The organism is Flavobacterium psychrophilum (assembly GCA_001708385.1).
Lineage (GTDB): Bacteria > Bacteroidota > Bacteroidia > Flavobacteriales > Flavobacteriaceae > Flavobacterium > Flavobacterium psychrophilum_A.
On sequence record CP012388.1, the window covers coordinates 2,018,507 to 2,076,177 of the forward strand.

The window sequence follows — 57,671 nt, forward strand, 5'->3', positions numbered from 1 at the left end:
AATAGACCTGGAAGTTGATGGTCTTTCGTTAGTAATGCTATTGCTAACAACATCACTTACACCAATAATTATACTTACAACATTTAAAAATACTTTTGTAAAAGCGAAGTCTTTTTACGCGCTGATATTATTCATGGCATTTGCTATGGCGGGTACTTTTCTTTCTGCTGACGGATTTGTATACTATATCTTCTGGGAACTTTCTCTAATTCCTATTTACTTTATATCACTTATATGGGGTAACGGCGATTATGAAGCAAGGAAAAAAGCGGTAGTTAAATTCTTTATCTACACGTTTGCCGGATCGCTTTTTATGCTTGCTGCATTTCTTTACCTGTATCAAAGAACAGGTTCATTCTTAAGCATACACTTATACAAAGCATTTCTTACTGAAAACGAGCAGTTTTTTATATTCATAGCTTTCTTTCTGGCTTATGCCATTAAAATTCCGATTATACCTTTCCATACATGGCAGGCGGATGTGTATCAAAAGTCGCCATCGGCAGGGACAATGCTATTATCGGGTATTATGCTAAAAATGGCAATATACAGTATCATCAGGTGGCAGTTGCCAATAGCACCAAAACCTGCCGCTGAATTAATGTATGTTTTTGTTGGACTTAGTATTGCCGGTGTTATTTACGGATCTATATTGGCGTTAAAACAACAAGACTTAAAAAAACTTCTTGCCTATTCATCTCTTGCGCACGTTGGCCTTATAGCTGCAGGTGCTTATACACTAACACTGGACGGTCTTCGTGGTGCTGTACTGCAAATGCTGGCGCACGGTTTTGTGGTTGTAGGTTTATTTTATGCAGCCGAAGTTATATCACGTCGTTATGCTACAGGAGAGATCAGCGAAATGGGAGGTATAAGGGTACAAACCCCTAAGTTTACTTCAATGTTCATGATACTTGTTCTTGCATCGGTTGCATTACCGGCAACTTTTAACTTTGTAGGAGAATTTGAACTGCTTTACAGTATGGCACAAACTAACATTTGGTTTGCTGTAATTGCAGGTACAACAATTATACTGGGTGCTTTTTATATGCTGAGAATGTTTCAGCAGGTTATGCTTGGAGAGCACAACAGCAGGCCATTTGCCGATGTTACATTTGGTGAAGGTTTTGTTTTTGTAATCATACTTGCAGTATTGCTTTTCTTTGGTCTTTATCCTAAACCGATAGTAGACCTTATTACACCCGATTTACAAAAACTTTTACTGATAATAAACAGATAACAAGCCATATAAGATGTATACATTAATAGCTATTGCAGGATTAGGGATTATATGCCTTATAGCTGAAATTTTTAATTTAAGGAAAGCCATCGTGCCTGTAACCATTCTTGGTTTGTTTGGTACTTTAGGCCTTACAGTTTCTGAATATGGCACCCATACGAGTTTTTACAACAATATGGTTACCGTAAATAATTATTCTGTTGCTTTTAGCGGACTGTTTATTTTACTTACCATTTTTCTGATTGCACTAACTCCTGATTTTCATAAAGAACACAAAGCCAAGATATCTGACTTTGTTGCTATAAAGCTTTTCCTTTTAACAGGAGCTATAGCTATGGTTTCTTTTGGCAACCTGGCAATGTTCTTTCTTGGTATAGAGATACTTTCTATATCGCTTTATGTATTGGCAGCCAGCCAGCCTAAAAACCTTAGAAGTAACGAAGCCGGTATGAAATACTTCCTTATGGGAGCATTTGCGTCGGGGATATTATTATTTGGTATTGCACTTATTTATGGTGCAACAGGCTCGTTTGACACTGCAGTTATTTATGGTAAGATTCTGGACAAAGAAAGTTTACCCGGATGGTACTTTATAGGTATTGTAATGTTAAGCATAGGATTGCTGTTTAAAATTGCAGCAGCGCCTTTCCACTTCTGGGCTCCTGATGTGTATGAGGGTTCTCCTGCGCTTACAACGGCAACCATGAGCACACTTGCAAAAGTAGCTGCAATTGCTGCCTTCTTTAAAATAATGGTAAGCCTTAACAGGACTGTTCCAGGAAGTTATGTAACTATTATTACTATTGTTTCTATATTATCTATGACAATCGGTAACCTTACGGCATTAAGGCAAACGAATGTAAAACGTATGCTTGCTTTTTCGGGTATATCACACGCCGGATTTATGCTGATGGTTTTCTATAACCCTACAGTTACTGCGGGTACACTATTATACTACACTGCTGCGTATGCACTTGCAGGTATTGCTGCATTTGCTGTAATACTTTCTGTAACCGGAAACAGCGCCGATAAAGACAAAGAAGAAGTATTCAACTTTAACGGCCTCGGAAAAAGAAGCCCTTTAATGGCGGGCATCTTGACATGCGCGTTATTATCTATGGCGGGTATACCTATATTTTCAGGATTCTTTGCTAAAGCATTCCTTTTTAACCATGTATTCTTAACAGGCCACGTCGCTATTGTTATCATCGCAATTATAAATTCTATAATAAGTGTTGGCTATTATTTTAAACTGATATTCGCTATGTACACTCAGGAAAACATTACAGAAAAACAGCCCGTACCATTTATGTACACCGCTGTAGCAGTAGTGTCTATAGCTCTTAACATAATACTGGGTCTTTATCCATCGTTTGTGCTAGATCTTATATAAAACAAAAACTACACTAATGCAAAAAACCACCGATACACACGGTGGTTTTTTATTTTTATAGCGAATTCGTTTTGTACTACACTGCGGTATATCCGCCGTCTGCAATAATATAGCTTCCTGTTGTAAACGATGATTTATCTGAACTAAGGAATGTTACAAGATCTGCGATTTCCTGAGGTGTACCTAACCTGTTCATGCTGCTTTTACGTGCAACAGCTTCCATCATTTCTTTATTAAGATGATCTGTTAACAATGGTGTTTCAATATAACCCGGACCTACAGCATTACAACGAATGTTTTTCTCACCATACTCAACGGCAATGTTTTTTGTAAGCCCCACTACTCCATGTTTAGATGCTGTATACGCAGGGCTGTTTGGAGCAGCAACCGTACCGTGGATAGATGCAATATTTACAATACTGCCTCCACCATTTTTTTCCATTTGTTCAATCTGGTAACGGCAGGCATAAAATACGCCGTTAAGGTTAAGGGCAATTACTTTGTCCCACGCGGCGATATCATACTCTCCGGTTGGTGTAGCCGGCCCGCCCATTCCGGCGTTATTGCAGGCAATATCAAGCCTTCCGTATTTTTGTACAATAGCCTCAACCAGTTTTTTATTATCTTCAGCCAAAGATGAGTCTGCTTTTACAAAGAAAGCTTCTCCACCTGCACTTTTAATAGCTTCAACAGTTTCGTTACCGTGAGCCTCGTTTATATCTGTAATAACAACTTTTGCGCCTTCACGGGCATACGTTTCTGCAATGGCGCGGCCAATTCCAGAACCCGCTCCGGAAACAACAGCCACCTTGTCTTTAAGTAATGACATAATTTGTGTTTTTAATATTGTATCCTAAAGTTACAAAATATCTAGGCATCACTTGTATGCACAACAATACTTAACCTTGAATTTAACAATTGCTTCACAATGAAGCTTTAATTAGTGTTGAAAAGCTAGTTTTGACGCTGTAACTGGTCGTAAGTATCTTCATCATATAACATTTTAGGATGTGCCGGATCATAATAAAATTCTACACTATCACCAATAGATACGGTGGTAAAAGTAGTTTCAGCTTTATACTCACCTGTATATTCCTTTCCATCTTTACCTGTGAATTTTACCTCAAAGTGTGATGAGTATCCTTTACCCAACCTGCCATTGCTGCCGTCTCCAACGATAATTCCCTTCGCCTTTGGCCATTTTAAATGATCTTCATGCTTACAACTTACCAGACCTGCTATTATAAGCAGTAAAATAAATACCTTTTTCATATTACTATTATTTACAGTTATTGCGATTACTCATATTAATCAGTTTTCATGGTGGGTGGCCCTAAAACGTCGTAAGACTGTGTCCTGATAACTTTTCCTTTAGCGTCATAATTCTTATGGGTAACTTTTATGGCTGTTACTTCTTCCGTTTCCTTCAGCCTTCCGTTGATGTCGTAATACCTTGTCATTGCATCTCCGGTTGCTCCACTATAGTCCTGTTGCATAGTAAGCTTTCCACTGATACTGAATTCCTTTGTAGTTTTGTCGCCATTCTTTGCTACTATAATCGATCGTAGTAACGTTCCCTTCTCGTCATAATTCAGCGTTGTTTCTGTCGCCTGATCGTATGACGATATGAGTTTCCCATTTTTATATTCTTTGGTAAGAGTCTTACCGTTATTAACGGCGGTGTGGTAAATAAGTACATCATTTTCAAATACCTTTTCAGATACCGGCTTCCCCTGAGAGAAAATTTCTTCGGTACGCCTGTCTTCTTTATATTTTTTAGACATTTTCATCACGCCATTATCAAACTGGGCCTCCATTAACAACTTTCCGTCTTTATATGCCGTAAGCATTCCGTCTGCAAGATTATCTTTAAAAGGTATAGTGCCGAATATGCTACCATTTTCAATTTTCAATGTCTGGTTCAGTTTTCCGTTTGGTGCAATATAGAATGATATTTTACTATTCTCTTTTTCAAACGGCGCGCTGTAGTAGCCTGTAGCTAATGCGGTACTGTCTTTTTTAAGTATACGCATATTATAGTTATTGTCGGTGTTGCGTATTACAAGCACCTCATCTTCAGAAAGCGCTTTATAATCTTGTGCGTTAAGTATGCTCACACCTGTTACGGCCAATATCAACAATATTTTTTTCATAATGATTTAGTTTATGGCATTATCTCATCGTAGCTGTTCTCGTCTATAACATCTGCCGGATCAATGGGGTCATAATACACTGTAAGGCTATCGCCTAACGCTTTACCCGCAAAAGAGTTATCCATAATTGCGGATGTCTGCAACTTTCCGGAACAATCTTTAAACTGAATGGTAAATGTTATATTTTCGCCCTTGCCTACCCGCCCGCTGGTTTCCTTTGCCAGAATACCAGCTTGTGCTTTTATATAACTTTTATATTTTTTTCTTGTTTCATTTTGCGTAAATGTTTCAGGACCGTATTTTTTTAAATACATAAACCCTAATGCGGCAAGCACGATAAGAACGATGAATACTACTTTTGCTGTTTTACTTTGCATGCTTATTTGTTTATAATTACGTTATCCAGGTAATAGGTATTGTCCATGTAAATAAGGATGCCGGTAAATTTAAATTTGCCATTGGGCAACTCCTGATAATCATCTGTAGTGAATCTCAGTGTGCTATTGTCAAAATCCTTATCTGCAGCAACATAATTTCTTTCTTTTTCGCCACTTAGCTTAGTAGTCTTTCCTCCAAATAAAAGATTCACCTCTATTAGTTCTTCGCCATCACAGTTAGCCTCTGTATGCACCTCCATTTTACTTTTGGCACCAAGGGTAACGTTTGCCATCATCCCGCAAAATGCCGGGTAGCCCTCTACCTCAACTAGCTTTCCGTTAAGGGATTGATCGGTTTTTAAATTCTTAATCTGTTCCGTAGTAAGCGCTTGTCCTCTTTTAGAAGGCTCTCCCTTTTTTGCACACGATAAAAAGGTGAGCACCATAAGGGCTACAAAAATTAAATTGTACAAATTTTTCATTATTCCGATTGATTAGCTGGTTGTAATTTAAGTGAGTCAAACCCTTATGATTTGATTATCAATACTAAATATTTAATAAATGTAAGTTTATCCTTAACACCCGTCTAATTATTTAGGTTTTTTTTAATACTCTCAGATCCGTATTGATTTGTTCCTATAATGACACTTCATCTACCCAAAAAGACAGTATTTATTAGCTTATTTTAACCTTTTATCCGAGGTATTACGGGGTTTGTAACTTATCTTTGATAGGCCTAAATAACACACTACATGGATAATTTAGATGCAGCACGAATGCAAATGGCATTCACCCTCATTTTTCACATTGTTTTTGCCTGTATAGGCATGGTCATGCCCTTTTTCATGGTGATTTCGCATTATAAATGGCTAAAGACCAAAAACCCAATTTTTCTTACGCTTACCAAGTCCTGGCAAAAAGGTGTTGCTATCTTTTTTGTTACCGGAGCTGTATCGGGTACTGCCCTTTCTTTCGAGCTGGGATTACTCTGGCCTAAGTTTATGATACACGCCGGACCCATTATTGGCATGCCTTTTTCTTTAGAAGGTGCCGCCTTTTTTATAGAGGCTGTTGCACTGGGCTTTTACCTTTACGGATGGAATAAACTTAACGAAAGGTTTCATTTGGTTACCGGTATTATTGTAGGTCTGTCGGGGATACTTTCGGGTATACTGGTGGTATCGGCAAATAGCTGGATGAATGCACCATCGGGCTTTGATTATATAAACGGCGAGTTTCTTAATATCGATCCGGTTAAGGCATTTCTTAACCCCGCATGGTTTACCCAGGCACTGCACATGACGCTTGCCGCCTTTGCAGCCACATCGTTTGCTGTTGCCGGTATACACGCCTGGCAGATCTATAAAAACAGAAACATTTCCCTGCACAAAGAAGCTTTTAAGATTGCTATATTGTTTGGTGCTATTGCGGCGCTACTACAACCGCTCAGTGGCGATCTGTCAGCCAAAGATATCGCACAGCGCCAGCCCGTTAAACTGGCTGCACTGGAAGCCCACTACGAAACCGAACGCGGTGCTCCCCTATATATTGGCGGTATTGTGAACGAAGAAAAAGGCGAGGTGACCCATAAAATAGAAATACCAAAAGCCCTGTCATTTCTTTCCTTTGGCGATTTTAATGCGGAGGTGAAAGGACTCAACGATTTTCCTAAAGAAGACCGACCACCGGTTGCGATTACGCATTATGCCTTTCAGATAATGGTAGGATTAGGAACACTGCTTATGTTTTCTGCTATGGTTTATTTCATCAGTATGAAAAAGAAACACTGGCAGGACAAAAAGCGTTACTGGCTGTATTTTGCTTTGCTAAGCCCGGTTGGATTTTTAGCCTTAGAAGCAGGCTGGATCGTTACCGAAGTAGGCCGCCAACCGTGGATCATCCATAATGTAATGCGCACTAAAGATGCCGTAACGCCAATGCCGGGAATGATATACAGCTTTTATATGTATGTAGTACTTTACATCGTGCTTTCTGTTGCTGTTACATGGCTTATGGCACGCCAGATAAAAGTTCTTAACCAAACTAAACTGTAAGCCCTATGCTGTATGTAGTTTTGTTTTTTACCGTGTTTTCATTCTTTTTGTATGTACTGCTTGGCGGTGCCGATTTTGGTGCGGGCATACTCGAACTCTTCTCTTCTGCCGATCATAAAAAATCGATCAAGAAAACGGTGTATAGTGTTTTGGGTCCGGTTTGGGAAGCCAACCACATCTGGATCATTATCCTTATTGTGATACTCTGGATTGCGTTTCCTGTTTTTTACAACGTCATTATTATATACCTTCATATTCCGCTCACCTTAGTACTACTGGGCATTACCCTTCGCGGAGTAGCCTTTGTTTTCCGTCATTATGATGCCGTAAAAGACAAATCGCAAAAGCTGTACGACCGTATGTTTGAGTTTTCCTGCCTCGTCACGCCTATCTTTTTAGGAATGGCTTTCGGTACACTTATAAGCGGAAACATTATTATACCCGAAGATCCTGCTACAGCCAATTTTGCCGATATATACATACATCCGTGGCTGCAGCCCTTCCCTATCCTGGCCGGTTGCTTTTTTAGTGCACTGTGCGTGTTTCTTTCGGCAACATTCTTAATCGGTGAAGCTACCGAATACGAGAAACGAATGTATATGCGTAAAGCGGGTATTGCCACTTTCGTGGTTGTACTTTTAGGATTGGCTGTGCTGATTACAGGTTATCTGGAAGACATGAAATTTATTACCGATTTCCTTGCCAACTACTATTCCCTGGGTGCAGTAGCGGTATCGGGACTATTGCTTTTTCCGCTATGGCGAAGTATAAAAAAAGGACACACCATTACCTGCCGTTTCTTTGCGGGGCTACAGGTATTACTTATACTTTGGGCAGCGGTGGGCACACATTTTCCTAATCTGATTATTACCAAAACAGGCCCGGTTAGCCTTTTAGATGGCATGGCGCCCGACAGTGTTATTCAGGTGTTGGGTATATCGCTTATTATTGGTGGATTGCTAATTATACCGGGGTTATTTCACCTACTGAAATCATTTAAGATGATAAAGATCCTGGAAGAGAAAGAGTAACTATCCTATGTCTTTAGTCGACTTATATCGAATCAGTTCGAAGGAAAGCAGTCCGCTTAGGGTTGTAAACAGTACATAAACAAATAGTATTTCCGGAGATGTTTCTACAAATGCTAACAAAGCCGTAAAACCTGCTACCAGTAACAGCACCAATGTTAGAGACACATAGCGGGCCGTGTTTTTGGCCTTGCCGTCTTTACCTCTTATAAAAGCGGTAAGTGCCGCAAAAACGCCAAACATATAGGCAAATCCAACGAAATCCGTCCAATCCGGATCGCTGTTGCCATACCCTCCCGAAGCTGCCGCTACCATAAGCAGAATATATAGCCCTAACAGGATAATGATACCGATGCGGTAGATGTTTATATAAATTTTCAGCAGCATGGTTTGACTTTTTATGTAACATAAATCTACAACAATATGTCATAAATTTACTATTCCGGTTGTCATTATATTTCCGACCTTTATAGTACAGAAACAACATCTATTTATGCAGGACACTCCCATTACCAAAACCCAGCTCACAGTTATGTCGGCAGCTGCGGGTATCTGTGTGGCAAACATTTATTACAACCAGCCCATTCTTAAAGATATTGCCCACGATTTTGGTGTTGCCGAAGGCCGGGCGGGAATTATATCGGTACTGGCACAGGCAGGTTACGGACTGGGGCTTTTCTTTCTTACCCCGCTTGGCGATAAAATAAACCGCAAGAAACTGATTCTCTCCCTGCATGTTATACTAATACTGACGCTTATAGGCACCACATTCGTTCAGAACTTTTTCTGGATGGGCGTTTTTAGTCTTATGATGGGTGTGCTGAGTGTTGCTGCACAGGTCATATTACCACTTGCTGCAAGCATGGACAGCAAAAATCGCGGGCGAAACGTTGGTATTATCTTTACCGGAATATTGGTAGGCATACTCGCCGCGAGGGTTTTTAGCGGACTCATAGCCGAGAGCCTAAACTGGAGGTACGTTTATGGTATCTCATCGGGTATGGTGTTTTTAGGTACTATCTCACTTTATTTTACTTTACCCAATCAGCATCAGGTTATGTTTAGTGGTAATTATGCCAAGCTATTAGGCTCTGCGTTGTTGCAATTTAAACGTTTCCCGCTGTTGCGAAGGACTGCCCTGTTGGGCGGCCTTGCCTTTGGCGTGTTCTGTTCGTTCTGGACTACGCTTACCTTCCACCTAAGCGGAGAACCTTTTAACTATGGCGCTGATATTATCGGGCTTTTCGGATTACTGGCTATTGGCGGTGCCATGCTGGCGCCACTGTTTGGTAAACTTGCTGATAAAGGCAGCCCTGCAAAATCACTTGTGCTTTCTATAGCCCTTGTATTGGTAGGAGTACTACTGGTAATGATATGGCCGTTATCTGTACCGTCATTTGTGGCTGCCGTGCTTTTACTTGATGTTGGCGTACAGGCAACGCAGGTTACTAACGTTGCTACCATTTATTCGCTCGATGCAACAGCACACAGCCGTATTAACACAGCCTATATGACCAGCTATTTTATTGGCGGCGCCATTGGTACCTTTATAGGCATACAATGCTGGGAGGCCAGAGGCTGGCCACTTGTTACCGCGCAACTTTTACTATGGAGCGTTGCTTGCCTGGTTATTGCCCTTTGGGGAATGAGGAAGGGTTAAGGTTATACATTAGCTATATTATAAAGTGATAATAATAATTTGCTGTACGTTATTCTGTTTTATAACTTTACGATTCTAAGCAATTCGCCAATTAGAAATACATTACTATGAAAAAAATACTTGCACTTACCTTTATAATTACTTCCGTATTACACGCACAAAAGAAACCTGCTGAACTTATAGAAGTCGCCCATTTTGGGGAGAACCAGCCTATAGGTGTGGCGGTAGATTATGCTACCAGCCATCTGTTCGTTTCTTTTCCGCATAACGAGCCGTTCCTGTTTGCACTGGTAGATGTGGTTAAAGGGCAGCGCAGGCCTTATCCCGATGCTGAATGGAATAAATATGTGCCGGGAGACCTGGACAATCATTTTTATAATGTTCAGGATTTGTATGCCGACGGAAGGGGCAGCCTTTGGGTATTAGATTCTAAACCTGCTGCGAGTGCATCTGTTTTTGGAAAAGATGCCACTAACGAAAAAGAAGAAGGTAAATTCAAACTGGTTAAGATAAGTCTTAAGACCAATAAGGTAGAGCGTATTTACAAATTCGAAGGGCTGCCTAAAGACAAAAGCGGACTTAACGATGTACGTATTGACACCGATAAGAACCTTGCCTACCTTTCTGACCCTGCCCTTAAAGCTATTGTTGTACTGGACCTGAAGACCGATAAGGTGCGTATTGTTTTAGAAGGTGATGTATCTACCACTGCCGATAAGGGTTATGTACTTAACATTGGTGGAACAGATATGATAGACAATGAAGGCAGGCCGTTTTCATCTAACGTTAATGGTATTGCCCTGACTAAAGACAACAAATGGTTTTACTACAAGCCTATTAATAAAGACAAGCTGTACCGCATTGCTACAAAAGACCTTGCCGACAAAAAACTAAAACCTGCTGAGTTATCTGCAAAAGTAGAGGCTGTTGCCGATACCGGTGCCACTCACGGTCTGGAAGTAGATGCTAAGGGCAATATTTACTTTGGGCATTCGCAAAGCCAGTCTATTAAATATGTTTCGCCAGATCGTAAGATACATACTCTGGTTACAGACAGCCGCATTGTGTGGCCCGATTCGTTTGGAATTGGTAACGACGGTTTCCTGTATTTTAGTGCTGCCCAGCTTAACCGTATGCCCAAGTACAATAAAGGTAAAAACAAAGTAAACTATCCGTTTAGGGTTTATAAGGTTAGAACGCCTTAATTTTTACATTTATTACCAGACTTTTACCGAAGCTTTAACGCTTCTGCCTTCTATCAATCTGTAACTTTATGGATATGATAAAGGCTGTAGTACAATATAAGTTTGATGATTTAATACGACTTCCCGACGATGAAAGCGGGTCGGTTGCCTATTTCCTGTCAGATTACCTAATGCAGCATCTTGACGATGCAACCATAACTTCTGTAGCAGAATACAAAAAGCCGCAGCACCATGAATGTGACCTTTCGGATGAAGAGGCATCGTATATTGATATTATTATAGCATTAGACAACCACTTTTTAGAAAATCCCGATGCCAATCATAGAGAGATAAATATTGCGGTTGCCCAAAAGCTGGCAAACTGTGCTTTTTCTGTCGAAGAACAGCTACAATGCCTTAACGAACGCTTTTTTGTTATTGAACCTTACGGAAAAGAAGACGACAACAATAAAAAAACCTCAGCTTAAACTGAGGTTTTAAAATATATCCTGATATTATCATTGTATTATGCTACCTATTATTACAAGGATAATAGATATACACAACGTACAAATTCCGTGCGACCTGAATTTAAAATCATCAGCATCTATAGATGTCAGGATGTTTTTTCCCGATACCATCATACAAAAGGCACCCGACAGGTAAAACAATATTGAATAGATAGGGTACATAGTTTCTGTTTAGTGGGTACAAGGACAATCGCTTATTCCTTGGAAAATGTCTACGCCAAGGGTTATCATGTGTGTACCGCTGTTATAGGCTAAAAGTTCGTTTGTGGTTAACTGGTACGAATAGGCAAAGTAAAAGTTGTGATACTTTATACCTGCCATTGGTCCGATGTTAATAGGCTTACCAAACTGGTCGTTAAGAAAACGGTAGCTTACCCCTGCCCAGTAGTAATCATCCCCTTCCGCCATTAGGCGTGCTTTAATATTAAAGTCGGTACTCGACCTCCCGTCAGATTCATAATACTGTACAAAAGCAGAGGGCTCTATCTCCAGGTTACTGTCGGTCTTAAACGTATAACCAGTATACACCTGGTAGTTTCTTAGTCTTTTTGGCTCATTGATTCCGTATATATCGACACTCTTATTTAAAAGATTACCCGCATTAAAGCTTAAATAGAAATCCTGGAAACGGTATAGCAATGCTACATCAAAATTGTGGTTTACCGTGTATCGATTGTCCGTTATAGAAAGATCGGGCGTTTGTATATCTTCAATATCAATTTTAAACTGGTTAAGGTTATACGATATACCAAACGAAAGGAACTGGTTGTAATACTTATCCAGTATAATGTGGTGGGCAAAAGACACTCTCCCTCCGTATTGCCTTGTATATCCGTTTTTATCATTGTACAAAAACACACCAATACCTGTATCAGACGATATCCTCATGTCGGCAGCCAGCGACTGGTTATCGGGTGCATCTTTAATACCTGCCCATTGGGTAAGACCGTTAAGCCTTATCTTAACATGATCGCCGATACCTGCATATGCGGGTGATATCACAAACGGATTGTCAGCAAGATACTGGGTAAAGGTTGGTATGTTAAGTTCCTGCGCGTGCAGTAAGGGTAAAGCTAAAATTAGTAGTAAGAAGCTATATATTTTTTTCATTTCGGGTGCGTGTTATATGCTGATTGAAATTTTTAATTCGGGCCGCACCGTTTAAAGTGCGGCCGTTATTAATTTTTATCTGTAAATAGTGAAGTGTCCTACAAAGTCCCTGTCTTCTGCATCGCCAAGTTTTACCAGGTACCAGTAATCTCCGGTTGGCATTTCGTTGCCATCGTATTTACCGTCCCACACCTGACCCTGCCTTAGGGTAGCAAGTTTTCTTCCGTACCTGTCAAAAATATCTGTGTTGATATTAGGGTAGTTTTGTGTATTACCCGGTGACCATGTATCATTTTGTCCGTCACCATCCGGTGTCATAACATCCGGAATAATAATATCTACAAATACAGCATCTATAAAGGCTTCTGTAATACAGCCTCTGCTATCTGTTACCGTTACTAAAATCCTTCCGGTCCTGTAATACGTAAACGTGTTTTTAGTTCCGGTATCGTTACCGTCAAAAGTATAACGGTACAATCCTGATCCGCCAACAGCAGTTGCAGTTATCTGGTTCAGACCCCATTTAATAACCGAAAGGGCTAGTGCAGGTGCACTCTCTATAGTAAACTGCTCTGTAGTATCGCTACATCCGGTAACGGTATTTATAACCTCTACTACATATTTACCATCTTCCAGATTTGCGTACACATTAGTTGTCTGCGGAGGATAGTTACCCTTAGGCCCCGATATAATGTATGTAAGCTGAGATACCGGTATGTTATTGTTGGTAAGTACGGTTACTGTATTCTCCTCGCAATTATAATCTACGCGGGCACTTGCATTAATATCCATTGGCGCTGCAAGCGTTACACTTGTATTTGCAATACATCCGTTAGCATCCTGCACATAGATAGTATAGGTTTTACCTCCGTCAAGATTGTCAAACAAGTACTGATCTGTTACAAACGGACCTGCTGCATTTAAGCTGGTAGCGTATGGTGCAGTACCTCCCGTCGGATTAGCAAGTTCTATAGCTGCATCGTTATCATTAACACATATCTCCTCCTGAATAATTACAGGTGTAGAAAGTACTATTGCATCGGGCTGGCTAACTATTATACCGCCAACTTCGGTAAAGCATCCGTAAGCATCCTGTACTCTTATGATGTAAGCGTTAGATGCTGCCAAACCTGTAAACACATTAGAGTTCTGTAAATTACCAAACACTACCGGTGATACGCTTGCATCTGCAATTGCATACTTAAATGCTCCTGTACCACCACTTGCTGTAACTGTAATAGTTCCGTTTGCTTCTCCGTTACATTTAGCTGCAACACTAGCTGCCTGTGCTGTAACCGGAAGACGATCCTGAATTGTGAACGGATATGCTACTTCACAACCGTTTTTATGCCTAACGTATACTGTGTGCTGGCCAGATGGCACTTCGAACACATTATTTGCTGTAAACGGACCTGCCGGGCTTAATGAATAGGTCACATCACTAAGCGTAAGGCGAAGCTTAACCGTAACCGTATTAACCGGTACATTATTATCGCAACTCATCACTGTTTCTACATACGGATCTAAATTAACACCGCTTTCTACCGTTACTGTTGTTTTTACATAACAGCCAGCTGCATCCATCACATACACATCATAAACTCCTCCAATAAGGTTGTTGTAACTTGTTACCGGCTGGAAGTTATTTGGCGTTGGCGAATTAAGCGCTGTTAAATATGGCGGCGTACCACCTGTTATAGTAATATCTATACCACCATTTCTGTCCAGTATACATGTTTCCGGACGTACAGCTGTACTTGCAATAAGCAGTTTTTCTGCCGGTTGGTTTATGCGAAGTGTTGTAGTTTCAACACAGCCCATTGCATCTTTAACCCAAATAGTATAGTCTTTATCTCCCAGCAATTCGTCGAAAGAAGTATCGGTACCATAAATTGGTGTTGGCCATATATCCCATGTCAGGGCATATTGTAAGGCACCTGTACCACCTGTAGCATTTACGTTTACCACACCTGTATCTGTACCATTACAAGACACATCTGTTTTGGTGTAGCTGATAGTAATTGCAGCACGAGGGGCTACATTAAATAAAAGCTCTTCTGTACAGCCTGCACTATGCGTTACAGCGATAGTATGCTGTCCCGCAGCCATTGGCGTAACAGTACTATTGAATGTATTTGATGATTGCGTATAAACACCGTCAAGCGTATAGGTAACAGTACCTGTACTTGTTGGATTTACACTTACAACTACCTGTACATCTTCACAAACCTGTGTAACGTTTAACGATGCCTGAAGCTGAACACCATCGTTTATTGTTACAGCTATAGGCGCCCCAATGTGGCATCCGTTAGCATCTGTAACGTCAACAGTGTAGGTACCGCCATCAAGGCCTGCGTATGATAATTGACCATCTACATATGCAGCTCCGTTTAAACTGGTTGCATATGGTGCAGTACCTCCGGAAATGGTAATATCAATTTGTCCGTCATCATCATTAATACAGCTTTCGTGTGTTGGTGTTGCCGAAGCTACAAGTGCAGCTGCCGGGCCATCTACCTGATTACCGCTAAGCAGTACCTCACAGCCTATAGCGTCTTTAACGCTAATTGTATACATACCTGCTGCAAGATTTTCAAATACTGCCGATGGCTGGTAAGCACTAAACTGTAGCGGTGTTGTATCTTCATTAGCAATAGCATACTCAAGTGGATTTGTACCACCCGAAGCTGTTACTGTTATTTGTCCGGTAGTTTCGTCAAAGCACAGTACATGCACTATGTTGGCAACATTAGCCGTTACCGGAGCATGAGGTGCTATTGTAAACGGCACGGTTTGTATACAGCCGTTACTATGTTCTACTGACGCTACATAGTCACCTGCCGGAAGATCGACATTATTAAATGTGCCTGATGGTTGATAAGCTCCTCCGTCTATTGAATACATTATATCTGATGCCGGTATACCCGAAGCAATTGTTATTACAACATCGTTGTTTGGTGTATTGTTTACACAGTTAGGATTAACTGTTGCAACAGGCTGCATATTTACCCCGTTAACAATAACTACCGACTGTTGCGGAATTGTACAAGCAAATGCATCGGTTACATTAATTGTATGTGTACCATCTGCAAGATCTGTATAAGCGGTCTGATCCTGAATAAACGGACCTCCGTCAAGACTCGTGAAATATGGAGGTGTTCCGCCTGTTATACTTACAGTTATGCTTCCGTCATTACTATCAAAACAAGTCTCATCCGTATGGATAACATCTGCTGCCAGAGGGCCAAACGGTTCTGTAATAGTAACATCGTTAACCTCAATCTCACATCCTATAGCATCTTTAACTTTAAAATCGTAAGTACCCGGTGCAAGACCTGTAAACAGGTTAGAATCCTGGTAAACATAAAGCGGCGCCATAGCATATTGAACAGGAGCAGTACCTCCACTAACCGAGAGTGTAGCCTCTCCGGTGTCGTTACCGTAGCACGTTATATTTAATGTAGAAGTTCCCGTATGCATTAATGGCGTATGGTTTATAATGATAAACTCATCTATCTGCACACATCCGTTAGCGTGTTTAGCGTAAGCAGTATATGTACCTGCTGGCAGTCCAACATTTGTAAATGTATTTGATGTAAAGTAATCTGTACCGTTTATTGAGTATGTTACCGTACCTGTAACACCTGCAGCAATATTTACCAATACATCATTATTTGGTGCATTGTTTACACAATTTGGAGTTACTACTGCCGATGGCTGAATGTTAACACCATTTTGTATTACTTGCGTAAGCTGTGCTATCGCACAATCGTTAGCATCTTTCACATCGATAGTATAAGTACCGTCTGGAAGGGCGGCATATACAGTTGCTGTTGTATATTCTCCTTCATTAATACTTACTTCATAAGGTATTGTACCGCCTGTAATATTTACTGTTAAGGTACCATCGTTACCATCAAAACAAATTTCGTCTGTATGGGCCAACGTCGCTGCCAATGCTGCCGCCGGTTGTGTAACCGTTACAGATGTAGTTGTAACTTCGCAGGAAATTGCGTCTTTAACTTTTACATCGTAAGTTCCTGCCTCAAGTCCTGTAAACACATTAGATGACCCGTATACATAAGCAGGGCTTATAGCATATTGAAGCGGCGTTGTACCTCCTGTAGCCGTTACAGTAATTTCTCCTGTAGCCGCTCCAAAACATAACACATTTTCTGTAACTGCTGCCGTTGCATCAATTGGTGTATGTGCATCTATTGTGAATGCAGTTGTCTGCACACATGCGTTATCATGTTTAGCGTAAGCAGTATATGTACCTGCTGCCAGGCCAACATTGGTAAATGTATTTGAGGCAAAGTAATCTGTACCGTTTATTGAGTATGTTACCGTACCTGTAACACCTGCAGCAATATTTATTACTACATCATTATTTGGTGTATTGTTTACACAATTTGGAGTCACTACCGCCGATGGCTGCATATTAACACCATTTTGTATTACTTGTGTAAACTGTGCTATTGCACAATCGTTAGCATCTTTTACATCTATAGTATACGTATCGTCTGCCAGCGATGTAAATGTATGCGTTGTTCCTGTTACTGTTTCGTAAGCGTTACCGTTAAGGCTTATTTGATAAGGGGTTACACCACCTGTGATATTTAAAGTGATTATACCATCGTTACCATCAAAACAAATCTCATCAATATAATCCAACGTAGCTGCTAATGTTGCCTCCGGTTGTGTAATTGTAACCGATAGCTGCGTTTCGCAACCTACATTATCATCCATAACACTAATGGTATACGTACCTGCTGCAAGATCACTAAACACATTCGATGAGATGTAATCTGCAAATACAGGAGGTATCGCATCAGATATACTGTATAACAATGTCCCTGTGCCACCTGTAGCTGTAACTTCTATTACACCGTCTGTACCACCATAGCAAAGTACGTTAGCCGTTGCAGATGCGGTTGCTGTGATATTATCAGGGCTGGTAATCGTAAAGTTTAATGCCTGTTCACAGGTATTTTCATGCCTTACGATAATAGTGTGGCTGCCATCGGCAAGGTCAATAAACTCTGCTGTCAACGGATCCTGGAAAGCACCTCCGTCAAGCGAGTACTCTACATCGTCCTGTACATCCGGATTTACAAGTACAAACACAACATTACCTATTGTATTAGTATTACAGGTAGTTTGAATATCCAAAGATGCGTTAAGGGTTACACCTTCTTCGATCTCTACTGTTGTAGGGATAGCGAAAGTACAATCGTTGGCGTCTTTTACTTCTATTGTATAGTTGCCAGGTGTAAGGTCGGTGTAGGTCATATCTGTGGAGAAAGCATCCGTAGAACGGATTCTTGACTCATACGGACCTGTACCGTCCTGAGCGGTGATGGTGATTTTTCCATCGTTCGCACCGATACAAATTTCATTAGTCGGAACTGCTATAGCTGTAAGAGCAGCTGTTGGTTCGGTAACGGTTACAACCGTAGTTGTAAACTCGCAACCAATACTGTCTTTTACACGGATAACATATTCACCTGCGGTAAGGCCGGTAAACTCTTTATCGTCTTGGTATGTTCCAAAAGCAGGTGGGGTTGTATTTTTTGAGATTGAATATTGTAATGTCCCTGTAATTCCACCTGTAGCTGCTACATTCTATAACACCATTTGTACCGCCATAGCAAAGTACAGCTGCTGTTGCCGATGCGTTTGCACTAACAGGTACCAGGTTGTTAATCGTAAATGGCACTTCGAAAATACAACCATTAGTATGTTTTACATACACAATGTGAGATCCTCCATCTGTAAAGTTAACATTCGTTTATTGTGCTTGTAGCTAACCTGGTGCAGTACTGTCAAGAGAGTAAGTTACATCTGCTACCAACACATGGGTTTACATCTATTGTTACGATCAGTACCCGGTACATTAGCTGTACATACCTCCTCAATTATTAGCGTCGACGCCTGAATGTCAACACCTTCTTCAATTTCTATTGCTGCAGGGATGAGATATAGTACAATCGTTTGCATCTTTTACCTCTACTGTATAGCTGCCGGGTGTAAGGTCGGTGTAGACAGTTGCTGTTGTATAAGTTCCTCCATTAATACTTACTTCATAAGGTATGGTTCCCCCTGTAATATTTACAGTCAGCGTACCATCGTTACCATCAAAACAAATCTCGTCGGTATGGGCCAATGTAGCCGCCAATGCTGCCGCCGGTTGTGTAACCGTTACAGATGTAGTTGTAACTTCGCAAGATATTGCATCTTTAACTTTTACATTGTAGGTACCTGCCTCAAGTCCGGTAAACACATTAGACGACCCGTATACATAAGCAGGGCTTATAGCATACTCAAGCGGTGTTGTACCTCCGGTAGCCGTAACAGTAATTTCTCCTGTAGCTGCTCCAAAACATAATACATTTTCTGTAACTGCTGCCGTTGCATCAATTGGTGCATGTTCATCTATCGTGTATGTAGTTGCCTGCACACATCCGTTAGCATGCTTAACATAAGCAGTATATGTACCAGATGTCAGGCCAACATTTGTAAATATATTTGAGGCAAAGTAATCTGTACCGTTTATTGAGTATGTTACCGTACCTGTAACACCTGTCGCAATATTTATCACTACATCATTATCTGGCGCATTGTTTACACAATTTGGAGTTACTACTGCCGATGGCTGCATGTTAACACCATTTTGTATTACTTGTGTAAACTGTGCTATTGCACAATCGTTAGCATCTTTTACATCTACAGTATAGGTCCCGTCAGGAAGTGAGGTAAACTCATGTGTTGCTGATACTGTTTCGTAAACATCACCATTAAGGCTTATTTGGTAAGGTTCAGTTCCACCTGTAATATCTACAGTGATTGTACCATTCTCATCATCAAAACATATTTCATCGGTATGAGCCAACTTAGCTGCTAATGCTGCCGCCGGTTGTGTAATTGTAACCGATAGCTGCGTTTCGCAACCTACATTATCATCCATAACACTAATGGTATACGTACCTGCTGCAAGATCACCAAACACATTCGATGAGATGTAATCTGCAAATACAGGAGGTGTCGCATCAGATATACTGTATAACAATGTCCCTGTGCCACCTGTAGCAGTAACCTCTATTATACCGCCTGTACCACCATAGCAAAGTACGTTAGCCGTAGCTGATGCAGATGCCGTGATATTATCAGGGCTGGTAATCGTAAAGTTTAGTGTCTGTTCACAGGTATTTTCATGCCTTACGATAATAGTGTGGCTGCCATCGGCAAGGTCAATAAACTCTGCTGTTAACGGATCCTGGAAAGCACCGCCGTCAAGAGCGTATTCCACATCATCCTGTACATCCGGATTTACAAGTACAAACACAACATTGCCTATTGTATTACTATTACAGGTAGTTTGAATATCTAAAGATGCGTTAAGGGTTACACCTTCTTCGATCTCTACTGTTGTAGGGATAGTGAAAGTACAATCGTTGGCGTCTTTTACTTCTATTGTATAGCTGCCGGGTGTAAGGTCGGTGTAGGTCATATCTGTGGAGAAAGCATCCGTAGAACGGATTCTTGACTCATAAGGACCCGTACCGTCCTGAGCGGTGATGGTGATTTTTCCATCGTTCGCACCGATACAAATTTCATTAGTCGGAACTGCTATAGCTGTAAGAGCGGCTGTTGGTTCGGTAACGGTTACAACTGATGTAGTAAACTCACAACCAATACTGTCTTTTACACGAACGATATATTCACCTGCGGCAAGTCCGGTAAACACATTAGACGGCCCGTACACATAAGCAGGGCTTATAGCATACTGAAGCGGCGTTGTACCTCCTGCAGCCGTTACAGTAATTTCTCCTGTAGCTGCTCCAAAACATAATACATTTTCTGTAACTGCTGCCGTTGCATCAATTGGTGTATGTGCATCTATAGTGAACGTAGTTGTCTGCACACATCCGTTATCATGCTTAACATAAGCAGTATATGTACCTGCTGTCAGGCCAACATTTGTAAATATATTTGAGTTAAAGTAATCTGTACCGTTTATTGAATACATTACATTACCTGTAACACCTGCAGCGATATTTATCGCTACATCATTATTTGGCGCATTATTTACACAATTTGGAGTTACTACCGCCGACGGGTTTACATCTATTGTTACAATAGTACCCGGTACATTAGCTGTACATACCTCCTCAATTTTAGCGTCACCCTGAATGTCAACACCTTCTTCGATCTCTATTGCTGTAGGGATAGTGTAAGTACAATCGGTTTGCATCTTTTACCTCTACTGTATAGCTGCCCGGTGTAAGGTCGGTGTAGGTCATATCTGTGGAGAAAGCATCCGTAGAACGGATTCTTGACTCATACGGACCTGAACCGTCCTGCGCGGTGATGGTGATTGTTCCATCGTTCGCACCAATACAGATTTCATTAGTAGAAACTGCCGTAGCTATAAGAGCAGCTGTTGGCTCTATAATAGTTTTTGTGATAACAATTTCACAACCTATGCTGTCTTTTACACTGATAGTATAATTTCCTGCCGGAAGGTTTTCAAAAACATCCTCAATTCCATAGTCGCTATCGACGAATACCGGAGCAACCTCATCAGAAATTGCAAACTTTATAGGCGCTGTTCCGTAAGAAGCTGTTACAGTTATTTTTCCTGTGGCTTCACCGTAACAAAGCACTTCTGTAGTAACATCTGCCGTAGCTGTTAAAGCATCGTAATCTGTTAAAACAAAGTCATCTGTTTTTATACAAATAAGTCCGTCACCGTCAGTATGTCTTATATGGGCTGTATGTGTACCCGCGGCAAGGGATACGTTTAAAAATTCGTTAGATGGCTGGTAAGTTGTACCATCTATAGAATATTCAACATTTGTAGTATCTACAGCAGAATTTATAGTAATTGTTACATTGTTTGCAGGTGTATTATTATCACATGTTACACTTACCTCTGCCGATGGCTGTAGGTCTACACCTTGTAATATTTCATTATCAATAGGTGGATTAAGCGAACAACCATTTTCGTCTTTTACGTAGATTGTACTCGTTCCTGCCGGAAGACCTTCTAATAAATAAGTAGATCCTGTTACCGGCACGTAAGGGCCGTTTTCATCAAGGCTAATTACATAGTCACCTGTACCACCTTTTATGCTAACAGCTATTGTTCCGTCGTTAGCACCTAAACAGGTTTCGTTAGTAACTTTGGTTACATTCGCTTCTATTTCTTTAGGTTCTTTTATCTCTACCCTATGTATCTCGAAACAGCCGTTAGCGTCCTGTGCAATAACATCATAGAATCCTTCTTTAAGGAACTGGAAAACGTTAGTATCTACAAACTCATTAAGGTTTGGAGAAATGGCGTATTGTACCTTGCCCGTACCACCTGTAGTTGTAATTGTAATCTTTCCGTTAACTTCTCCAAAACAAACAATATCTGTAGCTTGAGGTGTCACTACAAACGGTTCCGGTTCTTCTATAATCACATCTGCCGAAGTAGCATCGCAATCGCCGCTTTTTACTAAAATACGGTAAGTGCCTTTAGAAAGTCCCGGGAATACACCGCTTGGTTGATAAGCTGTTGTAGTATTTGCTGTTACATTGTAAAGAGCATACTCATAATTGCCAAGCCCAGCCGTTGCTACGGCTGAAATTTCGGCTGAATTTTCTCCTGCACAGTTAATTACTGCGCCTGCAAAGTTTAGTTTAATGTTTATAGGTTGTACAGCAGGTATTGCAACCGAATTGGTAAATACTGCAGTACAATCATTAGCATCTTTAACTAGGTATTTGTAAGTGCCACTTGCAGTTATATCTATAGTACTGGTGTCGCCATTGGTAAACGCTGTATATGTACCATTAACTGTTGTGCTATAGCGATATGGAGCAGTGCCTCCGGTTGCCGAGATAATTAGCTGGGCATCAGTATCACAAGTAAAGCCCTTGTCTAATGAGAGTCCCACTACAAGAGGTTCGGGCTGGTTAATAGTAACTTTAGTTGTCTCTACATCACAACTCCATCCATCGGTTACTATAATTGAGTAAATTCCTGCACGAAGGTCTGTAAACACAGGGCTCGTTTGTCCGCCTGTCGTTGTTGCAATTGCAGTGCCGGCAATATCGTAGGTATTAAGCGCATATTGGTATACACCACGCCCTCCTGATACATTGGTGGCCTGAACTGTTATACCACCATCGCCGTAACACGATACATCGGTATCAGAGGCTATAATATTAGCAGTAATCGGTGTCGGGCGAACCAGGTCAACCGTTTCGCTGTATTCGCAACCACTACTGTCTTTAACTGTAAGTGTATAACTTCCTTCTTCAAGTGCTGTAAATGCACTATTGAAATCAAAATCCTGAACCAATTCGTAAAAAGGTATCGTTCTTTCCAGCTTATACTGATACGTACCCCAGCCTCCTTTAGCCTGTGCCGAAATTTCACCTTTGTCATTACTACAGGTAACATTTGCAGTTATAATAGACGGAAGATTTAACGGTTCTGCCGGAGATGGTACTGTAATTATTGCTGTATCGGCAGAACAGAATGGCGTATCGGTAGCTATTATCCTTACGAATAAATTGCCCGCAGGTACACCGTTAATTTCAAACGGATTAACCGCGAAATCGCCTGTGCCGCTTGCTACGTTTGTTGTTCCGTTGTACACTTCATAATTATAAGCACCCGTATAACCCGATACGTTTATCGTGATCGAACCGTCGCTTGCGCCATAACAATTTACAGCCGTAGCGCTAACAGCTTCTACTTCTATAGTATTAAATGGTGCGATGGTATGTGTTAGGGTTTTTGTACAATCTGTATCAAGGTCGGTAACTTTAAAAGTATATGTTCCTACTTCTGTAAGTGTAAATCTCGATTTACGTACATCAGGAACAGGTAAAGCTGTACCCAATGTTCCCGAAGGCAGCATTTCGAATTTAAAGTTGCCTGAGCCACCTGACACTGCAACCTCAACAAGTGCATCATTTGTACACGTCATAGCAGTTACCGTGTTAAGGGTAAATGTACCCATTGCAGGAAGCGGATCTATATTAAAGTTATAAGAATTAACGCAGTTGTTGGCATCTTTTACGTAGACCGTCACACTTTGAGTGCTTCCGTTATCTATTACTTCAAAAGTATTAGACGTTATATAATTACTACCATCCCTGCTGTATCTGTAAGTACCTTTTCCTCCTGTTGCTGTAATAGTAACAAGAGATGTTTTTACGGTATTGTCTGTAGCACATTCAAATGCTGTAGCTGTAGCATTGGCAACCAGTGCATCCGGTTCTCCTACAGTTATTGCTACATCTTTTGTACATTTTTTGCCCGATGTTACCGTGACAATATAATCATCTGCCTCAAGGCCTGTAAATACCGGGTTATTAACATTATTGTGTGTATATGTACCGGCAACATTCGCTATACTATATGTATATGGAAGATCTGTACTAGTCACATCCAGTTTAGCTGTAACAGTACCTGTATTGCCACCGTTACAAATAACATCTGTTTTTGTAAGCGTAAAATCTACCTCGATGGCTTTTTCAAGGGTTACATCTGCCTGAGCAGTACAGTTTGTAGTAGTATCATGTATAATAACGGTATAATCTCCCGCTTTTAAACCTGTAAAAATATTAGACGGCTGTGCTGCCACTGTAACAGCACCCTGCAACTCGTATTCGTAGTTTGCTGTCGCAGAACCACCAATACCTGTCACCGTTATTTCGCCATCGTTATCATCACAAGTTGGTTGTGTAGATACCGATGCCATAAGGTCTAACGGTTCATGTATGATTACGTCTGCCGCCTGGAATATACATCCATTACCATCTTTTATTCTTATTTGATACGTACCTGAAGTAAGGTTATCATAGGTAAAGGTATCGGCCTTAGCCTGGAAAGCGGCTCCATTTATGCTATATGTAAATGGTGCCGGACTTGCGTTACTAGTTCTTGCTACATTAATCGTGTAGCTTCCATCTTCGGTATTACACTGTGTAGCTACAGATGCAGTTACTACAGGTGTAGCGTCCAGAGGTACAAAAATATCTGCTTTTACAATACAGTTATTAGCATCTTTTATGTAAGCATCATAATTTCCGCTATTTCTCTTAAACATATTGGTAGAAACCCATGTAGTAGGCTGAGGAGCTCCATCGATTACAACCTGATAGCTATAATCACCTGCACCACCCTGGCCTGTAATCGTTATTTCGCCGGAATTAGGATTACAATTTGCGTTTTTAGCTTCTGCATTAACTAATAATTCGTTTACAGATTCGGTAATTGTAAATTGTGCGGAAGCCATTTTACAGCCTGCATGCAGACCCCCAACTTCCTGGAACTGGATGTAATAAACACCCGGTGTCAATCCAGTTAATGTATCGGTTATAGTACCTGACGGGGTTAATGTTGCATCCTGTATCCCTGTAACAGCTGTATTAGACTGTGCCCTATATACCTGATATGTTACCTGCGAAGCACCACTATCAAATCCACTAAAGTTGAATATTACATTACCGTTACCCGCACCTTTACAGGCAACATCGTTTACAGCAAGTATATTAACTACCAGATCAGATGGTGTAACATCAGTAATTTTAGCCGTTTCAAAGTAGTGACAACGTGTATCCTTATCATATACAACAAACGTATAGATTACTCCAGGAACAAGACCTGTAAACGAAGCTGTTCTAGGTGCATCGTCAGGATCATCAGCCTGTTTCCAGTCTGTAGAGTAAGGGTATTCATTTGTCTCCAGTATAGCAAATTCGTAATTATCACTAGTTATTGCCGCACCAACAGTTACAACCGCTTTACCTCCACCTGCACAGGTAGATGGCCATGTAGTGTCTATATTAATGTCAAGCTGATTAGGAGGCGAAGCCATGATAATATTCTGCTTAACAGCGGTACAGCCGTTAGCATCTTTTATAACAACCTGATAAATACCGTAATTTAAAATTATAAACTCATGGGAAGCTGTAGATGTAGTTACCGGAACAGCAGAGTATCCAAAATTGTTAGTAAGTTCATAGGTGTACGGAGCTGTACCCCCTGCAACAGTATGTATCCTGATTTTTCCGGCAGAAATATTTGTTCCCGGATTATCAGGATCTTCAATACAACGAATGTTGTCTTCTGTTGTAAGGAAAGTTATAGCTGGAAGCTCTGTAATAGATGCAGTATCGGTAACGCTACAGCCATTGCTATCGGTAACTTTTACCGTATAATCTCCTGCCGGAAGCCCCGTTGTCTGTGTACCATAATCGTGAGTGGCAGTGCTAACGTTAATTACATAAGGAGCAAGGCCTTTGGTTGTATCTATATCAACTTGTATAGCACCTGTACTGGCTCCATTACATAATATATTAGTTGGTTTAAGTAACGTTATTTCCGGCTGGCTTAACTGCGGAACATTAATTGCGCTCGTTTCTACCGTACATCCGGCAGCATCTATAATCTTTATTTTGTAATCGCCAAAATCGGCAGGGGCAATATCAAGAGTTACAGTAGCACTGCCCGCTGTAATTAGCGATCCGTAAGCACCTCCGTTTAGGTTACTGTTAGATACCTGGTACTTGTAAGGAGCTTTACCTCCTGTTATAGTTGCTTCAACCACTGCCCTATTATCTGGAGCAGGTTCACAATCAAAGGCTGTTTTTAAGTCTCCGCTAACCAATAATCGGTTGTTTATATCAAACTGCACATCATCCGTACAGTTGTTGGCATCCAGTACTGTGATTGTATAGCTTCCCGGTACAAGGCCTGCAAAAGTTTCAGATGCCTGATAAGTAGTACCTCCGTTAATACTGTATCTAAAAGGTGCTTTACCCGTTCCTGCATTTACTGCAACTGTAGCCGAAGCGCCATCGGCATCATAACATAAATCTGTTGATGCTGTAACTATTGATACTACCGGAGAAACGGCAGCATTTAATGTAATAGTAGCAGAATAAGGGCATCCGTTAAGGTCTTTTACTTCAAGTTCATACGTGCCGTTAGCCAGGTCTGTAAATTCAGGGTTAGATTGTGTTATGGTAGTTGTACCATTTGAAAGTATGTAAGTATAGTTACCCCATCCATTTGTTGCATTAACAGTAATACTACCACCAGTAGTACACGTAGGTTGCACTACAGTCTCGGTTACTGATAAGGCTGATAGAGGAGCATCTATTGTAATTGTAGCATCGTCTGTACATTTTGTTACAGGGTCTTGTACTGTAACAGTATAGGTTCCGGCGGCAAGATCTGTAATGGTAATTGTAGCATTTGTTTCGCCTGTAACAGCAGGAACGGCAGTGCCGGGTCCTGTTGCTATAACTGTATAATCATACGTTGCAGCACCACCTACTGTAAAAGTAAGCGAGCCATTTGTATCACCAAGGCATTCTATATCTTTTATCTTTTGCGCAGTAACCGTAACAGGCGTTATAGGGTCTATTACATAGTTTTGTGTATACACACAGCCTTTGGCATCGGTAACTTCAAAAGTATAGGTATCTGCATCCAATCCTGTAAACAGAGGGTTAGACGTATTGTCTACCTCTTTACCTGCAGGTGCAATAATTTTATATGTTAACGCTCCGAAACCACCTGTAGCCGCAAGGGTAACATCTGATGTAAGCGAAGGGCATTCTACATCGGTTGCCGTAAAGGTAATGGCAGTTACGGGGGTTAAAGGATCAACGGTTATAGCAGGAGTTTGTATTGTACATCCACTTGCATCTTTTACCGTAACTTTATACGTACCCGCAGTAAGTCCGGTAAACGTAGTGGTGCCGGCAAAGGCAGTACCATTAATGCTATATGTATAAGGAGCTGTACCTCCCGATACCGTAGAAGCATCAAAAGATATGGTTGCAGTCGTAGTACATGTATATTGCTGTATTACTGTTGCTGCACCAACCACTAATGCAGCCGGCTCTGTAATGGTAAAGTTTACCGGAAACTTACAGGTATTATTGCTGCCTGTCTGTACAACATTTACAATATAATCTCCTGCTGTAAGGCCGGTAAACTGCCCTGTCGCATTGGTCTTAAGTATTGTTTCAGGATCTAATGGGTCAACTAACTCAAAAGATATAGCGTGTGCACCAGTTGCTGTTATTGCAAACGTAATACTCCCATCTGTACCTCCCTGGCATAAAATATTTTGAGATGTATATGTATATTTTACTCCCGGTACATTTTCTATAATTACAGGTTCAGAAATTGCTGTACAGCCGTTGGCATCTTTAACAATAAATACATATTTGCCAATTTCTGCCAATTCAACCTCAGCCGGATTTATTAATATATAATCCTCTAATTGCGGATCCTTAAGAACATCATTAAAACTATATATGGCATAAGTAAATGGCGACTTACCACCTGTAACTTCAAAGTTTACAAGACCGGGATCGCACGATACATGAGGGCGTACATATGCAGTTATTTGCGGATTGCTGTAATCATTTATTACAAAAGTGTTGGTATAGGTACAGTCATCCGTTGTTACTTCAACATAATAAGAACCGGGAAGAAGATCGTCAAACGAATAAATATTACTCGCCTGAGGTCCTATTGGTCCTATTTGTATATTGTTAGGCCCACCTTTAAGCAGGTACGTATATTCCGGTTTTACGTCTAATACCCTTAACGTAATACTTCCGGGTAATACACACGTTTTGTCGGTAACAACTGGTACAACTCTTATTGCTCTGGATTGTACACCAATATCTTTAAGCTTAAACTCACAACCGATAGATCCCGCAGGCACATCGGTTTGTTTTATTTCTACGGTATAGACGCCAAGCGCAGAAACGGGAAATACCGGATTAGTATTTGGATAATCTACAAGCACAGTTCCTGTATCCTGATCAAGAAGTCTTATCTGATAATTTTGAGCAGGAACACCCAAAACTTTTATCTCTCCAGGATTACCACAAATAACATCTTTAACCTCTATAGTTGGGTTAAGAAGGTTTTTAGAAACCTTAAAATAGTAATAGCTGCGACAGCCATTCTGGTCAACTTCTATACGATATTCACCATCGTTTTCAACAGTATAGTTTGGCCCTGTAAAAACGGTATTCCATCCGGTCATACATTGGTTTTGCGGACATGGATCCGGAAGGCTTACATTACAACCAGGCGCTGTTTTATCAAGTTTTTGCCATCTTACAGTACCCGAAGAAATATTACTTGGTATAAAGCGACTGTCGTTAAAGCCACATAAAAATATCTTCGGAATTAAAAGATTATTATTTTCGCACCTTTCCTCTTTATCTGCAACGGCTGCAACAGGATTAATTAAAGAAAGGTCATTAAAATTCTTTACTGTAATGTATTCTTCTGTTCCTACAAGACAAGGTGCAATTGGTGTTGTTTTTACATAATATTCACCGGGCACTGTAACCGTTATCTGTTGTGTATTGCCCATAGGGATATCATTTGCAGTATTTCCGCCAGGATCTTTTAAATACCATTCATATTGTCCATATCCGGCTCCGGCACTAATATTTAAAGTTCCGCCACAAATAATTTCCGACCTTCTAAATTCGCATCGGGAAATATCTACTATAAAGTTTGCAGGCCCTTCTTCCGGCCTATTACAGGCACCAATACCGGCAACGCTGGGGTCATCTGAAATAACGTTAGAGTTCTTTATACCACTATAGGTTGCATATGCAATATTTGCAATCCTGTTCGCACAGGCATCTGTAAAGTCGTTGCAGTTTTCTGCTACTTTTACTTCAATTATTATATAATGCTCGCCGTTCCCACTTTCTTTAGTAACATATTTATCGGGTATTGAAATGATAATTTCACCCGGAACTGCACCCGGAACATAAGAAGCATCGGGCACATCGCTAAAATTTACCGATCTTAAACTTGTATTTGGCGGCAATACATCTTTTATTGTAAAATTATGAGCGTCATCTTTCCCTGTATTATTAAACGTCAGCTTATACTGTAAAACCCATCCAAGATCTACATTTTTTCCTGCCCAGTTTTCACCACTTGGTCTCTGTACCGTCTTTACAATTGTAATATCTGGTTCAATAACGTCTATACTTAATGCATTAAAGAACATGTAGTAACTATCTCCACTTGATGTTATTTCAACTGTCGCAGACGTTGCCGAATTGGGTATAACCCCTGAATCCAGTTTTATAATATCCGAATCATACCCTAGTGTATTCACACTTTTTGGTGTTCTGTCTGAGAAATTTACAGACTGGTCCAGCGCATCAAGTACCGTAATACTGCTATTGAAAAAGTTATTTTGCGGATTTTTATCGTTCTTAAGCGTTGTGAAACCAGTAGAGTTACCCGCTTTTATTCTAAGCCTGTCACCAGTAATCCTATTGTCGCCCTCTAAGGCAGCGGCTATCATTTTAGCATTAACCGGCTGAGGAGCCGGTACAGTAATGAACCCGTTATAATCAATATTCACTGCACCAAGGTTTTCATGTACACCAGCAAAGCCGTCAAATGACGTAATATACTTACCCGGCATTGAAGGGTTTTCATATATCACAAATAATGTCCATCCTCCCGAAACACCACCGGAAACTTTTCCCTGACTAGACTTTATGTTTGCGACTGTATACTCGCCATTAGGATTTGTTAGTGTAGAAAGGTAACTCGTTACATCTGCGTAGCAGGCATATACTCCATTACTGCCAAAAGCAGGGGTGTTGTAACCGTTGTAAATTACATTTCCGGTAATATTCTGATAAGCACCGTTTTTAACCTTAAACTTTATCTTGGTAATATCTTCCCTATTGCTGGTATTAGCATAAGTTGCCGACCAGTATAATGCTGCATATACTACCTTACTACACAAAGGGTCTGGTATAGACAATGTAGCCTTACTTGAGCTGGTAGTACTATTATCGTTATCAATATCAATATAGTACATGTCTACATTGTCATTATATGACGAATTATCCCCTGTTGTATTATAGGAATTGTTGGGACTACCGTTTACATTCCTGTTTACAATATTATTGGCAATCATTGTCATATCGCCCTTAATTGTGTACTGTTTTCTTTTAGAAAAGTTTACCGGCACTTGTGCCTGTACAGCAAAACAAGACAATAATACCCCCAGTAGGATGGTTATCCTTAACTTTTTTAGTGTAAGATGATGCATTGGGTTTTTGGTAGTTTTTAGGTGTTTCTTGGTGTTTTCTTTTTGATATTCTTTAGTGTTAGTTGGTATTGATGCTCATAATCCAAATCGAGTCAAAATAAGTATTGTCTACGTTTGAATAGTACGAGATCAGTGCCTCCCGCCAGGTGTAGTGTTTTTTTAAGTACACATACCTGAAATTGTTTTTAGGATTTAAAAATATCCCGGCTTTTAAACCTCTTTCGCCCATTTTGTTGACGAAATTCTCTGCGTTTTCCTGTCCCGAAAACACATTGGCTATAATATAAAAGCCCGGTTCCATGCCTTCAACCGACAGCCTGTTCACTTTCTTAACAGTTTCCCTTGGCTTTGCGGTTTTGCCTGAATAAAATTCTTTAATATCCTCTTCCGTTTTTAAAGATTCTTCTTTAATATCACGCGGGTGGGATAACGAAAATAGTCCCTCCCGTGGTTTTTCGGGTGTTGCCGATGAAGTATTTTTAACTCCTTCTTTTGCCTCCGATCCGGTCTCTGCTGCTATATCGCGAGGCCTTGATAATGAGATCGAGGTTTCCCTCGGCTGGTTTTTTTGTGGGGTTTCATTTTGTAAGGTGTTTGTTATTGGTTTGTTATTACTTTCGTTTATCTGTTCTTCCAGTTCCGGGTTAGGGTTGTTATCTACGTGTACTATATACACACCCTTTTCTTTACCCGACTCCCTTTTCTTTCCGGCAGTATTTGCAGCTTCGGTAAACGTTTTACGCTTTTCTATTTTTACTGCTTTGTCGCTGTCTTTTGCCTTAATGTCTTTGGAAACTATATAGTATCCGTCTTCGGCATGTTTAAGATCTTCAAGCGTTTTAGGGTCGGCAATCCTTTTTCCCTGCTTGATATTTTTAAGTTCCAGCGGTTTGTTTTCTCCTGCCTGTTCTTTGGCTGCCTTTTCCTTTTCGGCATATTCCTTAAGGTTTTTTACCTTTTGGTCAAACTCAGTTTTTCGTATTTTAGCTACCGAATCTTCTTTTATTAAAGCATCTATAAGATGCTGGTTATCGCTGTCCATATCCAGTTTAAGCTTCTCCAGTTCTGCTTTCCTGTCAAAAGAAGCATCTGCTTTTTCGGCTGCAGCTATAGAATCTCTTTTTACCTCGATAGAGTCTTTAGGTTTTATAAGATCTTCTTTCAGTTTTTCCTCAATCGCGGCCAGTGTATCTTTAGGCTTATTTTGTTCTTCAAGCAGTTGTTTCTTTGCTACTTCCCTGTCTTTAAAGGCAAAAATCATTGTGATTTCGTGCGTTGGCCCCAGGTTTACCAATCCTTCTTTGGTTGTCCTTTCAAACGTATATCCTAAAGAAAGTCTTTTGGTAAAATGAAAACCTGCTCCTATAGCTACCCCATAATAATCGTCTATACCTGTCTGAAGCCATCCGAAACTTGGAAAGTTTGCCATTAACGAACCGCCAAGCCCAAACCCGAATTCTTCGCTTGTTTTACCGCGAAGCATCAGCCTTAGATCGCTGTCTTTAAAAAGATCTTTACCATTGGCAATTGGGTAGGTGTACATAAAATGACCTGAGTAGGTTTTGTTTGTAAACAGCTTTGCCATACCTGCCGATTTAAAATCGTAATCCACAAAATTCTCGGCATAAAAACCAACATCAAAACCTTTGTAGCCCACATTGATACCCGGCTTTATGCTTACCAGAGAATTATTTCGCATGGCCATAAGCACCGGATCAGGCTCTTCGGTAATTGTCCTGTTCTTATCGATACCACTGTTATAATACGCTACGTTAAAGCCCAGCGTAACATTAAACTTATCTTTAATTTTTACGTTATAGGCATAGTTGGCAATACCGCCAAAACTGCTTATAACACCCAGCCTTTGCTGATAGATACCAAACCCAAAACCGGCTCTATCGGTAAATTTGCCGTTGTACGACAGCATGTACATTTTAGGAGAATCGTCATACTGTACCCACTGGTTACGGTGGTACAGGGTTATATAAGTATTGTCTTCCCTAACAAAAGAAAAAGCAGGGTTTACCAAAAACCTGTTATATCTTACATTGTTTTGGTACGGAACGCTAAAGGTTAGCACAGGGGCATCCTGCGCATTTAAAATATTAAATGCACTTATAAATAACAGAAGCAGTAAGGCAGCGTATTTTTTTATCATAAGCTTACTGTATAATTGTTATAGAGCCCCTACGGGTAATTTTATTATTTACCATTATCGTGTAATAGTATACTGGGTTTTTCTGCGACCATGTAAAATCGCTATCAGGCCAGCTGTTATTGTAGTGTGTAGCCCTAAGTACAATTGTGCCATCGGGTGCATATACAACAACTTCTGTATCTTCATTTAAATATTGTAATGGCAACGACCATTTATCATTCTTACCATCGTTGTTTGGCGAAATAAGGTTAGGAATGGCAATAAGGTTATTCTCTTTAATGCTCACTACAAACTGTTTTGTAACCTCACATTCTCCTACTGTCGCAACAAGGGTATACGTTCCGGGTTCACTAACTTCTATACTCGGGCCGTTACCAATCTGAGTCCCGTTTAAGAACCACACATAGCTCTCTGCACCACCGGCAGTAACAGTAATACTTGTGTTTTCCGGTATTTCTACATTTTCGCCTACGCTAATAGTAATCAGGTCCATATCATATGGCTGTAATACAATTGTATTAGATGTTATAGTACATCCGTTGTAGCTAACCTCCAGATAATAGCTGCCTTTTTCGCTAGCCGTAATAGATGGCGCAGACCCACCTATAAGGCTCGTACCGTTATGATACCATGTATACAAATATTCAGCATTAGTCACGTCGCTAAACAATGTAACTTCTGTACCATCGGCACAAAACGCGCCATCCATATCAATTGTAACCCCGCTAACAAAAGCAAGCTCAACAGCGATACCGTTAGATGTTACTATTCCAAAATCAGGTATATTCACCTCAAGCGTATAAATTCCTGTTTCGGTAGCGGTGTACGCTATTTGAGTAGCTCCGCCTATAATGGCACCGTTTTTATACCATTGGTAGTCATAGTCGTAATTGTTGCCTATAAGGTTTACAAATCCCGGCGCTGTAACCGCCTTAAATTCTGCTATGTATAATATCGCCTGTGTATCTACACATTTTTCATACGATTCTGCTGCTACAGTAAGTGCAAAGCCTGACGGATTAACCAGTTCAAACACCAGTTCTTTGGTCATTACACACTGGTCGTTTTGGGTTACCACCACTTTGTATACGCCCGCAAGGGTAGCAGAAATAGATGCTGTACTCTCACCCGCCAATACAATACCATTACGGTACCATACAAAAGTTGGCAATAGTGCATCTGTAACAACAGCAAGGCTTTTAACCTGACCCGGAATTATTATATCGCTAAGCGGACTGGCGGGTGTAAGTGTAAAGTCACTTTGTTGTATGGTTACCGTGTTAGATATTGCAGAGCAAGATCCGTTGGTTACCCTTACATAATAATTTCCTGTTTCTGTAGCGGTAAAATCGGGTACGTTGCCCGATGTTACCTGAACACCGTTTTTATACCACGTGTATACAAAAGCCGTAGTAGTAAGACTGTTGCTTATAACAACCTGAGAGTTCTCCCCACAAAGCTTACCCGCAGCAGTTATAGCTACCTGGCCAAAACCAAGGTTCACTGTAATTGCGTTAGAGTACACAGGAGCGAATTCGGGAATGGTAACTTCCAGTTTATAAATTCCGTTTTGAGATGAATCGTTAAGCGATAAGGTTGCCAATACTGCACCCGGCACAGGCAAATTGTCTTTGTACCACTGGTATGTATAACCCAGGTTGGCAGCGTTTATATTTCCAGCAGGAGTTATTGCTATTAATCCTGTTACATTTAATGTTACTGCGGCACTCGTACAGGCAGTGTAACCTGCATCTGCGGCAATTGTCAACTGGAAACCTGTTGGATAGTTTAGTGTAAATAGTTTTTCTGAAGTAACAGCACAGCCCGATGTCTGGGTTACCACTACTTTATATTCGCCATTTTGTGTAGCTGTAAGCGTTGCCGATGTTTCAGCTATAAGCACATTATTTCTGTACCATGCATATTGCGGTGCAACAGCATCTGTAGTAACGGTAAGCGTTTTAGTTTGCCCCGGAAGGATAATATCTGTAGAAGGGTTACTGCTGTTGATTACAATAGTAGCATTTTGTATCTGAAGCGTATTGGATTGCGATGTACATGTACCCGCTGTTACAATAAGGTAATAGTCACCCGCATCGCCTGTAATTAATGTCGACGCTGTTTCGCCTGGCAGTTGTACACCGTTTTTATACCATTGGTACGTATAGCCAGTTCCTGTTACGCTTGATGAAAGAACAATTGTTGATCCTGCGCAAAGTACACCACTTTTTGAAATGGATACCAATCCTGCCGGAATAGCTATATTAACCGCTGCCGTATTAGAGCTAACCGGACTGAAGTCTGGTATTGAAACAGCAACCATATATTCGCCATTTTGCATAGCATCTGCAATAACTAACGATGATGCTACAGCACCTGCAACCGCAGTTCCGTTTTTAAACCATTGGTAAGTGTAGCCTAGCGTAGAAGCATCTACATTGCCGTTTGCTGTTTGCGCAGTAAAGTTTGTTATGCTTAACGTTGCCGTTGTGCTTGTACATGCAGTATACCCTGCATTAGTTGCAATAGTAAGCGTAAACCCTGTTGGATAGTTAAGTGTAAATAATTTTTCTGAAGTAACAGCACAACCCGATGTCTGGATTACTATTACTTTATATTCACCATTTTGTGTAGCTGTAAGCGTTGCCGAAGTTTCTGTTAAAAGCACATTATTTCTGTACCATGTATATTGTGGTGCAACAGCATCTGTAGTAACGGTAAGCGTTTTAGTTTGCCCCGGAAGGATAACATCTGTAGAAGGATTACTGCTGTTGATTACAATAGCAGCATTTTGTATCTGAAGCGTATTGGATTGCGATGTACATGTGCCCGCTGTTACAATAAGGTAATAATCAGCCGCATCGCCTGTAGTTAATGTCGACGCTGTTTCACCTGCCAGTTGCGCACCGTTTTTATACCATTGGTAGGTATAACCGACTCCTGTAAGGCTTGATGATAGAACAATTGTTGATCCTTCGCAAAGCACACCGCTTTTGGAAATGGATACCGATCCTGCCGGAATAGCAATATTAACCGCTACCGTATTAGAGCTAACCGGACTGAAGTCTGGTATTGAAACAGCAACCGTATATTCGCCGTTTTGCGCAGCATCTGCAATAACCAATGATGATGCGACAGCACCTGGAACTGCAGTTCCGTTTTTAAACCATTGGTAGCTGTAACCAAGGGTAGAAGCATCTACATTGCCATTTGCCGTTTGCGCAGTAAAGCTTGTTATGCTTAACGTTGCCGTTGTACTTGTACATGCAGTATATCCTGTATTCGTAGCAATGGTAACTGTAAATCCTGTTGGGTAGGTAAGTGTAAATATCTTTTCGGCAGTAGCGGCACATCCTGCGCCCTGAGTAACCACTACCCTGTATTCGCCGTCTGTTGTTGCGCTAAGCGTTGCATTTGTTTCTCCCGTTACAACTGCACCATTTTTGTACCATACAAACTGTGGCGAAACAGCATCGGTAGTAACACTTAGTGTTTTCGGCTGACCCGGAAGTATAACATCTGTAGCAGGGTTTGTAGTGTTTACCGTAATAGCCGCAATCTGTAATTGTATGCTGTTAGACTGTTTAGCACATATTCCTCCGGTTACATTAATGTAATAGTTACCTTGATCTGTAGTTGTAAGGGTAGACGATGTAGCACCTGTAACAGCCACCCCATCTTTGTACCATTGGTGAGCGTAACCCGAACCGTTAATGCTTGCTGTAAGTGTTACCGTACCACCATCGCACAAAGCGGTATTATTGGTAATAACAACATCTTCTACCTCAAGGTTTATAGTTAGATTGTTAGATGTAACTGTGCCAAAATCGGGTACTGTAGCTTCCAGCCTGTAATTTGCGTTTTGCGATGCATCGCTTATCACTAAAGTAGCCGATGTTGCTCCTGCAACCGCTGTATTATCTTTAAACCATTGGTATTGGTAACCAAGGCCTGCAACGTCTACGCTACCTGAAGTAACTGTAGCTGTAAAGTTGGTAACCGCTAAAGATGCAATAGTGCTGTCGCACGAAATGTAATTGGCATCGGCAGCGACAACAAGGCTAAATGCCGACGGATAAGCCAATGTAAATGTAGCTTCGTTAGCTACTGTACAACCCGATGTTTGTGTTACCACAACTTTATAAGTACCATCCTGCGTTGCTGTAAGCGTTGCCGATGTTTCTGCCAAAAGCACATTGTTTCTGTACCACGCAAACTGCGGCGCTACACCGTTTGTAGTTACTGTTACAGTTTTTGGCTGCCCGGGAAGAATAAAATCGTTGGCAGCAGCAGTTACTGTTACAGCAATAGCAGCATCATCAACAGTTAGCGTATTAGAATGCGCCGTACAGCTTCCTCCTGTTACAACAACATAGTAAGCACCTTCGGCATCTGCCGAAAGCGTTGCGCTTGTTGCTCCCGTTATAGCAACTGTATCTTTAAACCACTGATAAGTATAATTTGAATCGGCCAGTGTTGCTGTCAGGCTAACAGTAGCGCCTTCGCAAAGCGTAGTGTCGCCACTAATTACAATTGCAGGAAGTGCCAGGTTAACGGCTGTAGTGTTAGATGTTACCGGAGTAAAATAAGGTATGGTTGCTTCCAGTTTATACGTTCCGTTATCGGCAGCGTTGTTTATAGTAAGCGTTGCCAATGTTGCTCCTATAACAGCAACATCGTTTCTATACCATTGGTATTGGTACCCTAAGCCTGTAACATCAACAGCACCCAAAGGTGTCTGCGCCGTAAAAGCAGCTACACTTAGCATAGCAGTAGTGCTAACACAAGGTGTAAATCCTGAATTTGTTTCCGTTGTAAGCGTAAAGCCTGTAGGGAAGTTAAGCGTGAAAGTAGTTTCTGCAACAGCATTACAACCGAGAGTCTGTGTTACTACTACTTTATACTCACCATCCTGAGTTGCTGTATACGATGCCGAAGATGCGCCCGAAATAACAACATTATTTCTGTACCACACATATTCCGGTCCCAGTGCATCGGTAGTTACGGTTAGCGTTTTGTTTTGGCCGGGCAGTAAAACATCGGTAACCGGGTTGGTACTGCTAACCGTTATCTGTTCGATATCAATATGAATCGTGTTTGACTGTGATGTACAGCCACCGCCTGTAACTTTAAGATAGTAGTCTCCTGCATCATCGGCAGCAAGAGTGCCCGAAAGTATTGCAGGAAGCAGGAATCCGTCTTTATACCACTCGTACGTATATAGAGAATTGTTTATGTTTGATGTAAGCGGTGCAATAGCACCTTCGCAGATGCTTGTTGGCCCAGATATTATAACGTTACCTACAGAAGGGTTAACGGTTACCGCATTTGAAGTTATATCACCAAAATCCGGAATGGTAACTGTAAGGGAGTAGCTTCCGTTATCTAAAGGGCTTGTAACATTTAACTGTGGTGTAGTTGCCCCTGCAACCGCAACATTATCTTTATACCACTGATAGCTGTAACCGTAAGAATTATTTAGAATACCTGTAGTTTGGGCTCCCGTTACCACATTAAATTGTTCGATATTTAATGTTGTGGCAGTGCTTACGCACGATTGGTATGCTGCATCTGATTGTATTGCAACATTAAAACTATCAGGATATATGATGTTTACCGATGCTTCTTTAGTAATATTACACGGAACAGCATCATTTACCACCACTTTGTAAGTGCCTTTTTGTGTAGCATTGTAGCTTGCCTGCGTAGCACCGCTAATAGCCGTATTATCTCTGTACCATTGGTATGAAGGGTTAATTGCATCTGTAATGGCAGTAAGTATTTCGGTTTCTCCGGGAATAACAACCGTGGTAGCAGACGGATCTATATCGAGGTTAAAATCTACCGGTTCCAGCTCAATTTCGTTCGTTTCAAAAACACAGCCACCACCTGTTATTACGAGATGGTAGATTCCTGCTTCGGTAGCCGGATACGTGGGTTGCGAAGCCGCCGCTATTAGTATATTGTCTTTATACCATTTATATACAAAATTACTGTTCTGTACATCGCTGGTGAGTAGTTTAGGGACACCCGGACAGAGATTGCCCGTATTATCATTGGTTGTTATTTGCGGATTGAGTATAGACTGTACTGTTACATTAACAATATTTGAATAGGAGTTAAGTACGCAGCTGCCAAAATTTGTGGTTACGTAGTAACTCCCTGTTTCGGTTACATTTATAGACGAGCCTGTCTGACCCGGTATTTCTATATAATCCTTATACCATTTATAGGTAAGGTTTGGGTAATATAACGGCGATGCCGGTGTACCTGTATTATCTATAGCCAGTGTGTAGCCGGTACCCGAACAGATATTTACCTGCCCTATATTATTATTGATAGCATAGGGCTGATTGTGTATTGCATAGTATGCAGGAAATGCTGCACTTTGCGGGCTTGTTTTTGCAGGATTGGTACTTCTTACCCTAAGCCTGTACCCTTCGCCAAATGCATTAGTAGGGACACTAAAGGTACCGCTTACTACCGTTGTGGTAGTTGTAGGCAGCGTAGCCACAATTGTTGGGGTAGAAAAACTGCCGGTAGGCCCCGACATTTCTATAATAAACTGATTACCGGGACCAAGGTTTAAAACCGGGGCTACTGAAAAGTTAACTGTGAAGGAATTGAAAGATGAAGAAGCACATGCCCGTGTAAAGCCAAATGTAGGTGTAGAAATATTCACCTGCGAATACGCGCAAACACTGCCGGCAAGCCAAAGCAGAAAGCTAAATATTAAATAAAAAATTTTATTCTTTTTATTCATCTAGGGGAAATGGTGAATGTGCGAATATCAACTTAAAAGAATAAACCTATGTAAACAAATTCTTATCAAAAATTAAATTCGATAAACGGAGATAAAAACACGATAAAACTCAACTTGATATTCATTTTATAACTGAAATTTTTACAAAATTTTAGATTTTAATTAACAATACAGATTTTTCAAAATGTTACAAAAGCAACAAATTGTTACATAAATATGTTAATTAAGAACTAATTTACGTCAAAATAACAGTTGCGGTTTTATGCATAATAGATAAAAATTTGTTAAAATATCTATTTTATAATTAGTCGGACACCCGTAAAAATACCTGTTTTGATGAAGAATAGTCAATAAATTCACAGTAATATAAACGTTAATTTTTTGTAATTGAACGTTTTATATTTCATTTTCATCGACAGCACAACTCTTTTAAAAGTCAAACACTTACACTCCAATACCTACTCTTCTAATTGAAGCAATTGAGATCATATCCAATCAATTTTGAAAGCTGATTCTGACAGATATTCCATTATTTATCAATATTTAAATTTTAAGAGTCCGTGAAAGCTGCAACTCGCATTTGCATTTTTTATTGTAGGAATAAACAATAGATATGTTAAACAATTCTATATACTAAAATTGAAATAGTAATATTTTAACTATTAAATCAATGTTATAGTATCTAATTATTCACACTGCTACCCCACCCTCACGTTATGACATATAACCTGAAGAAAAGATACACTTAAGCCAGATTTATTTAATATGTATAATTTTAGCACCTTAATATGCTCATTTTCACAAAAATTACGTTTTATAAAATTTTTAACCGCTGTTAATTAATAATTTATATACATTTGCACCCTGATGAATAGAACTGAATTACATATTGCTAATATGTCACGGACAAACACCACGGCTCCCAGCCGGATGGTGCGGTAAACTATACCGCTAAGTTTTCGCCCGAATATTCATTTTTATTTATTTCTTCTGAATTGAAATCACAATCCTTTTTTATTGGGAGTCCTGTATTTACAGGCTTTATATTAATTGCTTCACTTAATATCCTATTCAGTCCCAGACCGTTCCGGCCATAGGGTCTACATCTATTATTTAAACCGGTCCGCCCGGTTTGTATTCCCATATTTGAACCGATAATTATAATTTTAATACATTTTTGCAATGGATGTATCTATTGTGATAGCCCACGAAGGGCATTACAAATTTGCGCAGCAGATATGCGATACCATGGAGGCATCGGCCATTATAAGAGGCACAGGCATTGCCAAAAGGAGTCCTGACTACATCATAAAAAAGATGGAGCACGGCGACGCTGTTATAGCATTAGTAAACGGCGCATTTGCAGGCTTTTGCTACATAGAGAGCTGGTCGCATGGTAAGTTTGTGGCAAACTCCGGACTTATAGTGCACCCCGATTTTCGAAATCTTGGGCTTGCCAAAAAGATCAAGGAGCGCGTGTTCGACTATTCGCAGGAAAAGTATCCGGGTGCCAAAATATTTGGTATTACCACCGGGCTTGCCGTTATGAAGATTAACAGCGAGCTGGGCTATAAGCCTGTACCCTTTAGCGAATTAACAGACGACCCTACCTTTTGGAACGGCTGCCGTGGCTGCACCAATTTTGATATCCTTGAACGCAAAGAATACAAGATGTGCCTGTGCACCGGCATGCTGTATGATCCTGCAGACAAAAAGCAAAAAGAAGAAAAATACAATTTTAATCAGAAAGTGCTAACCAGGCTTAAAAGCATTAAGCAGGCACTCTTCCTTAAAAAAGAAAAAGCATAATGAAAAAAGTAGTTTTAGCCTACAGCGGAGGCCTTGACACCTCTTACTGCCTTAAATATTTAAAGAACGACCTTGGGTATGAAGTACATACTCTGCTTATAAATACAGGAGGTTTTACTCCTGAAGAACTTACAGCTATAGAAAAAAGAGCCTACGAATTAGGTTCTGCAAAGCATACCAACCTGGATATTATAGATGCGTATTACGAAAAAGCTATTAAGTACTTAGTATTTGGTAATGTGCTTAAGAACAATACATACCCACTTTCGGTGAGCGCTGAGAGGGTTTTTCAGGCTTTGGAAACTGTTAAGCACGCTAAGAAAGAGGGTGCCGATGCCATTGCACACGGCAGCACCGGAGCAGGTAACGACCAGATTAGGTTTGACCTTGTTTTCCAGACTATTGCTCCGGAAATGCAGATCATTACACCTATTCGTGATCTTAAGCTTACCCGTCAGCAGGAGGTAGAATACCTTCAGCAAAATGGTGTGGAATACTCATGGGAAAAAGCGCAGTACTCCATTAACAAAGGCATTTGGGGTACAAGTGTAGGAGGAAAAGAAACCCTTACATCGGGTCAGCCGCTACCGGAAGAAGCCTACCCTTCTCCGTTACTAAAAACAGAGCACGAAAAAGTTACACTCCATTTTGAAAAAGGTGAGCTTGCAGGCCTTAACGGATCTTTCGAAAAACCATCATTAAACATCCAGAAACTGGAAGAACTTGCATCGGCATTTGCCATAGGCAGGGATATACATGTGGGCGATACTATTATAGGTATTAAAGGGCGTGTCGGCTTTGAGGCTGCGGCTCCGCTTATCATAATTAAAGCGCACCACCTGCTTGAAAAGCACGTACTTGGCAAATGGCAGCAATACTGGAAAGAGCAGCTGGGCAACTGGTACGGCATGCTTTTTCACGAAGGGCAATACCTTGACCCTGTAATGCGTAACATTGAAACTTTCCTTACAGACACCCAGAAAACGGTGACAGGTACGGTTACTGTTACCCTGAAACCTTACCATTTCTCGCTTGACGGTATTGAATCGGCTCACGATTTAATGAACACAGGCTTTGGGCAGTATGGTGAAGTAAACAATGCCTGGACGGCAGACGATGCTAAAGGCTTTATTAAAATTGTGGGCAATGCCCAAAATATATATGCTCAGGTAAACCAGGAAAGTTATGATTAAGGCAGGTATAATAGGCGGATCTGGTTATACGGCGGGTGAATTGCTTAGGCTGCTGGCCTACCATCCAAACGTATCTATTGATTTTATATACAGCACAACCAACGCGGATAAGCCCGTAACATCGGTTCATCAGGATTTGCTGGGCGATGTTAACATTAACTTTACCGGAAACGTAAATCCGGATGTTGATGTCGTGTTTTTGTGCTTAGGCCACGGTCAGTCGAAAGCATTTTTAACAGCTAATCCATTCTCGTCAACTACCAGAATAATCGACCTGGGCAATGACTTCAGGCTTGAAAAGGACAGCAATTTTGACGCAAAACAGTTTGTTTACGGACTGCCGGAACTAAATAGAAAAGCTATTACCAAAGCTAAATATATTGCCAACCCCGGATGTTTTGCAACTGCAATTCAGCTGGCATTACTGCCACTGGCGCAAAAGGGCTTGTTGCAGGACACGGTACATATTAATGCAACAACAGGAAGTACGGGCGCAGGTGTTATGCCATCGGCAACATCGCACCACCCGTGGCGAACCAATAATATGTCGCACTACAAGGCATTTGAGCATCAGCATTTGGGAGAGATTGGCGAAAGCCTTACCCAATTGCAATCGGGTTTTGAAGCTGAACTGCTTTTTATCCCCAATCGTGGCGACTTTACCCGTGGCATATTTGCAACGCTGTATACTAAGCTAGAAGCAGATTTCCAGGAAGTTGTAGAATTGTACAACAGCTATTATAAAGATGAGCCATTTGTAAATGTAACAACCGATGCTATAAGCCTGAAACTGGCAGTGCAGACCAACAAATGTTTTATAAGCTTAGAGCAAAAAGGCAGTTACCTGCTGATTACTTCGGTGATTGATAACCTTGTAAAAGGCGCATCGGGGCAGGCAATTGAGAACATGAACCTGATGTTTGGGCTTGATGAGACTACAGGATTGAGACTGAAACCGGCAGGGTTTTAGACATATCTATCACGAAAAGGCCTCACCCCCAGCCCCCTCTCCTCTGAACAGGGCTGGGGTGAGGATAAAAAAATTTAAGAAAATGAGCAATTTATTCAACGTATATCCAATATATAATATAACCCCGGTAAAAGCACTGGGGGCAAAAGTGTGGGACGATAAAGGACAGGAATACCTTGACTTTTACGGAGGCCACGGCGTTATTTCGGCAGGACATTCGCACCCGGATTATGTAAAAGCAGTAAGCGATCAGGCGGGTAAAATAGGGTTTTATTCTAACTCTATTTACAATCCTGTTCAGGAAGCACTGGCAACAAAGTTATCGCAGCAATCGGGTTACCCTGACTACACGCTATTCCTTTGTAATTCAGGCGCAGAAGCCAATGAAAACGCACTGAAACTGGCATCTTTCCATACCCAGAAAAAGAAAGTGATCGCTTTTAAAAAAGCCTTTCACGGAAGGACATCGGCAGCTGTTGCAGCAACTGATAATCCTTCAATAGTGGCTCCGATAAATGCAGGCCATGAGGTAGTATTTCTTCCACTAAATGATGTTGATGCTTTTGATGCAGAAATTGCAAATGGCGATGCTTGTACGGTTATTATAGAAGGCATTCAGGGTGTTGGCGGATTGGATGAAGCTACAACAGCCTTCTTTCAGCACATAGAAAAAGCATGCAATGACCATAATGTAGTGCTGATACTGGACGAAATACAGAGCGGCTACGGGCGTTCGGGTAAATTCTTTGCACACCAGCACCATAGTATACAGCCCGATATCATTAGCCTTGCCAAAGGTATGGGTAACGGTTTCCCTATCGGGGGTATTCTTATCTCGCCTAAATTTAATGCATCACACGGATTGCTGGGTACCACTTTTGGTGGTAATCATCTGGCATCTGCGGCAGCATTATCGGTACTGGAAATTATAGAAAATGAAAACCTTATCGAAAACGTAAACGAGGTAAGCAACTACTTTAGGGAGCTTGCAGGACAGATTCCGCAGGTAAAAAACATCAAAGGACGCGGCCTGATGCTGGGCCTTGAATTTGACTTTGAAGTGGGCGAACTGAGGAAGAAGCTTATTTACGACGAACACATTTTTACAGGCAATGCTTCGCAGAAGAACCTGTTGCGCATACTGCCGCCACTGTCTATAACCAAAGGAGATGTAGATGTGTTTTTTGCAGGGTTGAAGAAAGCGCTTGAGGCTGTATCTGAAGATGCAATTTCTGCAATATCTTGAAAACCTTGTAGGTTGTAAACCGTTGATTTTAAATTTAAAAACAATGAAAAAATTCACTTCTGTTGATGATATTCAGGATCTTGAAAGTCTGGTAGCATTAGCAAAAACAATAAAAGCGGCTCCCTTTGCCCACCCCGAAAAAGGCAAAAAAAAAACCCTTGGTTTACTGTTCTTTAACCCTAGTTTAAGAACAAGGCTCAGCACCCAAAAAGCGGCACTTAACCTTGGAATGAATGCCATTGTAATGAACCTGAATACCGAAGGCTGGTCGCTGGAATTTGAAGATGGTGCTATTATGGATGGTACCAGTGTTGAACACGTTAAAGAGGCAGCGCAGGTAGTTTCGCAATACTGCGATATAATTGCTATCCGTAGCTTTCCTACCCTTACAGACAAGGAAAAAGATGAAGAAGAGTACGTTATAGGTGCATTTCTTAAATATGCTTCGGTACCCGTTATAAGCCTTGAAGGCGCTACAGAGCATCCGTTACAGGCTGTAGCTGATGCCCTTACGGTAGAAGAATACAAAACAAAGGCACGCCCTAAAGTAGTGCTTACATGGGCACCGCATCCTAAAGCGTTGCCTCATGCTGTACCGAATTCTTTTGTGAAAGTGATGAAAAAGGCTGATGTAGATTTTGTAATTACACACCCCGAGGGCTATGCGCTAAACCCTGAATTTACTGAGGGTGTTACTATTACACACAATCAGGACGAGGCTTTTGCCAATGCAGATTTTATCTATGCCAAGAACTGGAGCTCGTATGAAGAATACGGTCAGATTTTGAGCAAAGACCCTTCGTGGACAGTAACTACAGAGAAAATAGCACTTACCAACCATGCCAAATTTATGCACTGCCTGCCTGTAAGGAGGAATATGATCGTAACCGATGCCGTGCTTGACAGCGACGCGTCTATAGTGATTCCGCAGGCGAATAACCGTACGTTTGCCACACAGGCAATACTGACCAAAATACTTGACAATGAGCAATAAAACACCGCTTACCGTAGTAAAGATTGGTGGCAATGTTATTGACGATGCTGCTGCTCTTGACAGTTTCCTAAAAGATTTTGCAGCTATAGAAGGTGCCAAAATACTGGTACACGGTGGTGGAAAACTCGCCACAAGAACCGCTGAAAGCCTTGGTATTGAAGCTGTTTTTCATGAAGGCCGCAGGATAACCGATGCCCCAATGCTGGAAGTTGCCGTTATGACCTATGCAGGATGTATAAACAAGAGTATTACCGCTAATCTTCAGGCGCTTGGGAGCAATGCTATGGGCTTTACAGGTGCCGATGGTAACCTGATACGCTCTGAAAAAAGGAAGAATGCAGCGGTAGATTTCGGCTACGTTGGCGATGTGGTTTCGGTGGATGCAAAACTATTGGAACTACTTACAGTACTGGGTATTGTGCCGGTTTTCTGCGCTGTTACTCACGACGGAAACGGGCAACTGCTGAATACCAATGCCGATACTATTGCAAGCGAATTAGCGGTTGCAAGCAGTGAATACTTTGATGTGAAGCTACTGTATTGCTTTGAGAAAAAAGGTGTGTTACTCGACGTAAATGATGCCGATTCAGTCATAAAATCCCTTACTTTTTGGGAATTCAGCACACTGAGGGAACAGGGTGCTATACACAGCGGCATGCTGCCTAAACTGGAAAACTGCTTTAACGCTCTGAATAAAGGGGTTACGCAGATAGGTATTGGCAGTCCCGCTATGATAAACGGCGAAGCCCACACCCTTATTACGCCTTAACCAAAAAACACTATTATGGCCGTTAAAACCATACAGACACTTACCCAGGAAGCCATTGCACTATTAAAACAGCTAATTGCAACACAGTCTTTTTCATCGGAAGAGGAAGGTACCGCATTGCTTATAGAAGCTTGGTTTTCTGCTAATAACATACCTTTTAAACGGGAAAAGAATAACATTTGGGCTTTCAACAAACAGTACGATGAGGCATTACCTACTCTGCTGCTGAACTCTCATCATGATACGGTAAAACCCAATCAGGGCTATACGCTAAACCCACTTGAACCTATCGTAAAAGATGGTAAGCTTTTTGGTCTTGGCAGTAACGATGCAGGAGGCTGTTTAGTATCGCTAATTGCTACGTTCACTTACTTTTATGACGCTGAAAATCTGCCGTATAACCTTGTTATTGTGGCATCTGCAGAAGAAGAAAGCAGTGGCCCCGACGGACTGAATAGTGTACTAAAACACCTGCCAACACTGGATTGTGCTATAGTAGGCGAACCTACCGAAATGCAATTGGCGATAGCTGAAAAAGGGCTTTTAGTACTTGACGTTATTGTGGAAGGAACTCCGGGGCATGCCGCACATCCTAACGATAACGTATCTATTTACAATGCTTTAGGTGTTGTAGAATGGTTTAGAGATTACTGTTTTGACAAGGTAAGCGATGTATTAGGCCCGATGAAAATGACGGTTACAGGCATCAATGCCGGCAAGCAGCATAATGTTGTACCCGCAGAATGCCATTTGGTTGTAGACGTGAGGGTTAACGACCGATACACCAACACCGAAGTACTCGAAATTATACAAAAGGAGCTTGAAGGTAAGGCAACAGTAAAACCGCGATCGCTGCACTTAAACTCCTCATCTATAGATAAAAACCATCCTATTGTACAGGCAGGGATAGCCCTTGGAAGAACTACCTATGGGTCGCCAACATTGTCTGATCAATCGGTGCTGTATTGCCAGTCGCTTAAGCTGGGCCCGGGCAGCTCGCCGAGGTCGCACACAGCAGACGAATTTATTTTTATTAATGAAATTGAAGAAGGAATAGCACTGTATATCAATATACTGGCTACTTTCCTGAAGCAAAATATACCCTCGGAAGTACTACTATCCGACCTAAAAAATTTACCATGAAACTCTGGGAAAAAGGAATACCTACCGACATAAAAACCGACCTCTTTACTGTAGGCAACGACCGTGAACTCGACCTGCTTTTAGCTGAATATGACGTAGTTGGATCTATGGCTCACGCTAAAATGCTGGCAAAAACCGGACTGCTAACCACCGAAGAAGCACAAGATCTGGTAATGGCCCTTGAAGACATACTGACCGACATTAAAAAAGGCAACTTTTTTATTGAGCAATCCTTTGAGGATGTGCACAGTAAGGTAGAATACCTGCTGATAGAAAAGCTGGGCGATACCGGTAAAAAGATACACACCGCACGTTCGCGAAACGACCAGGTTTTAGTAGATGTGCACCTGTTTTTAAAAGCTGAATTAACAGCTATAAAGCAGCAAACCAACGAGTTATTCGAACTATTACTTGCTAAAGCCGAAGCTACCAAAGACATACTTTTACCGGGTTACACTCATTTTCAGGTGGCAATGCCATCATCTTTCGGAATGTGGTTCTCGGCATATGCCGAAAGCCTTGTAGATGACGTAGTTATGCTAAACGCAGCCCTTTCTGTAGCCGATCAAAACCCATTGGGATCTGCGGCAGGATATGGCAGTTCGTTTCCTATAGACAGGACATTCACAATGCAGGAATTAGGATTCAATACATTGAAATACAACTCGGTAGCAGCACAAATGAGCCGTGGAAAAGCTGAGAAAACGGCTGCTTTCGCTATGGCATCGGTAGCGGGTACATTGTCTAAACTGGCGATGGATATCTGCCTGTATCTGAGTCAGAATTTTGCCTTTATTACTCTGCCACAGCATCTTACAACAGGAAGCAGCATTATGCCGCACAAGAAAAACCCTGATATTTTTGAGCTTATACGAGGTAAATGCAATAAAATTCAGGCATTGCCATACGAAATAACCTTGATAACCAATAATTTACCAAGTGGCTACCACCGCGATTTGCAGTTGCTGAAGGAAGGGTTGTTTCCTGCACTCCAAACTTTGAAATCGTGTCTTGAAATGGCGATTTTCAGCATCAGGGAGATTGAACCCAACCAGAACATACTGGACGACAAAAAGTACGATTACCTATTTACTGTAGATGCACTAAACGAGCTGGTAACCAGCGGAGTACCCTTTAGGGATGCCTATAAAATAGTGGGCGAACAGGTAGAAAATAATTCTTTCCAGTCGCCAAAGGCCACTAAACACACCCACGAAGGCAGCATTAACAACCTGTGCCTTAATGAGATAAAAGCAAAAATGGCAGCTGTTTTTAGCAATTAATAGTGCACAATTGGTACATCAAAATGCTTATTTTTGATCCATTTTGGCTAAAACAGGCATTTTTTAAAACACTGAAAAAGTGCACATTATAAATAATGTTGCACTTTTTGTTTTTTAAAAATCCAGGCACCGGATCACTCAACAAACCCGGCACCCGGATTTCAGAAAGTGAAAGTATTAAACTCAAGAAAACTCAATTTTAGTTGCAGGTACCTCATCGTAAATTGTGCTTTAAGGAGGTCGTATTCGGTAGTGAGCAACTGGTTTTTTGATGTGGTAAAAACAATGGCCTCTACCAGCCCACTACTAAATTTTGCCTGCGTGGTCTCAAACGACTTTTGAGCATAAGCTCTTGTTTGTTCTAACTGTAGTGCAAGCACCTCATTCTGCTGTTTTTTAGCCGTTTCCTGCTCGATTGTCTGTCGTAGCTTTATCTTTTCCTGCTCGGTTTCTACGTTACGCTTCTGAAACTCTACTTTTGCCAGCTGAACGTCGCGATGCGTCTTTAATCCATTGAAAATAGGCACTCTAAGCTGTAAACCTATATAATGGTTTTTGTTATCGTTAAGCTGTGTCCAAAACGGGTCTACCATGTTACCCGGCTCATTTAAAGGCAGGTAGTAAAAAGACGAATAGCTGTAAAACGCCGATATCACCGGCAGATAAGCATTCTTTTGTATGGTAATGTCTTTCCTAGCAACGTCTGCACTCAATTGTGCCGATTGTATCTTAGGGTAATGCTGTAAAGCATTGGTATACACCTCAGCCGCAGGTTTACCGGCAAGATCTATGCGCTCTATATTGGCAAAGATGATGTTGTCAGGATCTGTATCCTTTACATTCATAAGCTGTAACAATGTAAGCTTTTGGTTGTAAAGCAGTTGTTTGGTTTGCGTTATGCTATTCTCTTCCTGCGCATAGCTTACCTGCATGTCGTACAGGTCGCTCTTAGGCTTGCTGCCAATGCTTACTTCCTTATCTATCCTGTTAAGATTGAACTTTGCATTTTCAAACCTTCCTAACTGAATCTTCAGCAATTCCTGGCTGTAAAGCACATTAAAATAATTTTCCAGTACCGTAAGCTGATATTCGGCAGCAGTGGCCTCTTTATCAGCTTTTACCTTAAGCACTGCGATCTTATTTCTGCGTGCCGTGGTAAAGGTATTAAAGTTGATGATGTTCATATTAGCATCCAGCGATACATTATCGCTTTGTATGTTCCTGCTCACCCTGTTATTGGTCGAAGGATCAATAGTTGACCCGATACTATAACTGTGTGATGCCGATACCCCCACCGTTGGCAGGAACTCCAATAGTGGACTGCGGTGCGTAGTCTCGGCACTCAATATCTCTAACTGGCGTAACTGAAATTCGGGATTGTTTTGCATTCCTGTAGCAATGCACTGCTCAAATGTCCATACTTCCTGCGCCTGCATAAAGCCGGATGATAGTAATAAAAACAGGAATAGGTATCGCGATAAAGCCTTCATTTTGGGTAGTATTGTACCTCCGCCTGCAACATCTGCCGCAGGCGTAAAGTAATTATATAGTATGTTTTATTCGTATTTCAAGTATGCAAGAACATTTACCCGGGTAGCGTACCACGCCCTTGAAAGCACCACCAAAAGTGTTAGCACCATTAGCGAAAGGAAACCAACAAGAAACGGCAGTACAGAAATTGCTATACGGTATGAGAAATTTTCAAGCCATTTATCCAGCAGCCACCATGCCGGCGCAAGGCCGATTACAAAACCAATAATGCAGAAGAGCACATATTGCCTAGAGAGTGCTGCAAGCAGTACACGGGTTTCGGCACCCAGTGTTTTGCGTATGGCTATTTCTTTCATCCTGCGTTGTATACTGTAAGATGATAAAGCAAACAGCCCGAATAAAGCTATGAGTATTACCACGACATTCAATAGGCCGAAAAGATTGCGCTGGTGTACAAATCCCTGATATGACCTGGCAAAATTTTTATCTACAAAATCGTAGTTAATAGGATAATCAGGATCTACCGAATGCCATAGCGCTGTAATTTCGGCAAGAGCCGGTTCCATATAGGCAGGATCTACCTTTATATATATATTATTGATATTCGCCACCATCCAGTTCATCGTTTTGTAATGGGAAAAGATCATTGGCGGAATAGGGTCTTTCGGGCTATTCAGGTGAAAGTCCTTTACAATTCCCACAACTTTAAATTTCTGATCGTCCCAATAGGTGACCGATTTACCTAAAAGATTTTTTTCTCCAAACATCTTCATAGCCGTTTCGTTCACCAAAACCGAATTGATGGTATCTGAAGCAAAGTTGGGGGACAGGCTTCTACCCTGGGTAACCTTTATATTCATCATATCCATAAGATCAAAGTCGAGTATCATATATTGTAATGAAACTTCTGTTTCCCTATAATTGAAAGAGGTTTGGTACGATCCTCCTCCTCCTATTTTAAAAGTACCGCCAGAAACCTGCTTAACACCTTTAATAGCCTTGATCCTCTCTTTTAGCGATTCATATTTTTGGGCAAGTATCTTTTCAGCACCTTCTCCCCTAACATTAAACGCATCCCTGTAACTTACATCTATAACCTGATCGGCTTTAAACCCAAGGTCTTTAGACGACAGGTAATTTACCTGCTGGTTTACAATATAAGAGCCTACAATAAAGAACGATGCTATACCAAATTGAAATACAAGCATACCGTTACGCAGCCATATTCCTTTTTTGCTTCTTGAAAAATTACCTTTAAGTACGTTTACGGCTTCAAACTTTGAAACATATATTGCCGGGAAAATTCCCGATAATGCTACTATTATAATAAACACCAGCACAAGCTGCATATAAAACTGACTACTCTTTATAACCAGTTCTTTACCCAGAAACATATTATAATACGGCAGCGAGATTTCTACTATTACCATAGCCAGCAGTATGGCAAACAGGGTAGTAAGCACAGTTTCAAAAACAAACTGCCTTACAATATTGCCTCTAGTGGCACCCAGTATTTTACGCACCCCAACCTCTTTTGCCCTTTTAATGGCATTGGCAGTAGCCAGGTTTACATAATTTACTATAGATATCAACAATATAAGTAACGATAAGCCCGACATTATAATTAAGAACTGGTAGCTGCCCCTGCCTTCGGGGAAATCGCCAACACGGGAGTGCAGCCTTACATCGGCCAATGCTTCCAGGTATATTTTAGTCTTCCCGTAACGTTTAATATATTCTTCAGGAGAAATTCCACTCTGCGCAGCACTTACTTTTGTGTTATTATCATAATATAAACGCTCAATTTTTTCCGCTACCGTAACTGCATTTTCGGGGCTTTTTAGTTTTACGAACATGGCATAACTAAAACTACCCCAACGCGTTTCGGTTTCTTTTAACTTGGCTTCTATCGCATTGATAACCATATCGGGCATTACAGACGACTTTTCATTAAGCCTGTAAACCCCTTTTACAGTAAGCATTTTATCGCCGGCTTTTACCTGTTCTCCCATAGGGTTTACATCATTAAACAAGCGCTTTGCTGTAGCTTCAGATAATACTATACTTCCCTCGTCCAGGGCAGTTTTAGGGTCACCCTGAACAAATTCAAAAGGGAAAAAGCTGAAGAAGCTTTTTTGCGCATCGGTAACTTTCTGTACAATCTCTTTTTTGCCTTTGTACTCCAAAATTTCACTATTGTACCACGCATTCATATAGCAGTATTCTGTTACTTCGGGTATTGCCCTCAGATGAGGACCTACCGGTACTGCGCTGGCACCCCACATTTTGTTTTCGCCGAGGTCTGCCACCGAATAGAATATTGTATCCTTATCCGGATTCCAGTTATTATAGGCATGTTCATCGTTCCAGTATAGTATAGAAAATACAAGCCCTGCAATACCAAGGCTAAGCCCCAACACGTTTAGTGCCGTAAAGAACTTGTTGTTCTTTACCTGATATAAATATATTTTAAGCCAGTTGTTTATCATGGTTATTCGTATTTAAGGTAAGTAAGTACATCCATCCTGGTAGCATGCCAGGCCCTGCTTATTACAACTATAAGTGTAAGGACCATAAGCACTATAAAACCTGCCAGGAACGGCAGTACCGATATATCTATGCGATAGGTAAAATTTTCCAGCCATTTATCAAGCAGCAGCCATGCGGGAAACAAGGCAATTGCAAACCCTACGATACAGAACACGATATACTGTTTAGAAAGTGCTGTAAGCAGTACGCCTGTTTCCGCACCCAGTGTTTTACGTATGGCTATTTCTTTCATTCTGCGCTGAATGCTGTACGACGACAGGGCAAACAAACCGAACAAGGCTATCAGCATAACTACAATATTCAGCAGGGTAAACAAATTACGCTGGTGTACATAACTCTGGTATGAGCGGGCAAAATACTTATCTACAAAGTCATAGCTAAATGGATAATCCGGGTCTATAGAATGCCATAGCTGTTCCATTTCGGCAAGAGCCGATTCCATATGGGTAGGGTCTACTGTTACATAAATATCGTTAGTATTCTGCATCATCCAGTTCATTGCTTTTTGGTGCGCAAATACCATTGGTGGAATAGGATCCTGCGGATTGTTTAGATGAAAATCTTTTACAACACCCACAACCTTATAGTCATCTTTATCCCATTTAATGAACTTACCTACAAGCTGTTTGTCACCAAACATCTTCATTGCCGTTTCGTTTATCAGAACCGAATTGATAGTATCTGAAGCAAAACGGGGGGACAAATCGCGACCCTGCGCCATTTTTATCTTCATCATGTCCAACAGTCCAAAATCGGTTACCATATATTGCAGCGATACTTCTGCATCGCCGTAGGTAAAAGAACTTGAGTGCGATGATCCGCCACCGAGTTTAAAAGTACCGCCGGATACCTTCTGTACCCCTTTTATAGCCAGCAATCTTTGCTTAACCGAACTGTATTTTTGGGCAAGCTTTTCCCTGAATTTTTCATCTTTAAAATCGTAGCTGTTTCTGTAGGCTATATCTATAACCTGGTCGCCTTTAAAACCTACATCTTTAGATGCCAGATAGTTTACCTGCTGGTTAACAATATACGAACCGATGATAAAAAACGACGCTATACCAAATTGAAGTACGAGCATGCCATTGCGAAGCCATATCCCTCTTTTGCTTCGGGAAAAATTGCCTTTAAGCACATTTATAGACTCAAATTTCGAAACATACACCGCAGGCAATATACCCGAAAGCAGCACTATAACTATAAACACTACGATAAGCTGTATATAAAACTGGCTACTTTCTATAACCAGTTCTTTACCCAGAAACATATTGTAGTAAGGCAACGAAATTTCTACAATTACCATTGCCAGCAGTAAAGCAAACAATGTCGTAAGCACTGTCTCAAACACAAATTGCTTTATGATATTGCTTTTTGTAGCCCCCAGTATTTTACGTACCCCAACCTCTTTTGCCCTTTTAATGGCGTTGGCTGTGGCAAGGTTAATATAGTTTACGATTGACAATAGCAGTATAAGCAGCGACAACCCTAACATTATCATTAAGAACTGGTAATTGCCCCTGCCTTCGGGCACATCGCGAACACGAGAGTGAAGCCTAAGGTCGGCAAGCGACTCCAGGTGTACCCTAGTATCGCCATAGCGATTTATATATTCCTGGGGCGAAATACCATTTTCGGCAGCATATAATTTTGTCGCGTTATCATAATACAGCTTTTCAATTTTCTGCTCTACAGCAGCAGCGTCATCGGCGTTTTTAAGTTTTACAAGCATAGCAAAGCTAAAAGCACCCCAGCGCGATTCGTTTTCTTTCAGTTTAGGATCAATGCCGTTAGTAACGATATCCGGCTGAAAAGACGATTTTCCGTCAAGCCTGTATATTCCTTTTACCGTAAGCAATTTTTCGCCATAGCGTACCTGCTCCCCCATTGGAGCCTGACTTCCGAACAGGCGTTTGGCAGTAGTTTCAGACAATGCAATGCTGCCTTCATCTAAAGCTGTTTTGGCATTGCCCTGAATAAATTCAAAAGGAAAAAAGCTAAAAAAATTCTTTTGGGCATCGGTAACCTTGCCTATCATTTCCTTTTTGCCCTTGTATTCTAAAACAGCGTTATTGTACCAGGCGTTCATATAACAGTATTCGGTTACTTCGGGTATAGATGTAAGGTGCGGACCAACGGGTGCAGCACTCGCTCCCCATAACTTATTTTCGCCCATATCTATAACACTGTAAAACACCCGGTCCTTTTCAGGATTCCAGCTATTGTACGCGTGCTCGTCGTTCCAGTACAATATAGAAAACACAAGCCCTGCGATACCCAGGCTAAGACCGAGCACGTTTAGTGCCGTAAAGAACTTGTTGTTCTTTATCTGATATAAATATATTTTTAGCCAGTTGTTTAGCATCGTTATTCGTATTTAAGGTAAGTAAGTACATCTACCCTGGTAGCCTGGTAGGCTCTTGAAAGTACAACAGCAAGCGTTAAAACCATAAGTACCGTAAATCCAATTATAAACGGAAGTATAGAAATATCGATACGGTAGGCAAAGGTTTCAAGCCACTTGTCCAGCAGCATCCATGCCGGTACATAAGCAATAAGAAAACCTGTAATGCAAAACACTACATATTGCTTTGAGAGGGCTAGTAACAGCACACCGGTATCGGCGCCAAGAGTTTTGCGTATGGCAATTTCTTTCATCCTGCGTTGAATACTGTACGATGACAAGGCAAACAAACCAAACAGTGCAATAAGAATTACCACAACATTAAGCAACGAAAACAAGTCCTTTTGTTTTACATACGCCTTGTAGGTGTTCGCAAAATTGGCATTTACAAAAGCATAGTCAAACGGGTAGTCGGTATCTATTTTGGTAGTCCATAATTTTTCCAACCCGGCCAGGGTTTGTTCCATGTTTTCGGCCTTTACTTTTATGGTAATACCGTTTACATTGCCAAACATCCAGTCGATAGTCTTAAAATGAAAAAACGTCATCGGCGGAATTGGCTCATTAATGTTCTGAAAGTGAAAATCTTTAACCACACCCACTATTTTCAGTTTTTCATCATTCCATTTTATTTCTTTGCCAATAGGGTCTTTTTCGCCCATCATTCTAACGGCCGTTTCATTAACCAATACAGAATTAATAGTATCTGATGACAAAGCAGGCGATAGATTACGACCCTTAACAACTTTTATCTTTAGCATATCCAGCATTTCAAAATCTACTGCCATATTCTTAGCCTGCACATTAACTGTTTCGCGATAACTAAAGTTAGACGATGAACTTGCCTCACTGCCAAATGTAAACGCCCCTGCAGAGACTTCCTCTACACCCTCTATTTTTCGAACCTCCTGCTTAACGGTTTCATAGCGCTGCATCATAACCGGTGTCCAGTCTCTTTTACTCCAGTCGTAATTGGGCTGCCTGTATTGCACCTGTATAACCTGGTCTCCTGTAAAGCCAAGGTCTTTATTGGTTAGGTATTCTATTTGGCGGTATACTATATACGATCCTACAATAAAAAAAGACGCTATTGCAAATTGCAGTATAAGCATACCATTACGCAGCCATACCCCGCTTTTACTTCGCCCGAAATTGCCTTTAAGCACATTCAGCGTTTCGAAATTGGAAACATACACCGCCGGAAATATACCCGACATCACTATAACCACTATAAAAATGGCTATCAGCTGCACGTAAAACTGACTGCCGTGTATAGCGAGTTCTTTGCCCAAAAAGTCGTTATAATAGGGTAACGAAAGCTCTACTATTACCAAGGCCAACAGAATTGCAAATAAGGTCGTAAGTATTGTTTCAAAAATAAACTGCCTTATAATATTGCCTTTTCCTGCGCCTAAAATTTTACGCACCCCAACTTCTTTTGCCCTTTTAACCGCATTTGCAGTAGCTAGGTTTACATAGTTTACAATAGATAGTATAAGCACCAGTACAGATAATCCTGCCATAATAAGCAGGAAACGGTAGTTACCTTTCCCTTCCGGGCTGCCATGCGCTACAGAATGCAGCCTGATATCTTTAAGCGCTTCAAGGTACACCATGGTTTCGCCATGTTTTTTTACGTACTCTTCTGGTGTAAGTCCTTCTTCTTTAGCATTTGCTTTTGTCCTGTTCTCAAAGTATATTTTTCTTATTCCTGCTTCTACTGCTTTTGCTTTAGCAGGGTCTTTAAGTTTTAAGAATAACCCAAAACTATAGTTACCCCATTGATCTTTATTATCCTTTAGCCTGCTGTCTATGCCGTTAAATACCATGTTAGGTTCAAACGACGATTTTTGGTTAAGCCTGTATACTCCCTTTACCGAAAATACACCACCGTTAGCAAACTTTATGGTCTTGTTCATCGGGTCGGCATCGCCAAACAGCAGCTTAGCCGCTGCTTCAGATATTGCAACAGAATTTGGCGTGACCGAAGTAGCAGCACTTCCTTTTACAAACTCAAAAGGAAAGAAAGAAAAAAAGT

General features: G+C 41.0%; 32 protein-coding genes (2 of these 32 running past the window's edge). 15 read left to right on the top strand and 17 right to left on the bottom strand.

The features are described from left to right. Together ALW18_08835 and ALW18_08840 are read left to right on the top strand one after the other, a co-directional pair. On the top strand, positions 1–1,240 hold the 3' portion of the coding sequence (locus ALW18_08835; GenBank protein AOE52602.1) for an NADH-quinone oxidoreductase subunit M. Its footprint begins 197 nt before the window's first position; 1,240 of the gene's 1,437 nt are visible here — the last part of the coding sequence; its start codon lies off the left edge, out of view; its stop codon occupies positions 1,238–1,240. Between the two features lie 13 nt (positions 1,241–1,253). Further along, a complete protein-coding gene (locus ALW18_08840) occupies positions 1,254–2,633 on the top strand; it encodes an NADH-quinone oxidoreductase subunit N (protein AOE52603.1) in 1,380 nt (459 codons plus the stop codon). Positions 2,634–2,709: 76 nt separating this feature from the next. Here ALW18_08840 and ALW18_08845 read toward each other — a convergent pair whose 3' ends face one another. From ALW18_08845 to ALW18_08865, 5 genes are all read right to left on the bottom strand, one after another. After that, positions 2,710–3,462, bottom strand: a complete 753-nt coding sequence (locus ALW18_08845; protein ID AOE52604.1) for a short-chain dehydrogenase — start codon at positions 3,460–3,462, stop codon at positions 2,710–2,712. 125 nt (positions 3,463–3,587) lie between these two features. Continuing rightward, on the bottom strand, positions 3,588–3,905 hold the full coding sequence (locus ALW18_08850; protein AOE52605.1) for a hypothetical protein: 318 nt from the start codon (positions 3,903–3,905) through the stop codon (positions 3,588–3,590). A 35-nt stretch (positions 3,906–3,940) separates the two neighbouring features. Then, on the bottom strand, positions 3,941–4,786 hold the full coding sequence (locus tag ALW18_08855) for a hypothetical protein (protein ID AOE52606.1): 846 nt from the start codon (positions 4,784–4,786) through the stop codon (positions 3,941–3,943). Positions 4,787–4,797: 11 nt separating this feature from the next. Next, positions 4,798–5,163, bottom strand: coding sequence for a hypothetical protein (locus ALW18_08860; GenBank protein ID AOE52607.1), 366 nt, complete (start codon positions 5,161–5,163; stop codon positions 4,798–4,800). Between the two features lie 2 nt (positions 5,164–5,165). Beyond that, complete coding sequence (locus ALW18_08865) at positions 5,166–5,645, bottom strand: hypothetical protein (protein ID AOE52608.1); 480 nt, start codon at positions 5,643–5,645, stop codon at positions 5,166–5,168. A gap of 270 nt (positions 5,646–5,915) precedes the next feature. Here ALW18_08865 and ALW18_08870 point away from each other — a divergent pair, with 270 nt between their 5' ends. Together ALW18_08870 and ALW18_08875 are read left to right on the top strand one after the other, a co-directional pair. Next, entirely contained in the window at positions 5,916–7,217 is a 1,302-nt protein-coding gene (locus tag ALW18_08870) for a cytochrome BD ubiquinol oxidase subunit I (protein AOE52609.1), read from the top strand. 5 nt (positions 7,218–7,222) lie between these two features. Beyond that, on the top strand, positions 7,223–8,248 hold the full coding sequence (locus ALW18_08875) for a cytochrome BD ubiquinol oxidase subunit II (protein AOE52610.1): 1,026 nt from the start codon (positions 7,223–7,225) through the stop codon (positions 8,246–8,248). Here ALW18_08875 and ALW18_08880 read toward each other — a convergent pair whose 3' ends face one another. Then, positions 8,249–8,632: a hypothetical protein gene (locus tag ALW18_08880; protein AOE52611.1), complete on the bottom strand. Its 384-nt coding sequence runs from the start codon at positions 8,630–8,632 to the stop codon at positions 8,249–8,251. 106 nt (positions 8,633–8,738) lie between these two features. Here ALW18_08880 and ALW18_08885 point away from each other — a divergent pair, with 106 nt between their 5' ends. The 3 genes from ALW18_08885 to ALW18_08895 all read left to right on the top strand — a co-directional run bounded on the left by ALW18_08885 (position 8,739) and on the right by ALW18_08895 (position 11,577). Then, complete coding sequence (locus tag ALW18_08885) at positions 8,739–9,905, top strand: MFS transporter (GenBank protein ID AOE52612.1); 1,167 nt, start codon at positions 8,739–8,741, stop codon at positions 9,903–9,905. Between the two features lie 107 nt (positions 9,906–10,012). Further along, a complete protein-coding gene (locus ALW18_08890; protein AOE52613.1) occupies positions 10,013–11,110 on the top strand; it encodes a gluconolactonase in 1,098 nt (365 codons plus the stop codon). A 68-nt stretch (positions 11,111–11,178) separates the two neighbouring features. Next, positions 11,179–11,577: a hypothetical protein gene (locus ALW18_08895; protein ID AOE52614.1), complete on the top strand. Its 399-nt coding sequence runs from the start codon at positions 11,179–11,181 to the stop codon at positions 11,575–11,577. Between the two features lie 213 nt (positions 11,578–11,790). Here the strand turns inward: ALW18_08895 and ALW18_08900 are convergent, their stop codons facing one another. From ALW18_08900 to ALW18_08930, 7 genes are all read right to left on the bottom strand, one after another. Beyond that, the gene (locus ALW18_08900; GenBank protein ID AOE52615.1) at positions 11,791–12,729 is read right to left on the bottom strand and encodes a hypothetical protein; all 939 of its coding nucleotides are present in this window, start codon (positions 12,727–12,729) and stop codon (positions 11,791–11,793) included. 75 nt (positions 12,730–12,804) lie between these two features. After that, positions 12,805–18,021, bottom strand: a complete 5,217-nt coding sequence (locus tag ALW18_08905) for a hypothetical protein (GenBank protein ID AOE52616.1) — start codon at positions 18,019–18,021, stop codon at positions 12,805–12,807. A 661-nt stretch (positions 18,022–18,682) separates the two neighbouring features. Beyond that, positions 18,683–20,983: a hypothetical protein gene (locus ALW18_08910; GenBank protein ID AOE52617.1), complete on the bottom strand. Its 2,301-nt coding sequence runs from the start codon at positions 20,981–20,983 to the stop codon at positions 18,683–18,685. Then, complete coding sequence (locus ALW18_08915) at positions 20,925–30,782, bottom strand: hypothetical protein (protein ID AOE52618.1); 9,858 nt, start codon at positions 30,780–30,782, stop codon at positions 20,925–20,927. The genes ALW18_08910 and ALW18_08915 overlap by 59 nt, the downstream gene beginning before the upstream one ends. Before the next feature lie 139 nt (positions 30,783–30,921). After that, on the bottom strand, positions 30,922–33,021 hold the full coding sequence (locus ALW18_08920; GenBank protein AOE52619.1) for a hypothetical protein: 2,100 nt from the start codon (positions 33,019–33,021) through the stop codon (positions 30,922–30,924). A 4-nt stretch (positions 33,022–33,025) separates the two neighbouring features. After that, positions 33,026–39,784, bottom strand: coding sequence for a hypothetical protein (locus ALW18_08925; protein ID AOE52620.1), 6,759 nt, complete (start codon positions 39,782–39,784; stop codon positions 33,026–33,028). 943 nt (positions 39,785–40,727) lie between these two features. Next, complete coding sequence (locus ALW18_08930; protein ID AOE52621.1) at positions 40,728–40,928, bottom strand: hypothetical protein; 201 nt, start codon at positions 40,926–40,928, stop codon at positions 40,728–40,730. Positions 40,929–40,966: 38 nt separating this feature from the next. On the opposite strand from ALW18_08930, the gene ALW18_08935 reads away from it, so the two are divergent. From ALW18_08935 to ALW18_08970, 8 genes are all read left to right on the top strand, one after another. After that, on the top strand, positions 40,967–41,593 hold the full coding sequence (locus tag ALW18_08935; GenBank protein ID AOE52622.1) for an acetyltransferase: 627 nt from the start codon (positions 40,967–40,969) through the stop codon (positions 41,591–41,593). Then, positions 41,593–42,786, top strand: a complete 1,194-nt coding sequence (locus tag ALW18_08940; protein ID AOE52623.1) for an argininosuccinate synthase — start codon at positions 41,593–41,595, stop codon at positions 42,784–42,786. Before ALW18_08935 ends, ALW18_08940 begins: the two co-directional genes overlap by 1 nt. Further along, on the top strand, positions 42,779–43,756 hold the full coding sequence (locus ALW18_08945) for an N-acetyl-gamma-glutamyl-phosphate reductase (GenBank protein AOE52624.1): 978 nt from the start codon (positions 42,779–42,781) through the stop codon (positions 43,754–43,756). The genes ALW18_08940 and ALW18_08945 overlap by 8 nt, the downstream gene beginning before the upstream one ends. Positions 43,757–43,838: 82 nt before the next feature. Then, positions 43,839–45,002 carry an acetylornithine aminotransferase gene (locus ALW18_08950; protein AOE52625.1) on the top strand — a complete coding sequence of 388 codons (1,164 nt, stop codon included), beginning with the start codon at positions 43,839–43,841 and terminating at the stop codon, positions 45,000–45,002. Between the two features lie 43 nt (positions 45,003–45,045). Then, positions 45,046–45,996 (top strand): acetylornithine carbamoyltransferase, encoded by a 951-nt coding sequence (locus ALW18_08955; protein ID AOE54364.1) that lies wholly within the window; start codon positions 45,046–45,048, stop codon positions 45,994–45,996. Then, positions 45,986–46,765 carry an acetylglutamate kinase gene (locus ALW18_08960; protein AOE52626.1) on the top strand — a complete coding sequence of 260 codons (780 nt, stop codon included), beginning with the start codon at positions 45,986–45,988 and terminating at the stop codon, positions 46,763–46,765. The genes ALW18_08955 and ALW18_08960 overlap by 11 nt, the downstream gene beginning before the upstream one ends. Before the next feature lie 15 nt (positions 46,766–46,780). Beyond that, positions 46,781–47,908 carry an acetylornithine deacetylase gene (locus tag ALW18_08965; GenBank protein AOE52627.1) on the top strand — a complete coding sequence of 376 codons (1,128 nt, stop codon included), beginning with the start codon at positions 46,781–46,783 and terminating at the stop codon, positions 47,906–47,908. Then, the gene (locus ALW18_08970; GenBank protein ID AOE52628.1) at positions 47,905–49,191 is read left to right on the top strand and encodes an argininosuccinate lyase; all 1,287 of its coding nucleotides are present in this window, start codon (positions 47,905–47,907) and stop codon (positions 49,189–49,191) included. Before ALW18_08965 ends, ALW18_08970 begins: the two co-directional genes overlap by 4 nt. A 161-nt stretch (positions 49,192–49,352) precedes the next feature. Here the strand turns inward: ALW18_08970 and ALW18_08975 are convergent, their stop codons facing one another. The 4 genes from ALW18_08975 to ALW18_08990 form a co-directional block, all read right to left on the bottom strand. Beyond that, on the bottom strand, positions 49,353–50,627 hold the full coding sequence (locus tag ALW18_08975; GenBank protein AOE52629.1) for a hypothetical protein: 1,275 nt from the start codon (positions 50,625–50,627) through the stop codon (positions 49,353–49,355). Between the two features lie 120 nt (positions 50,628–50,747). Beyond that, positions 50,748–53,171, bottom strand: coding sequence for a multidrug ABC transporter substrate-binding protein (locus ALW18_08980; GenBank protein ID AOE52630.1), 2,424 nt, complete (start codon positions 53,169–53,171; stop codon positions 50,748–50,750). A 2-nt stretch (positions 53,172–53,173) separates the two neighbouring features. After that, positions 53,174–55,594, bottom strand: coding sequence for a multidrug ABC transporter substrate-binding protein (locus ALW18_08985; GenBank protein ID AOE52631.1), 2,421 nt, complete (start codon positions 55,592–55,594; stop codon positions 53,174–53,176). A 2-nt stretch (positions 55,595–55,596) separates the two neighbouring features. Continuing rightward, positions 55,597–57,671: the 3' portion of a multidrug ABC transporter substrate-binding protein gene (locus ALW18_08990; protein AOE52632.1), read on the bottom strand. The gene runs 361 nt beyond the window's last position; only the last 2,075 of its 2,436 coding nucleotides appear in the window; its start codon lies off the right edge, out of view — the gene reads right to left on this strand; its stop codon occupies positions 55,597–55,599.

Excerpts from the sequence above, each read along its gene's own strand:
- ALW18_08840 (AOE52603.1), top strand. The coding sequence starts at position 1,254 with ATGTATACATTAATAGCTATTGCAGGATTAGGGATTATATGCCTTATA.
- ALW18_08845 (AOE52604.1), bottom strand. The coding sequence starts at position 3,462 with ATGTCATTACTTAAAGACAAGGTGGCTGTTGTTTCCGGAGCGGGTTCT.
- ALW18_08850 (AOE52605.1), bottom strand. The coding sequence starts at position 3,905 with ATGAAAAAGGTATTTATTTTACTGCTTATAATAGCAGGTCTGGTAAGT.
- ALW18_08855 (AOE52606.1), bottom strand. The coding sequence starts at position 4,786 with ATGAAAAAAATATTGTTGATATTGGCCGTAACAGGTGTGAGCATACTT.
- ALW18_08860 (AOE52607.1), bottom strand. The coding sequence starts at position 5,163 with ATGCAAAGTAAAACAGCAAAAGTAGTATTCATCGTTCTTATCGTGCTT.
- ALW18_08865 (AOE52608.1), bottom strand. The coding sequence starts at position 5,645 with ATGAAAAATTTGTACAATTTAATTTTTGTAGCCCTTATGGTGCTCACC.
- ALW18_08870 (AOE52609.1), top strand. The coding sequence starts at position 5,916 with ATGGATAATTTAGATGCAGCACGAATGCAAATGGCATTCACCCTCATT.
- ALW18_08875 (AOE52610.1), top strand. The coding sequence starts at position 7,223 with ATGCTGTATGTAGTTTTGTTTTTTACCGTGTTTTCATTCTTTTTGTAT.
- ALW18_08880 (AOE52611.1), bottom strand. The coding sequence starts at position 8,632 with ATGCTGCTGAAAATTTATATAAACATCTACCGCATCGGTATCATTATC.
- ALW18_08885 (AOE52612.1), top strand. The coding sequence starts at position 8,739 with ATGCAGGACACTCCCATTACCAAAACCCAGCTCACAGTTATGTCGGCA.
- ALW18_08890 (AOE52613.1), top strand. The coding sequence starts at position 10,013 with ATGAAAAAAATACTTGCACTTACCTTTATAATTACTTCCGTATTACAC.
- ALW18_08895 (AOE52614.1), top strand. The coding sequence starts at position 11,179 with ATGGATATGATAAAGGCTGTAGTACAATATAAGTTTGATGATTTAATA.
- ALW18_08900 (AOE52615.1), bottom strand. The coding sequence starts at position 12,729 with ATGAAAAAAATATATAGCTTCTTACTACTAATTTTAGCTTTACCCTTA.
- ALW18_08905 (AOE52616.1), bottom strand. The coding sequence starts at position 18,021 with ATGACCTACACCGACCTTACACCTGGCAACTATACAATAGAAGTAAAA.
- ALW18_08910 (AOE52617.1), bottom strand. The coding sequence starts at position 20,983 with ATGCAAACCGATTGTACTTACACTATCCCTACAGCAATAGAGATCGAA.
- ALW18_08920 (AOE52619.1), bottom strand. The coding sequence starts at position 33,021 with ATGATAAAAAAATACGCTGCCTTACTGCTTCTGTTATTTATAAGTGCA.
- ALW18_08925 (AOE52620.1), bottom strand. The coding sequence starts at position 39,784 with ATGAATAAAAAGAATAAAATTTTTTATTTAATATTTAGCTTTCTGCTT.
- ALW18_08930 (AOE52621.1), bottom strand. The coding sequence starts at position 40,928 with ATGGGAATACAAACCGGGCGGACCGGTTTAAATAATAGATGTAGACCC.
- ALW18_08935 (AOE52622.1), top strand. The coding sequence starts at position 40,967 with ATGGATGTATCTATTGTGATAGCCCACGAAGGGCATTACAAATTTGCG.
- ALW18_08940 (AOE52623.1), top strand. The coding sequence starts at position 41,593 with ATGAAAAAAGTAGTTTTAGCCTACAGCGGAGGCCTTGACACCTCTTAC.
- ALW18_08945 (AOE52624.1), top strand. The coding sequence starts at position 42,779 with ATGATTAAGGCAGGTATAATAGGCGGATCTGGTTATACGGCGGGTGAA.
- ALW18_08950 (AOE52625.1), top strand. The coding sequence starts at position 43,839 with ATGAGCAATTTATTCAACGTATATCCAATATATAATATAACCCCGGTA.
- ALW18_08955 (AOE54364.1), top strand. The coding sequence starts at position 45,046 with ATGAAAAAATTCACTTCTGTTGATGATATTCAGGATCTTGAAAGTCTG.
- ALW18_08960 (AOE52626.1), top strand. The coding sequence starts at position 45,986 with ATGAGCAATAAAACACCGCTTACCGTAGTAAAGATTGGTGGCAATGTT.
- ALW18_08965 (AOE52627.1), top strand. The coding sequence starts at position 46,781 with ATGGCCGTTAAAACCATACAGACACTTACCCAGGAAGCCATTGCACTA.
- ALW18_08970 (AOE52628.1), top strand. The coding sequence starts at position 47,905 with ATGAAACTCTGGGAAAAAGGAATACCTACCGACATAAAAACCGACCTC.
- ALW18_08975 (AOE52629.1), bottom strand. The coding sequence starts at position 50,627 with ATGCAGGCGCAGGAAGTATGGACATTTGAGCAGTGCATTGCTACAGGA.
- ALW18_08980 (AOE52630.1), bottom strand. The coding sequence starts at position 53,171 with ATGATAAACAACTGGCTTAAAATATATTTATATCAGGTAAAGAACAAC.
- ALW18_08985 (AOE52631.1), bottom strand. The coding sequence starts at position 55,594 with ATGCTAAACAACTGGCTAAAAATATATTTATATCAGATAAAGAACAAC.